The organism is Micromonospora sp. NPDC000442 (assembly GCF_042898635.1).
Classification (GTDB): Bacteria; Actinomycetota; Actinomycetes; order Mycobacteriales; family Micromonosporaceae; genus Micromonospora.
The window spans coordinates 55,510-103,059 of record NZ_JBIAYZ010000019.1 but is presented as its reverse complement, the minus strand read 5'-3'; the positions used below and the strand labels follow the sequence as shown (position 1 = coordinate 103,059).

The window sequence follows — 47,550 nt, the reverse complement described above, 5'->3', positions numbered from 1 at the left end:
TGGTACTGCACCCGGGAGGGTGTGGGAGAGTAGGACACCGCCGGACATTCTTCCCGTTTAGGGCCACCCACAGGGTGGCCCTAAACGCGTTCCAGAGGCTTTACGCTGCGCGGCACCGTCCGGCACCGAACACTTCTTCTCTAGCCGGCGAGCGGGCCACGGCCCCCCGATGAAGTCCAAGGCCCGTTAGAGACTGGGCCCGATAAAGCGGAAGCGACAGGCGTCGGCCTACGAATAGCATCGCGCGAGTGACGGCACGCACGGCGGAACGGCCGGCCACCGAACCGCTGTGGCGGAACCGCAACTTCACGGTGTTCTGGTCGGCGCAGACCCTCTCCGTGGTCGGTGACGGCTTCGCCGCGCTGGCGATACCGCTGCTGGTACTCCAACTGACCGGCTCGGTGGCACTGATGGGCCTGCTCACCGCGGTGGCCGGGGTGGCCGCGGTGGTCACTGCGATCTTCGCTGGTGTGCTGGTCGACCGGATGGACCGCAGGCGCCTGCTGATCGGCGCCGACGTCGTCCGCGCCGGACTGTTCACTGCCATCCCCGTGGCCTGGCTGTGGGGGCCACAGCTGTGGCTGCTCTACCTGGTGCTACCAGCGAGCGCGGCAGTCGGCATGGTGTTCCGGGTGGCGTACGTGGCGGCGGTGCCCGGGCTCGTCGACGTCGGGCGGATCACCGAGGCGAACGGCAAGCTGTCGGCGAGCTACGCGGTCGCCGGCATCGGCGGTCCGCTGCTGGCCGGGTTGGTCGTCGCCGGGTTCGGCCACTCGACCGCGATCGGGGTGAACGCCGCGAGCTTCGCCGTGGCGGCCGCCGCGCTCAGCGTCGTACGGCTGCGGGAGGACGGGCCGTCGCGGGCCGCGATGTCGGTCGCCAGCCTGCGCGGCGAGTTGCTGGAAGGGGCACGTTTCCTCTGGCGGCATCCGGTCCTGCGCGCCCTGACCCTGCTGCTGTCGGCGTTCATCTTCCTCACCCACGGCCTCGACGACGTGTTGATCTACCACGTGCGGCTCAACCTGGGCGGCACCGATAGCACCGTCGGCCTGGTGCTGGGAGTGGCGGCTGGCGGTACGCTCCTCGGTTCGCTCGCGGTGGCTCCGCTGCGGCGCCGGCTCGGCTTCGGGGTGACCTGGTCGGGCAGCATTGCACTGGCCGGCGTGGCCGTGGCGGTGCTGGGCTCGGCGCGTACCGTGCCGGTGGTGGCGGCCCTGGCGGCGGGCTACCTCGGTGCGGTGGCGGTCGGGGCGATCTGTTCGCTGTCGCTGCGACAGGAGGTCACCCCGAACCGGCTCCTCGGCCGGGTCACCTCGGTCTTCTGGGCAACCCACTATGCGCTCGGTCCGGTCGGCGCGGCTGTCGTCACCTGGGGTGCCGAGGTGTACGGCGTACCGCTGGTGTGTCTTCTCGCCGGTGGAGGAATCATCCTGGTGGCTCTCGCGGGGCTGGCCACGCCGGTGCGGCACGCCCGCCCCGGCTGACCGGGCGCGGCGGCCGTCGCGCGAGCATCCGGGCCGGCCGGCGCGCAGCTGTCAGTCGCGAGTCTGCATGCTCTCCCGGATCTGCCGCAGCAGGCCGGCGGATTCGTCAACCGAGCGGGCGGGGAACATGGCCAGCACCACGCTGCCGTGGTCAGCCCAGCCGCAGACCGCGAAGTCGCCGCCCTCGCCGCCGGTGCTGCCGCACTTCATCACGCCGCCCAGCCGCCCCGGTGACACACCGCGGAGTCCGGTCACGGCCGCGGTCTCGTCGGCCATCAGCTCGAACAGACTTTCCAGATCCCGCTCCGGCTGCCACAGCAGGGTCGTCCCGCCGAAGATGAGTACGGATCGCCGGGCGTCGGCCGGGTCCTGGTAGACGGCACCGAAGCTGCTGTCCAGCTGAATGTCGGCAGCCAGCCCGCTACGCAGGTAGTCGGCGGTGCTGGCCGCCCGGTCGCTGTTGTCCAGGCGAAGCCCGGCGACCTGGTCGGGCGTGGTGATCCGGGCGTCCTTCTGCTGCACGATCCGCCAGCCCCAGGTGCCGAACGCACCCACCCCCACCGCCGCGATGATCGCGAGCGCCACCACGGCCAGGCGTCGCCGCCGGGACCGCACGTGGGGCCGGTCGGCGTCGTCGGTCGGCTCGCGGTCGCCCAGCTCGATCGGCTCGTCGGTCAGTTCGACCGGCGGAGCGCCCTCGTCGAGCTGGCGGGCACTGAGATGTGCGTCGGACATAGCCGACACCGTACGCGAACGACCGGTGGCGCACGTCGGGTCCGTCGAAGCCCTCCGTAGACTTTCAGGGTGACCGAGAGACTGGATGCCCGACGCCCCGACGCCCCGACCCTCGCCGGCCAGTATCAGCCGGCTGAGGTAGAGCAGCGACGGTACGAGCAGTGGGTAGCCGACGGTCGATTCCGGGCTTCCGCGGACAGCGATCGGCAGCCCTTCACCATCGTCATTCCGCCGCCGAACGTCACCGGCTCGCTGCACATGGGTCATGCGCTCGACCACACGGTGCAGGACGCCCTGGTGCGGCGCAAGCGGATGCAGGGCTACGAGGCGCTCTGGCTGCCGGGCATGGACCACGCCGGCATCGCCACCCAGAACGTGGTCGAGCGGCAGCTCGCTGCGCAGGGGCTCTCCCGTCATGACCTGGGCCGGGAGAAGTTCGTCGAGCGGGTGTGGGAGTGGAAGGCATCCTCCGGCGGCGCGATCCTCGGCCAGATGCGTCGGCTCGGCGACTCGGTCGACTGGGACCGGGAGCGCTTCACCATGGACGAGGGCCTGTCCCGCGCCGTCCAGACCATGTTCAAGAAGCTGTACGACGACGGCCTGATCTACCGGGCGAACCGGATCATCAACTGGTGTCCGCGCTGTCTGACCGCCCTGTCCGACATCGAGGTGGAGCACACCGACGACGACGGCGAGTTGGTCTCGATCCGCTACAGCGACGACGTGGTGGTGGCCACCACCCGGGCGGAAACGATGCTCGGCGACACGGCGGTCGCCGTGCACCCGGACGACGAGCGGTACCGCCACCTGATCGGCACCGAGGTCGAGCTGCCGTTGACCGGGCGGCGAATCCCGATCGTGGGGGACGTGCACGTCGACCCGTCCTTCGGCACCGGCATGGTGAAGGTGACCCCGGCGCACGACCCGAACGACTTCGAGATCGGGCAGCGGCACGACCTGCCCAGTTTGACGATCATGGACGAGCGGGGGGTGATCACCGCGCACGGACCGTTCGAGGGGCTGGACCGGTTCGAGGCCCGTCCGGCGATCGTTGCCGCGCTGCGGGCCGACGGACGCATCGTCGCGGAGAAGCGGCCGTACGTGCACGCCGTCGGCCACTGCTCCCGGTGCCGGACCACCGTCGAGCCCCGGTTGTCGCTGCAGTGGTTCGTCAACACCTCACCGCTGGCCAAGGCGGCCGGCGACGCGGTGCGTGACGGTCGGGTGCGCATCGAGCCGGCGGAACTGGCAAAGCGCTATTTCGCCTGGGTCGACAACATGCACGACTGGTGCATTTCCCGGCAGCTCTGGTGGGGCCACCGGATCCCGGTGTGGTACGGCCCGGCCGGCGAGGTGGTCTGCGTCGGCCCGGACGAGCAACCGCCGACCGGTGTGGGCTGGCACCAGGACGAGGACGTGCTGGACACCTGGTTCTCCAGTGGCCTCTGGCCGTTCTCCACGCTCGGCTGGCCGGAGCAGACCCCGGACCTGGCGAAGTTCTATCCGACGAGTGTGCTGGTCACCGGGTACGACATCCTGTTCTTCTGGGTCGCCCGGATGATGATGTTCGGCCTGTACGCGATGGATGGCAAGCAGCCGTTCGACGTGATCGCCCTGCACGGGATGGTCCGCGACGAGCACGGCAAGAAGATGTCCAAGTCGTTCGGCAACGTGGTCGACCCGCTGGACTGGATCGACAGGTACGGCGCCGATGCCACCCGGTTCACCCTGGCCCGGGGCGCAAACCCCGGTGGCGACGTGCCGGTCAGCGAGGAGTGGTGCCAGGGCTCGCGCAACTTCTGCAACAAGCTCTGGAACGCCACCCGGTTCGCACTGATCAACGGCGCGCACACCGACGGCCCGATGCCGGACGCCGGGCGGCTGTCGACCATCGACCGGTGGATCCTGTCCCGGCTGGCCCACGTCACCGCCGAGGTCGACGAGCAGTTCGAGGCGTACGAGTTTGCGAAGGTCTGTGACCTGCTGTATCACTTCGCCTGGGACGACGTCTGCGACTGGTACGTGGAGCTGAGCAAGCCGGTGCTGGCTGGCGGCGGCGAACCGGCCGAGGTCAGCCGCCGGGTACTCGGTCACGTGCTGGACCAACTGTTGCGACTGCTGCACCCGGTGATCCCGTTCGTCACGGAGGAGCTGTGGACGGCGCTCACCGGCGGGGAGACGGTGCTTACCGCGGCCTGGCCCACGGCTGACCGGGCGCTGATCGACGACGCGGCCGAGACGGAGGTGGCCACCCTCCAGCGGGTGGTGACCGAGGTCCGGCGGTTCCGCTCCGACCAGGGGCTGCGTCCGACCCAGCGGGTCGCGGCCCGACTCGACGGGTTGTCCGGCGCCGGTGTGTCGGCGCACGAGCCGTTGATCCGGTCGCTGGCCCGGCTGGACCCGGCCGGTGACGATTTCCAGGCCAGCGCGACCCTGGCCATGCCGGGTGAGGTCAGTGTCGCGTTGGACACCCGGGGTTCGATCGACGTCGCCGCCGAGCGGGCCCGGTTGACCAAGGACCGCGCGGCGGCGGAGAAGGAGGCGGGACAGGCCCGGGCGAAGCTGGACAACCCGGCATTCGTCGGCAAGGCCCCCGAGCACGTCGTTTCCAAGATCCGCGAACGGTTGGCGGTCGCCGAGGCCGACCTGGCCCGCATCGATGCCGCCCTGGAGGCACTTTCCTCGTGACCGACCCTGTCGACCGTACCGACCGCATCCGTGCCGAGCGGGCGGGTGCGGACCCCAGCGAATTGACCGACCGCGCCCGTACCGGTGATCGTGCGGGCGCGGACCGCCGTGACCGGACCGGCGGGGCCGAGCGTGCCGCCTTCGCGCAGGTGGAGGCCGAACTGGCCGCGCGTGGCTTCACCCGGATGGTCTTCGAGCTGGACCGCATCTCATCCCTGCTGGACCTGCTGGGCAGCCCGCAGCGGGCATACCCGTCGATCCATCTGACCGGGACCAACGGCAAGACCTCCACGGCCAGGATGATCGATTCGCTGCTGCGGGCCTTCGGGCTGCACACCGGGCGGTACACCAGCCCGCATCTGGAGACGGTGCGGGAGCGGATCAGCCTGGATGGCGAGCCGGTGGACGAGGCCCGGTTCACCGCCGTCTACCAGGAGGTGAAGCCGCTCGCCGAACTGGTCGACGACCGTTCGGCCGAGCCGCTCACCTACTTCGACATGACCACGGCGCTGGCCTTCGCCACCTTCGCCGACGCACCGGTCGACGTGGCCGTGGTCGAGGTGGGTCTCGGCGGCGCCGAGGACGCCACAAACGTCATCCAGGCGGGGGTGTGCGTACTGACGCCGATCGGGCTCGATCACACCGAGTGGCTCGGTGACACGCTCCAGGACATCGCGGTGGCCAAGGCCGGCATCATCCACCCGGGTGCGACGGTGATCGCCGCCGCTCAGGAGGAGGAGGCCGCCCGGCCGATCCTGCAACGCTGCGCGGAGGTGGGTGCGACCGTGGCCCGGGAGGGCTCGGAATTCGGCGTACTGCGTCGGGCTGTCGCGGTCGGCGGCCAGGTGCTCACCCTGCAAGGGCTGGGTGGGGTGTACGAGGAGGTCTTCGTCCCGCTGCACGGTGCCCACCAGGCGCAGAACGCGGCGGTGGCACTGGCGGCCGTCGAGGCCTTCCTCGGTGCGGGTGCCCGCCGGCAGCTCGACGTGGAGGCGGTGCGGGAAGGCTTCGCCGCCGCCAGTTCCCCGGGGCGGCTGGAGCGGGTGCGTAGCGCGCCGACGATCCTGCTCGACGGCGCACACAACCCGCAGGGCATGGCGGCCACGGTCACCGCGCTGCAGGAGGAGTTCGCGTTCAGCAAGCTGGTCGCCGTGCTGGGGACCCTCACCGACAAGGACGCTGCCAGCATGCTGGAGCTGCTGGAGCCGGTGGTCGACCAGTTGGTGGTGACCCGGAACAGCTCACCCCGCGCGCTGCCGGTCAAGGAACTGGCCGCGTTGGCCGCGGAGGTGTTCGGCCCGGACCGGGTCGAGGTGGCCGACGAGATGCCGGACGCCATCGAGGCGGCGGTGGCGCTGGCCGAGGAGGACGTGCCGGGTGAACTGGCCGGCGTCGGGGTGCTCATCACCGGTTCCGTGGTGACCGTGGCCGATGCCCGCCGGCTGCTGAAGCGATGACGGGGGACGGCGGCCAGCCGCGCCGGTCGGGCCTGCGCGACCCGCAGCGGGCGGTACGCGGTCTCGGTGCGGCTGCCCTCGCCCTGGAGGCGTTGGTGCTGCTGCTGGCGATCCAGCCGATCCGGGCGGTCGGCGCTGATCTCGGCGGTGCGGCGATCGCCGTGGTCGTGGCGCTGGCCGTGGTCGCCGCCGTGCTCGCCGGCATGATGCGTCGGCCGTGGGCCTGGCCCGCCGGCACGGTGTTGCAGGGTCTGCTGCTGCTCTCGGGCCTGCTGCACTGGTCGCTGTTCGTGCTGGGCGTGATGTTCGCGCTGGTGTGGGCGTACGCGCTGCACGTGCGGCGGGTGATCCTGGGCTGAGGCGGTGGTGCCAGGTTTCAGGCTGCCCCGGCCCCGATCACGCCTCGGCGAGTTCCCTCCACTGGGTCAGCGCGATGCCGTGTCCGTCGGGGTCACGGAACGCAGCCGCCCACACCTCCAGCTTGCTGCCACGGTTCACCACCCGGGGTGGGTAGGTGAACCGGACTCCGGACTCGCGCAGCCGTTCGTACGCCGACTGGATGTCGTCCACGTCGAGGTTGACGTGGACCAGCCGACGGCTGATCGGCTGGGCCCCGGTCACCTCGCGTAACACCAGGCGGGTCGCCCCCGAGGAGAGCACGGCGTTGGCGGCACCCCGGTCGACCTCGGTGAAGCCGAGCCGGTCCCGGTAGAACTCCAGTGAGCGGGACAGCTCGGTCACCAGCAGGGTGATGCCCACCCCGCTGATCGGGGCCGCCGGGTCGGCGGCGTCCGGGTCGAAGCCGAAGATCGCCTCGTCCAGCTCCCCCGCGTCGACCGTCTCGCCCCGGTCGGCAGCCGACCGCGGGTGACCGTCGGCAGTCGGACGGTCGGTGGTCGCCGCTTGGCCGTTGGTCGTCGCGCGGTCGGTGGTCGCCGTCGGGCCCGGGTCCGGATCGTCGAGCGGCAGGTCGAGCGGGTCGAGGGGATCCATCGGGTCGGTCAGGCCCGTGGCCGGGCCGGTCGGTGGCTGCGCGGGTCGCCCCGAGGGTGCCGGATCGGCCACCCGGTCGGCAGATTCATCCCCGGCGGAGGTCGCCGCTGGGCTCAGCGGTTCCTCGGTGAACCGCTCCTCGGCGGGCATCCGTGGCGCGGGGGTGGCTCGGCGGGGGAGCCGCTGCTCGTCGGAGCGTTCCACCACGGTCCCCTCCAGCACGACCGGACGACCCGGGCGCTGGCGTACCCGTACCGTCTCGTGGTGCTCCACCGGTTCGGCCGCGGTGTCGTGCGGTCTGCCGTCCGACGGAGCGCCGAGTGGCCCCTCGGACGGATCGCCCGAGGGGTCGTGGAAGTCGTCCTCCGGCGCCCGACCGGCCCACGGTGGCGCCTCCTGCCCGATCAGCACCTCGTCCGGCGGCACCGTGGCGAACTCGGGGGGCAGGTCGGCGGTGCTGCCGGCCTCGGTGTGGGTGAGCACCTCGTCCCAGAGCACCCGGACGTGTCGCGGGTCGTCCAGTGCCACCCGGATCGGCAGGGTCTGCCCCAGTGACGGCCACTTCGACACCGGAACCCGCGGCTCGATGATCTTTTTCGAGCGGGGCGGCAACCCGGGAGCGTCGATCACCAGTTGCAGTTCGCAGCGACCGAAGGCGTACTGGGTCGGTGGCTCGGAGGCGCTGTGCACGTGGCCGGCACCGACGACCCAGGTGCGGCCGCCGCTGCGCACGGTGGCCAGCGCGATCGCCAGGGCCAGCAGGGCGGCACCGAGTGCGACGATGGCCCAGCTGGTCATGCCCAGGCCGAAGAGGATGACGAAGGTGGCCACGGTGCCCAGCACCGCGGCGATCAACTTGCGTACCGGTGCGATGGGTCGGTTGCCGCCACCATTCGCCACAGTGGACCTCCCGGGGGTCAGGGCCAGGCTAGGCCGGATCGGGAGCCGGGGGAAGGCCGGCCACCCGCGCCGGCGCCGGGACCGGGTCGCTAGGCTGACCGTACCCAGCCCGACCGGCTTCCGCTCTGAGGAGGAACCCAGCGTGTCCAGCAGCAGCCCGGACGAGCGCACGCTCGTCCTGATCAAGCCCGACGCGGTCAGCCGAGGACTGGTGGGCGAGATCATCTCCCGGTTCGAGCGCAAGGGGCTGCGGATCGACGCGATGGTGTCCCGGACGATGGACGCCGCGCTGGCCGACGAGCACTACGCCGAGCACGTCGACAAGCCGTTCTACCCGCCGCTGAAGGCGTTCATGACCGCTGGTCCGCTTGTCGCGCTCGTGCTCTCCGGCGACCAGGTCATCGAGGTGGTGCGCGGCCTGATCGGCGCCACCGACGGGCGCAAGGCCGCCGCCGGCACCATCCGCGGCGACCTCTCCCTGTCCAACCGGGAGAACCTGGTGCACGCCTCCGACTCGGCCGACAGCGCCAAGCGCGAGCTGGCACTCTGGTTCCCCGAACTGGGCTGAGCCAGCCGCTCGACTCAGGCCGTCCAGGGCAGCTTGTCCGGGTTGGCCACCAGGAAGATGTCGGTGATCCGACCGGCGGCCGTGCCGAGGGTGACCGCGTACGTGTCACCGGCCGCGGTGACCACCACGGCGGCCGGGTGGCCGTTGAGTTCCGTGCGCCGCACGGCGTGCAGCCAGCCCTTCTCCCGGACACCCAGCACGAACCGGACGACCCGGTCCGCGCCGGTGACCGGGTTGCGGGCGGCCCGCACCCGGCCGCCGCCGTCGCTCCACGCGGTCGCGTCGGCGGCGACCAGGTCGGTCAGCGCGGCCAGGTCGCCCTCGGTCGCGGCGGCGATGAACGCCTCCAGCAGCCGTTCCTGCTCGGCCCGGTCGGCGGTGAAGCGACGCTTGTCGCGCCCGATGCGGACGCTCGCCCGGTGGTGCAGCTGGCGACAGTCCTCGGCGGAGCGGTCCAGCAACTCGGCGATCTCGGCGTAGGGCAGCTCGAAGGCGGTGTGCAGCACGTAGACGGCGCGTTCCGGCGGGGTGAGCCGCTCCAGCAGGTGCAGCAGCGCGGTGGAGAGCGAGTCGCGCAGTTCGGCACGCTCCAGCGGTCCGAACGGCGACGGCGCGGTGGGCACCGGCTCCGGCAACCACGGCCCGACGTACGTCTCGCGGGTGGCCTGCCGGGCCCGCAGCCGGTCCATCGACAGGTGGGTCACCACCCGGGACAGGTAGCGACGCGGCTCGCTCACCTCGGCGCGGTCGACCCGTAACCAGCGCAGGTACGCCTCCTGGAGGACGTCCTCGGCGTCGTGGCGGCTACCCAGCAACCGGTAGGCCAGCCCGAGCAGCATCGGCCGGTGCGCGTCGAGCGCACCGGCCGCCTCCGCCGCGTCGACCGGACTCACACGTCCGTCGGCAGCTCGTTGCGGAAGGTCACCGCGATCCGGTTCCACACGTTGATTGTGGCAATCGCCAGAACCAGGTCGGCGAGGGCCTTCTCCGGCCAGACCTTCGACGCGGCGTCCCAGACGTCGTCGGGCACGCCGTGCTCGCCCAGCCGGGTGACCGCGTCGGTCAACGCGAGAGCGGCGCGTTCCCGCTCGTCGAAGAAGGGCGCCTCCCGCCAGGCGGCCACCGCGAAGAGTCGACGGCTCGACTCGCCGGCGCCGAGCGCTTCCCGGCTGTGCATGTCGACGCAGTACGTGCAGCCGTTCAGCATCGACGCGCGCAGTTTCACCAGTTCCAGCACGGTGTGGTCGACGTTGGCCCGGACGTACTTTTCCAGCCCCAGCACGGCGCCGAAGGCCTCCGGTGCCACCTCGGCCACGTTGATCCGCTGCATGACAACCTCCCCGATAGTTCGGTCTGACACCACCACGACGGATCGCCCGGCCCGTCGCGTGACAAATGGGGCATGTGACGCCGGTCATGCAGCGTTCCGGCGGCGGTCACCCGGACAGACGCCGACGGCCACGTCGGCCCGGTAGACCGAAGCGGTCAGTCCCCTCATTCAGGAGGAACGATGACCGAACTCGACCGACGTACCTTGCTGCGGGCCGGTCTGGTCGCCGGCGCCGGTGCCGCCGGCGGTGCGCTGCTGGGCGGACCGGGCGCGCTCGCCGGGCCGGCCTGGCGGCCCGCCGGACGGCCGGTGCTGACGCACGGCGTGCAGAGCGGAGCCGCCACGGCGGACTCGGCGGTGCTCTGGACCCGCTCCGACCGCCCGGGGCGGATGGTGGTGGAGGTGTCCCGCCGGCCCGACTTCCGGGGTGCCCGTCGGGTACGTGGGCCGGTGCTTACCCCGGACACCGACTTCACCGGCAAGGTGCGACTGCGCGGGCTGCCCGATGCCGAGCGGCTGCACTACCGGGTGCGGGTGGAGAGCCTGGACCGGCCGGGCCTGGCGAGCACGCCGTTGACCGGCTCACTTACCACCGCCCCGTCACACCACCGTCGCGACGTGCGGTTCGTCTGGACCGGGGACATCGCCGGCCAGGGCTGGGGCATCGCACCGGACTTCGGCGGGATGGAGATCTTCCGGGCGATGCGGGAGCGTCGGCCGGACTTCTTCCTGTGCAGCGGTGACACGGTGTACGCCGACAATCCGCTCACCGAGACGGTGACCCTGCCCGACGGGCGGGTGTGGCGCAATCTGGTCGTGCCGGAGAAGCTCAAGGTTGCCGAGTCGCTGGCCGAGTTCCGTGGGCAGTTCGCGTACAACCTGCTCGACGAGCACCTGCGGGCGTTCGCCGCGGAGGTACCCCAGGTCAACCAGTGGGACGACCACGAGGTGACAAACAACTGGTATCCGGGCGAGGTGCTGACCGACAGCCGCTACACCGAGCGCCGGGTGGATGTGCTCGCCGCGCGGGCCCGGCGGGCCTTCGACGAGTGGCTGCCCACGCCACCGCGCGGACCGCGCTACCGACGGATGTCGTACGGCCCGTTGCTGGATCTCTTCGTGCTGGACATGCGGACCTACAAGGACCCCAACGACGGCAACACCTACGCCGACCCCGGCCGTGGCCTGCTCGGCGCCGAGCAGCGGGCCTGGCTGATCCGGGAACTGACCCGTTCCCGGGCCACCTGGAAGGTGATCGCCATCGACCTGCCGATCGGGTTGGTGGTGCCCGACGGATCCGACGCCCAGGAGGGCGTGGCACAGGGTGATCCGGGCGCGCCGGCCGGCCGGGAACTGGACTTCGCCCGGGTGCTCGGTGCGGCTCACCGGGCGGGCGTGAGCGGCATCGTCTTCCTCACCGCCGACGTGCACTACACCGCCGCACATCACTACGACCCGGCGCGGGCGGCAGTTGCCGACTTCACCCCGTTCTGGGAGTTCGTCTCCGGACCGGCGCACGCCGGCGCCTTCGGCCCCAACGCCCTGGACGGCACCTTCGGCCCGAAGGCCGTCTTCGTCAACGCCCCACCGCGGGCCAACACGTCCCCGGCGGAGGGCTTCCAACACTTCGGCGAGGTCCACATCGACGCCGAGACCCGGGCCCTCACCGTCCACCTCCGCAACCGCGCGGGCCGTTCCCTCTGGACCACCACCCTCCCCACCCCCTGACCACCGCCCCCACACCTCTCGCGATCTTGCACTTTCTGTCGGGACAAAGCGGATGTTCTACATCAAAGAGCCGACCAGAAGTGCAAGATCGCGGGGGTGGGTGGCGGGTGTTACTTGGAGGCGGGGCGGCAGGGAGGTCGGGTAACCTTGACGGCCGAAGGGCGATGATCCGGCTATCACCGGGGAGCTTCCGGAAGAACGGCTGGGTGACCGGCTCAGTAGAACCGGACGGGGCGGCCCGTTATCGCCGACAACGAGCGGGCGGTCGAAGCTGACCGTCAAGCGGGGTGGTACCGCGGGCCCCCGGAGCGCCGGTCACGGCGTACCGGAGAGTTCGTCCTCGCAGACCCACACGACAGTGAGCGTCAGCGAGGAGAGCGACCCCCGATGGCCTATCCGTTGCACGACCCGACCGCCGGCGGCGTACCGGCGAGCCCGGACCTGCCCGCGGTCGAGCGCCGGGTCCTGGAACACTGGACGGCCGACAAGACCTTTGAGGCGTCCGTGGATGCCCGCCCGGCGGGCGACCAGGGAAAGAACGAGTACGTCTTCTACGACGGCCCGCCGTTCGCCAACGGCCTGCCCCACTACGGCCACCTGTTCACCGGGTACGTCAAGGACGTGGTGCCGCGTTACCAGACCATGCGCGGCCGGCGGGTGGAGCGGCGCTTCGGCTGGGACTGCCACGGCCTGCCCGCCGAGGTGGTCGCCGAGAAGCAGCTCGGCATCACCAGCAAGGCGGAGATCCTCGACCTCGGTGTGGCCCGGTTCAACGAGGCGTGCCGCAGCTCGGTGCTGGAGTTCGCCCAGGACTGGGAGCGGTACGTCACCCGCCAGGCCCGCTGGGTCGACTTCACAAACGACTACAAGACCCTCGACCTGGACTACATGGAAAGCGTCATGTGGGCCTTCAAGACCCTGCACGACAAGGGCCTGGTCTACGAGGGCTTCCGGGTGCTGGCGTACTGCTGGCGGTGTGAGACGCCGCTGTCGAACACCGAGACCCGGATGGACGACGTCTACCGCGACCGGCACGACCCGACGCTCACGGTGTGGTTCGAGCTGACCGCCGACGACTCCGCGCCGGAACTGCTCCGGGGGCCGCTGCGGTTGGGCGTCTGGACCACCACGCCGTGGACCCTGCCGTCGAACCTGGCCCTCGCCGTCGGCCCGGACATCGAGTACGCGGTGCTGGAGCGCGACGGCGCTCGCCACCTGGTGGGCGCGGCGCGGCTCGGCGCGTACGCCAAGGAACTTGAAGGATACGAGCAGGTCGGCACGGTGCGTGGCGCGGACCTGGTCGGTCGCCGCTACACCCCGCTTTTCGACTTCCTGGTGGAGCAGGCCGGGCCGAACGCGTACCAGGTGCTCGGGGCGGACTTCGTGACCACCGAGGACGGCACCGGGATCGTGCACCTGGCTCCCGCCTTCGGCGAGGACGACCAGAACGTCTGCAACGCCGCCGGCATCCCGACCGTCGTCACCGTCGACGACCACACCCGGTTCACCGCGCTGGTGCCGCCGTTCGAGGGCGAGCAGGTCTTCGACGTCAACAAGCCGGTGATCCGCCAGCTCAAGGAGCGGGGGGTGGTGCTCAAGCAGGACACCTACACCCACTCGTACCCGCACTGCTGGCGCTGCGACACCCCGCTTGTCTACAAGGCGGTGTCGTCGTGGTTCGTCGCGGTGACGACGTTCAAGGACCGGATGGTCGAGCTGAACCAGCAGATCAACTGGACGCCGGGGCATATCAAGGACGGCTCGTTCGGCAAGTGGTTGGCCAACGCCCGGGACTGGTCGATCAGCCGGAACCGGTTCTGGGGCTCGCCCATCCCGGTGTGGAAGTCGGACGATCCGAACTATCCGCGGGTCGACGTGTACGGCTCGCTGGCCGAGATCGAGCGGGACTTCGGGGTACGCCTGACCGACCTGCACCGGCCGGCGGTGGACGAGCTGGTCCGGCCCAACCCGGACGACCCGACCGGCAGGTCGATGATGCGTCGGGTGCCCGAGGTGCTGGACTGCTGGTTCGAGTCCGGCTCGATGCCGTTCGCCCAGGTGCACTACCCGTTCGAGAACGCCGACTGGTTCGAGCACCACTACCCGGGTGACTTCATCGTCGAGTACATCGGCCAGACCCGCGGCTGGTTCTACACGATGCACGTGCTGGCCACCGCGCTGTTCGACCGGCCGGCGTTCCGCAACTGTCTCAGCCACGGCATCCTGCTCGGCTCCGACGGGCGCAAGATGTCCAAGAGCCTGCGCAACTACCCGGACGTCTACCACGTCTTCGACTCGTACGGCTCGGACGCGATGCGTTGGATGCTGATGTCCTCGCCGGTGCTGCGGGGCGGGGACATGCCGGTCACCGAGGCGAGCGTGCGCGACGCCGTCCGGCAGGTGCTGCTGCCGCTGTGGAACGTCTGGTACTTCTTCTCGCTCTACGCCAACGCCGACTCGCACACCGCGCGACGCCGAACCGACTCGACGCACCTGCTCGACCGGTACGTGCTGGCGAAGACGAACGAGCTGGTGTCGACGGCCGGCGCGCAGATGGACGCGTACGACATCTCGGGGGCCTGCGCCACCGTGCGGTCCTACCTGGACGCGTTGACCAACTGGTACGTGCGTCGATCCCGGGACCGCTTCTGGGCCGGCGACGCGGACGCCTTCGACACGCTGTGGACCGTGCTGGAGACGCTCTGCCGGGTGGTGGCGCCGCTGGCGCCGCTCACCGCGGAGGAGATCTGGCGCGGGCTGACCGGCGAGCGGTCGGTGCACCTGACCGACTGGCCGGTGGCCGAGGCGTTCCCGGCCGACCACGAGCTGGTCGCCGCGATGGACAACGTGCGTGCCGTCGCCTCGGCGACGCTGTCGCTGCGCAAGGCCAAGGGGCTGCGGGTACGGCTGCCGCTGTCGAAGCTGACCGTGGCCAGCCCGGTGGCCGGACAGTTGCGGCCCTTCGCCGACCTGGTGGCCGACGAGGTGAACGTCAAGGAGGTCGTCTTCACCGACGAGGTGTCGGCGTACTGCCAGCAGGTGTTGACGGTGGTGCCGCGGGCGCTCGGGCCCCGGGTCGGCAAGCAGGTGCAGCAGGTGATCAAGGCGGTCAAGGCGGGGGAGTGGGAGCTGGTCGACGGCGCTCCGGTGGCTGCCGGGGTCACCCTCGCCGACGGCGAGTACGAGCTGCGCCTGGTCGCCGCCGACGCCGAGCACTCGGCGCCGCTGCCCGGCGGCGAGGGGGTGGTGGTGCTGGACACCACGGTCACCGCCGAACTGGCCGCGGAGGGGCTGGCCCGGGACTTCGTCCGAGTGGTGCAGCAGGCTCGCCGCGCCGCCGATCTCGACGTGTCCGACCGGATCGTGGTGACGGCGGCGGGCTCCGACGAGGTCCGGGCGGCGGTGGCCGGGTACCGCGACTTCGTGGCCCGGGAGGTGCTGGCCGACAGCGTCGACTTCGCCGAGGGGATCGACGGCTTCGCCGGTGAGGTCGGTGAGGGCGTGCCGGTGACGGTGGTCGTTCGTCGCGTCTGAGTTGCCCGGAGGGGCCCTTCCCGACCGGAGGGCCCCTTTCCGGCAACCCGTACTCAGCCAGCGGACCAGCCCGACCTCACGCATGCTGTGGTGGGGCGGTCCGCTACGGTGACACCGCCTCTTACCTCACTCGATCCGCCGGAGGACCAGTGCCGCTGCTCTACACCATCGGCAAGCTCACCGTGGGGCCCGCGATGCGGCTGGCGTTCCGTCCGACGGTGGAGGGGCTGGAGCACATCCCGGACAAGGGCGGCGCGATCTTCGCCGGCAACCACCTCTCGGTGGCCGACGAACTGTTCCTCGGCACGGTGGTGCCCCGGCACCTGGCGTTCTGGGCCAAGTCCGAGTACTTCACGGGCACCGGCGTCAAGGGCCGCTTCTCCAAGTTCGTGCTCACCGGTCTCGGTGCGATCCCGGTGGAGCGGGCCGGCGGCCGTGCCGCGCTTGCCGCGTTCGACGCCGCCATCCCGGCGCTCAAGGGCGGCGACCTGGTGGTCGTCTACCCGGAGGGCACCCGCTCGCCGGACGGGCGACTGTACCGGGGACGCACCGGAGCGGTCCGGCTCGCCATCGCGGCCGGAGTGCCGATCATCCCGGTGGGCATGATCGGCACCGAGAAGGTGCAGCCGATCGGTGCCCGGGTGCCGCGCCCCTTCACCGGCAAGATCACAGTCAGGTTCGGCAAGCCGCTCGACTTCACCGGCCGGCCGGACGACCGGTTGTCGCTGCGGCAGATGACCGACGAGATGATGGGTGAGATCCAGAAGCTGACCGGCCAGGAGTACGTCTCCCGCTACGCGCCGCCGCGGGCCCACCCGCCGGTCACCGGCGAGGCCGACACCCGCTGAGCCGTCCTGCCGGTCGCGCCGACGGCGCACGGTGATCGGTTCGGTCAGCCATCGGTGGTGACGATCTGATCCCGTAGGGTGCCCAGCAGTCGGGAGCTGTCGTCCACGGAGAGCCCGGTGAAGACACCGGTGGCGATGCTGCCGTGGTCGACCGAGGTGCACACCACCGCACCGACTCCGTCGGTGCGTCCCACCGCGCAACGTTCGTGGCGACCCCGGACACCGGTCTCCATGATCTGCTTCTCGCCGAGCGCGTACTGCTCTTTGAGCCGCTCGATCTCGGCGTCGGCGTCCGCCGACGGGGTGAACCGGAAACCGGTGCCGCCGAAGACGGTCACCCGCTTGCCGTTGCTCGTGTGGTAGATCCCGGCGAAGGTGTCCTCGGCGAGCCAGTGCGACTGGCGCATCTGGGTCTCCAACTGTCGCGCGTCACGGGCGCTGCGCGGGTCCTCGCGCAGCCGCAGGTCGGCCACCTGTTGCGGCAGCGTGGCGTTCGCCGGGTACTGGCTGGCCATCGGCATGCCGTAGTAGGCCGGGCAGCCGCAGCAGCAGGCCAGGGTCAGCAGCAGCAACCAGGGCCAGCGGCGACGTCTGCGGACCGGCACCGGGACGTACCCCGCGGGCGGTTGCCAGCCCGGTGGAGGCGCGACCGGTCCAGCCTTGGCTTTCTTCCTGCCTCGCCGACCGCGGGGCGGTGGTGACGCCGGTGGGCCGGCCGGGGCGGGCGGGTAGGGCCCGGGTGGTTGCGGCCGCTGTGGCGCGATCGGGGGCGGGGGTTGTTGCGGTGACGCGACCGGAGGCGGCGGAAGGGGCGAGACCGGTGCCGGGGAGACCGGGGGCCCGGAGTACGGCCGGGTCGGCGGCGGGCTCGGGTAGGACAGCGTCGGCGGCAGGGCGGGAAAATCGGTCGAGGGAAGTTCCCAGCCGCTGGTGTCGACGCCGGCCCACGGATCGACAGGTGTCTGGTGTTCCGGCTGCGACACCGGCGGCGCTGGCGGCGGGGTGGGTTCGGCCGACTCGCCCCAGCCGCGTCGGCGCGGTGCTGCCGGCGGTACCGGTGCCGAGCCGCTCCAGCGCGGGGTGACCGCCTCCGGCGCGGACTCGGGCAACACGCGGGTGCCCTGCGGACCGACCTGCGGCTCCATCGGCACCGGCGGCTGGCCCTCGTCGGAGACGGCCTCGGTGGGCCGCGCGTCGGCGGGCGCGCCGGCCTCGGTGGGGGCCGCCTTGGTGGGTTCGGCGTCGGCCGGTTCGGCGTCGGCCGGCGCGTTTCCGGCCGGTCCGGTGTCAGCTGGCCTGGCCGGCTGGTCGGCCTCGGCCGGGTCGGTGGGCAGTTCGTGGGTGACCGCCGGCTCCCCGTCCCGGTGTTGCTCCGGACGGCTCCCGTCGACCGGCCGGTCGGCTCCCGGCTGCGGCTCCGGCATCGCGGCAATCTCCTCTCGCGCCGGTCCGAGGTTAGTACCGGTGTGCCACCGGGACCGACCCGGGATGACGGGAAGGCCGGTGCAAGCTGGTCCGCCGGGCGCCGGTACGACCCCGAGGGCGTTCGCCGGCCCGCCCACGGTGCCGGGTATGAGCGGCGGTCGGTGGGCGGGCGCGTACCCTTGGGCATCATGAGCGTCCCGCCCACGACTTCGCGTCCCGTCGCGGCCAACTCCGTGTGGCCCCGGCTGGAGCCGCTGCTGCCCCAGGTGACCAAGCCCATCCAGTACGTCGGTGGTGAGCTGGGCGCGGTGGTCAAGGAGTGGGACGCGGCGACCGTACGGTGGGCGCTGATGTACCCGGACGCGTACGAGGTGGGGCTGCCCAACCAGGGCGTGCAGATCCTCTACGAGGTGCTCAACGAGCTGCCGGACACCCTCGCCGAACGGACGTACGCGGTCTGGCCGGACCTGGAGAAGCTGATGCGCGCCCACGGCGTGCCGCAGTTCACCGTCGACGCACACCGCCCGGTCCGCGACTTCGACCTGTTCGGCGTGTCGTTCGCCACCGAGCTGGGCTACACGAACCTGCTCACCGCGATCGACCTGGCCGGCGTCCCGCTGCTCGCCGCCGACCGCACCGACGCCGATCCGGTGATCGTGGCGGGTGGGCACGCCGCGTTCAACCCCGAACCCATCGCCGACTTCGTCGACGCCGCCGTGCTCGGCGACGGCGAGGAAGCGGTCCTGGAGATCACCGGGATCGTCCGGGAGTGGAAGACCGAGGGCTGCCCGGGTGGCCGGGACGAGCTGCTGCTGCGGCTGGCGCGTACCGAGAGCGTCTACGTACCGCGCTTCTACGACGTGGACTACCTGCCCGACGGCCGGATCCAGCGGGTCGTGCCGAACCGGGCGGACGTGCCGTTCCGGGTGCACAAGCGCACGACGATGGACCTGGACGCCTGGCCGTACCCGAAGAAGCCGCTCGTTCCGCTGGCTGAGACGGTGCACGAGCGGTACGCGGTGGAGATTTTCCGGGGCTGTACCCGGGGTTGTCGGTTCTGTCAGGCCGGCATGATCACCCGGCCGGTGCGGGAGCGGTCGATCACCACGGTGGGGCAGATGGTGCAGCAGGGGCTGGAGTTCTCCGGCTTCCACGAGGTGGGCCTGTTGTCGCTGTCCTCGGCCGACCACTCCGAGATCGGTGACATGTGTTCCGGTCTGGCCGAGCAGTACCAGGGCACCAACGTCTCGCTCTCGTTGCCGTCCACCCGGGTGGACGCGTTCAACATCGAGCTGGCGCAGGAGCTGTCCCGTAACGGCCGGCGGACCGGTCTGACCTTCGCCCCCGAGGGTGGGTCGGAGCGGATCCGCAAGGTGATCAACAAGATGGTGTCGAAGGACGACCTGATCCGTACGGTGGTCACCGCGTACACCAACGGTTGGCGGCAGGTGAAGCTCTACTTCATGTGCGGCCTGCCGACCGAGACGGACGACGACGTCCTGGAGATCGCCGACATGGCGCACGAGGTCATCCGGGCCGGTCGTGCCGCCACCGGCTCCAAGGACATCCGGTGCACGGTCTCGATCGGCGGGTTCGTGCCCAAGCCGCACACCCCGTTCCAGTGGGCGGCCATGGAGCGGCCCGAGGTCATCGACCACCGGCTCAGGCTGCTCAAGCAGGCCATCAACGCCGACCGCTCGTTGGGCCGGGCGATCGGGTACCGCTACCACGACGGTGAGCCGTCGCTGATCGAGGGCCTGCTGTCCCGCGGTGACCGTCGGGTCGGCGCGGTGATCCGTCGGGTCTGGGAGAACGGCGGTCGGTTCGACGGCTGGAGCGAGCACTTCTCCTACCAGCGCTGGGTGGACGCGGCAGCCGAGGTGCTCCCCGATTTCGGGATCGACCTCGACTGGTACACCACCCGGGAGCGCGACGAACTGGAGGTCCTGCCCTGGGACCATCTGGACTCGGGCCTGGACAAGGACTGGCTCTGGCAGGACTGGCAGGACGCGCTCAGCGAGTACGAGCAGGACGACTGCCGGTGGACGCCCTGCTTCGACTGCGGCGTCTGCCCGGCGATGGACACCGAGATCCAGATCGGCCCGACCGGCCGGAAGCTGCTCCCGTTGACCCCGGTCAACGGCCTGAAGCTGTCCGCCGGCGCTCAGCAGTAACCCGGCGCCACGGGTGGGGCCCGACACCGAGGAGCACGACCATCAGTAGGAAACCACAGCCCGAGGGCGGCCAGGCACCGGTCGTACAGCGCGTCCGGATCCGGTACGCCAAGCGTGGCCCGCTGCGGTTCACCTCGCACCGGGACTTCGCCCGGGCCTTCGAGCGGGCGCTGCGCCGGGCCGGCGTACCGGTCGCCTTCTCCCAGGGTTTCACCCCGCACCCGAAGATCTCGTACGCCAGCGCGGCGCCGACCGGGGTGGCGAGTGAGGCGGAGTACCTGGAGGTCGGCCTGCGTGAGCCGGTCGATCCGGAGCAGTTGCGGCTGGCGCTGGACGCGGCGCTCTCGCCCGGCCTCGACGTGCTCGACGTCGTGGTGGCCAGCGGTGCGAGCCTGCCCGACCGGATCGAGGCGTCCCGCTGGCGGATAGAGCTACCGCAGGTGGATCCCGACGTGCTGGCCAAGGCGGTGGCCGTCTTCACCGCCGCCGACGAAGTGCTGGTCGAGCGGATGACCAAGCAGGGGCGGCGCACCTTCGACGCCCGCGCCGCAGTTGTCGACATCGATATGATCCCGGCATCGGCGACGCCTTCCGGGGGCCCGTCCGTACCGTGTGCGATACTCGAACTGGTCGTGCGGCAGGTCACCCCGTCCGTACGGCCCGATGACGTCCTTTCCGGCTTCCGCGTGGTGGCCGGCCTGGAGCCGCCGGTGGCCCCGAAGGTGATCCGGCTGGCTCAGGGCACGCTGACCGCGCAGGGTGCGATCGTGGATCCGCTGGACGCGGACCGCGACGGGGCAACCATCGGCGGGCGCTGACCGACGGTCGGCGTCCAGGCAGGCAGACTTCGCCGGCGCGCACCCTGTGCGCCCGGGGAAACACCTTTTGCGGCAACCCTGCGTGGCAGCGCTCACCCGCGCCCGGGGAAGCCAGAACTGGAGAACGTCCATGCTCGAGAACGAGCCCGAGGGCAGCGAACGGGCCGGCATCAATCCGGCCGACGAGAGCGCCGAGAACAGCACCACCGAGGCGACCGGATCGCCCCCGCCGCAGGACGCGGCCGAATCCGGCCCGGTCGCTGACCCGCCGGAGGAGATCGCCGGTGCCGTGAGCGGCACCGCCGACCTGGGTGGTGTCGCGGACCTGGATGGCGCGACCAACGTCGACCCGGCCCCGCGGCGTCGGACGACCCGCCGCCGGGCCACCTCGGTCAGCCGGCCCGAGCAGACCGAGGCGCCGGTGGAGGCGTCCGGTGCCGCGGCGGTCGGTAGCGGGGAAGCCCCTCAGGCCGAGGTGTTCGCCCCGGTTTCGGGTGACCTCGACCCGGCCGCGAAGACGCCGCGACGCCGCCGCAAGGCGACCACCGGGCAGAAGGCCGTCGAGGAGCCGTTGGCCGTCGCCGAGGCGGAGGGCACCGACAGCGGTGTGGTGCCGCCGGTCAAGGTGACTCGTACCCGTCGCCGGAAGTCCACGCCCCCGCCCGCCGAGCCCTCGGCCGACGCAGTGAACGAGCCGTCCGCCCAGGCCGAGCCGGCGCAGCCCGCCGCTGATGCTGGCCTCGCTCCGGCGGCCGGCACCGACTTCGGCTCCGCCGCGCTGCCCGCCGAGGGTGCCGCCGATCCGGAGCAGGCGGCCGAGCCGGCCGAGGCCGCTGAGCCGGTGGGTGCCGTCGCGCCGGAGAGTTCCGCTGAGCCGGTGGGTCCGGCCGCTGCGCCGGCCGAACCCGAGGGCCGCTCCCGCCGTCGTAAGGCGGCGCTCACCGCCCCGACGGTGCTGTTCATGGCTCCCGAAGAGGTGCTCGCCGCCCGCGCCGCTGCCGCGGAGCCCACCGAGGAGGAGCCCGCCGAGGAACCGGCCGAGCCGTCCCGGCGGCGTCGCCGGGGCCGGCGGGAGACCGAGCCGGTGGTGGCGACCGAGACCGAGGAGGAACCCACCGCGTCGACCGAGGAGGTCGCCGAGGAGGAGGACGACGAGGAGACCGCGGCCGGCCGGCGTCGCCGCCGTCGCGGTCGCCGGGGCCGGGGCCGGGGCAAGGGCGGTGCCGACGACGGCGAGGAGGCCGAGGAGAGCGAGGCCGCGGAAACCGTTCAGGCCGAGACGGAGGAGCCCGAAGCCGAGTCGGAGTCCGAGTCCGAGGAGGGTGACGAGGGCGACGGGATGACCCGCCGGCGGCGTCGGCGGCGTCGCCGCGGCGCCGGTGACACCGACGGTGCCGCCGACGACGGTGTGCCCACCGTGGTCAAGATCAGGGAGCCACGCCGAACGGTCGACGAGGTGCAGGGCGTCTCCGGCTCCACCCGGCTGGAGGCCAAGCGGCAGCGCCGTCGGGACGGCCGCGAGCAGCGCCGGACCCGCCCGCCGATCCTCAGCGAGTCGGAGTTCCTGGCCCGCCGCGAGGCGGTCGACCGGGTCATGGCCGTGCGCCAGCGTGGCGACCGGACCCAGATCGCCGTGCTGGAGGACGGCGTCCTGGTCGAGCACTACGTCACCCGCAGTTCCGCCGGCACCATGGCCGGCAACGTCTACCTCGGCAAGGTGCAGAACGTGCTGCCGAGCATGGAGGCGGCGTTCGTCGACATCGGCCGAGGTCGCAACGCGGTCCTGTACGCCGGCGAGGTCAACTGGGACACCAGCGGTCTGGAGGGCAGAGCCCGCTCGATCGAGCAGGCCCTCAGGTCCGGTGACTCGGTGCTGGTGCAGGTGACCAAGGATCCGATCGGGCACAAGGGGGCCCGGTTGACCAGCCACATCGCGCTCTCCGGCCGGCACCTGGTCTACGTGCCCGGTGGCAACGCCTCCGGGATCAGTCGCAAGCTGCCGGACACCGAGCGTAAGCGGCTGCGTGACGCGCTGAAGAAGCTCGTGCCCGACGGTGCCGGCGTGATCGTCCGGACCGCGGCCGAGGGCGCCAGTGAGGACGAACTTGCCCGGGACGTCAAGCGGCTCCAGGCGCAGTGGGAGGACATCCAGGACAAGGCCGCCGAGGGTGGCGCGCCGGTGCTCCTCTACCAGGAACCCGATCTCGTGATCAGGGTGGTTCGCGACCTGTTCAACGAGGACTTCCGTGAGCTGGTCATGGAGGGCGACGAGGCGTACGACATGGTCGAGTCGTACCTCTCGCACGTGTCGCCGGACCTGGTCGCGCGGCTGCGTCGGCACGTCGGCACCACGGACATCTTCGCCGAGTACCGCATCGACGAGCAGATCCTCAAGGGGCTCGACCGCAAGGTCTTCCTGCCCTCCGGCGGGCACCTGGTGATCGACCGGACCGAGGCGATGACCGTGGTCGACGTGAACACCGGCAAGTACACCGGTGCCGGGGGCAACCTGGAGGAGACGGTCACCCGCAACAACCTGGAGGCGGCCGAGGAGATCGTCCGGCAGCTGCGGCTGCGGGACATCGGCGGCATCGTGGTGATCGACTTCATCGACATGGTGCTGGAGTCGAACCGCGAGCTGGTGCTGCGCCGGCTGACCGAGTGCCTGGGCCGGGACCGTACCAAGCACCAGGTCACCGAGATCACCTCGCTGGGCCTGGTGCAGATGACCCGGAAGCGGATCGGCGCCGGGCTGCTGGAGGCGTTCAGCGAGACCTGCGAGTGCTGCAAGGGTCGGGGCCTGGTCATCCACACCGAACCGGTGCCGGAAAAGCCGCGCTCCGGTGGCGGGGACAAGGTCAAGGCGGTTGCCTCGGCAGGTGCCCCGGCGGCCGAGCAGACGACCGCTTCGTCCCGGCGCCGGGCGCGTAAGAACGCCGCGTCGGCGGAGCGGACCGTGGTGGAGGTCACCGAAACCGACACGACGAGCACCGCCGACGCCGATTACCACGACACCATGGGCTACGACCTCTCACGTTACGAGACGGACACCCCGGCCGCGCCGGACGTCGCCGACAGCCAGCAGGGCGAGGCGGCACGGCTCGCTGCCCCGGACGACCCGGACGCGCTCGGTGAGACCGACGAGGAGGGCGGCACCGGTCGGCGTCGTTCCCGTCGTGGGGCTGCGCGTCGCCGTACCCGGCCCTGACGGCGTTCGGTAGGGCCAGCTCGGCCCGGTGACGGGCAGACGACCCGACAGGTCCCGTCCGGCGGTGATGTCCGCCGGGCGGGGCCGTCCCGTATGGTCGATGCGCGGTCGCCGCGGCCCGGCCCGGGCTCACTGACCCGCCCTCGTGCCTCTGGCACGCGGCGGGTGGACGTGGCCGCCGGAGGAGGAGACGATGCGCCGACCACTCGCCGTCACCGTGGCCACGGCCGCGCTGCTCGTCGCCACCGCCTGCTCGGCCGAACGCCCCGACGCGGGTGCGCCGTCCGCCCCGGCCTCGACGGGCGTCGACGTCACCACCGGACCGGCGACGCCCACCCCGGAGCAGTCCGTGGCGACCCCCGCTCCCGGGGCGGCAGGTGGAAACGCCCCAGAGGTCTGTGCCGCCGCCCAACGGGCCAGCGGTGACGCGGGGAAGAAGTACGTCGAGCAGCTCGCCGCGATGGTCACCGCGACCGGTGCGGGTGACACCGCCGACGCGGAGGCCGCCGGCCGACGCGCCGAGGCGGCCCTGACCGACTGGGAGAAGGCGCTCAGAGCGCAGGCGGCGCGCGCCGACGACCAGCGGCTCAAGGAGCTGCTGACGGAGTTGTCGACTGAGATCGGCCAGCTCGGCACCGACATCGAGGCGCTCGAGGGGACCGCGCTCGACCGACTGCAGCAGCGTCTCGACCAGCTCTGCGCCCGCTGACCGGACCGGCCCGGTTTGGGTCCCGACCCGACCATGGCGTACGCTAGCCTGCGGCGCACTTTGGTGTGCCGAGTTCCCGCGTGCCCGCGCCGCCGTGCTTCTGCTGCCCGGCGAGCCGCCGTGGGGACGACCGCCAGCAGCCTCAACGACAGGGAGTCCGCCTCCGATGTACGCGATCGTCAAGACCGGCGGCAAGCAGTACAAGGTCGCCGAAGGCGACGTGATCGAGGTCGAGAAGCTCACCGGTGCCCCCGGTGACGCGGTGAAGCTCGCCGCGGTGCTCCTCGTCGACGGTGACGACCTGGTGACCGACGCGGCGAAGCTCGCTCAGGTCGAGGTGTCCGGCGAGATCGCCGCACACACCAAGGGCCCGAAGATCCGGATCCACAAGTTCAAGAACAAGACCGGCTACCACAAGCGCCAGGGTCACCGCCAGCCGTTGACCCAGGTCAAGGTGACCGGCATCTCCAGCGGGAAGTAGGTCGTCCTCCAATGGCTCACAAAAAGGGTGCGTCCAGCTCGCGTAACGGTCGTGACTCCGCGGCCCAGCGACTCGGCGTGAAGCGCTTCGGTGGTCAGGTCGTCAGCGCGGGTGAGATTCTCATCCGTCAGCGTGGCACCAAGTTCCACCCCGGTGACCTGGTCGGCCGCGGCGGAGACGACACGCTCTTCGCGCTGGCCGCCGGTGCGGTCCAGTTCGGCACCAGGCGCGGTCGTAAGACCGTCAGCATCGTGCCGCAGCAGTAGCTCTCCGGCGTAAGCGGGCCGTGGACCTGATGTCCCGGCCCGCTTCGCCTTTTCTCGCGCGGGGCCGAGCCCTGCTGGAAGGATTACGGCGTGACGACGTTCGTTGACCGGGTCGTCCTGCACCTGCAGGCCGGCGACGGCGGGCACGGCTGTGTCTCGATCCACCGGGAGAAGTTCAAGCCGTTCGGTGGCCCGGACGGTGGCAACGGCGGACACGGTGGCAGCGTCTCGCTGGTGGTCGACCCGCAGGTGCACACGCTGCTCGACTTCCACTTCCGGCCACACGTCAAGGCGGAGAACGGGCGGGGCGGCGCGGGATCGAACCGGGACGGCGGCAACGGTGCCGACCTGGTGCTCAAGGTGCCCGACGGCACTGTCGTGCAGACCAGCGACGGCACCGTGCTGGCCGACATGGTCGGCGCCGGCACCACGTTCGAGGTGGCCCGGGGCGGGCGCGGCGGCCGGGGCAACGCCTCGCTGGCCAACTCGCGCCGCAAGGCCCCCGGCTTCGCCGAGCTGGGTGAGCCGGGCGAGCAACTGGACGTGGTGCTGGAGTTGAAGAGCGTCGCCGACGTCGGTCTGGTGGGTTTCCCGTCGGCCGGGAAGTCGTCGCTCATCTCGGTGATCTCCGCCGCCAAGCCCAAGATCGCCGACTATCCGTTCACCACGCTGGTGCCGAATCTCGGTGTCGTCCGACTCGACAACCACACCTTCACCGTCGCCGACGTGCCCGGGCTGATCCCGGGCGCGGCCACCGGCAAGGGTCTGGGGCTGGAGTTCCTTCGGCACATCGAGCGCTGCGCCGTGCTGGTGCACGTCATCGACACCGCGACCCTGGAGCCGGGGCGGGACCCGTTGGCCGACATCGACACCATTGAGGCGGAGCTGACCGAGTACGGCGGGCTTGCCGACCGGCCCCGGCTGGTCGCGCTGAACAAGGTAGACGTGCCGGACGGCCGCGACCTCGCCGAGATCGTCCGGCCCGACCTGGAGGCGCGTGGTCTGCGGGTCTTCGAGGTCTCCGCGGCCACGAGGGAAGGGCTCAAGGAATTCACGTACGCGATGGCGGAACTGGTGGAACAGTCGCGTGCCGCGACGCCACCGGCCGAACCGACGCGGATCGTGATCCGGCCGAAGGCGGTCGACGACGCCGGCTTCACCATCGAGGCCGAGGATGACGGCTCGTACACCGTGCGCGGTGTCCGCCCGCAGCGCTGGGTGCGTCAGACGAACTTCGACAACGACGAGGCGGTCGGCTACCTCGCCGACCGGCTGGCCCGGCTCGGCGTCGAGGACCAGTTGGCCAAGGCCGGTGCCCAGCCCGGCGACCTGGTTCGCATCGGCGAGCGCGAGTTCGACTGGCAGCCGACCCTCTACGCCGGCGCCGAATTCGTCCCGGGTGCCCGGGGCCGTGATGTCCGGCTGGAGGAGAAGTCGACCCGGGCCAGTGCGGCCGAGCGGCTGGCGGCCCGCAAGGCGCGCCGGCAGCGACCGGCCGACGAGGTCGCGCCGGCGTCCGGGGGAGTTGGGCTGGCGTCCGGCGAGGTCGCGGCGGCGTCCGACGAGGTCGAGCCGGCACCCGCCGACGGAGACGACGCCGAATAGCTCGATGCGCTCCGAAATGGGGACGACTGCTGGAAACCCTCGCGAAATTTCGTCGCCCTAGCGTGGAGTGATGCTGATCGAGTCCCGCCCGCTGGCGGATCCGGAGGTCGCCGCGCTTGCCGCGGCCGAGCAGCGGGAGCTGCGTGAGCTAGCGAGCGGCGCCGGGCGGGACATCGGCACGCACGATGACACCTGCTGTCTGACGGCCGTACTCGCCGGCCGGGCGGTGGGGTACGGCGGGATCCGGGTCCGCGACGACGAGACCGGCGAGTTGGCGCATCTGTACGTGCGTCCCGCCTACCGGCGCCGCGGTGTCGCCCGCCAACTGGTCGCCGCGCTGGAGGAGTTGGCGTACCAGCGGGGGCACTCACTGGTCCGGGTGGAGACCGGTCCGCACCTGCCGGGGGCGGCGTTCTTCCGGGCCTGCGGGTACGAGCCGACTTCCGGAGACGACGGTGGGCCCGGTGGCGGGCCGTATCGGACGTGCCTCGCCAAGCGGCTGCCGGTTCCGGCCTGAGCCCGATCAGGGGCGGTCGAACGGGCGGTCGAGACGGCCGCCGCTGCCGCCGGCCCTCGCCGACAGCAACAGCCCGAGCAGGAGCATCCCGAGGCCGAGTGCCAGGTGCAGCCAGTTGTCCGCGCCGTTGAGCGGGATGAAGTTCGCGCCGCTCTCCTCGCCGACAGCCAGCCCGTAGATCCACAAGCCGAGATAGAGCACACCGCCCGCGACGAGGTAGAGGCGGGCACCGGCCACACTACGGGCCAGCACCAGCCCGGCCACGGCGAAGCCGAGATGCAACAGGTTGTGCAGGACCGAGACCTGGAAGAGACCGAGGAGCCGGGCACCGGAGTGGTGCCCGGCGAAGGTCATGTCGCCGTAGCCGGTGGTGATGCCGGGCACGAACCCGAGCACCCCGAGCAGCAGGAACACTCCCGCCACGACCAGGGCGGCGAGCTGGACCGGGGTGCGCGTGACCTGGCCGCCCACTGACCGACGCGCCATCGAGGTCACCTCCGTGATCCGCGGGCCACGCCCGCGACAGTCCGACAGTTGGACGGGACGCTCCGTGACGCAAGACCGTCCCGCCGATCCTTCATCCTGTCGCCCGTCCCGGCCGATCCGCAGGGAAATCCCCGATCGAGCATGGGTGCCCGATCGCAGGGTAGGTCAATCAGCGGCAGCGGCGACATCGTCCGCCGCACCCCCAACACCCGCGACGATCCCGCAGCGGAAGGGACATCATGACCTACGATCTGTCATCCACCCCCAGGACCCACGAGCCCGATTCGCCAAACGGCAGCGGCGTCCGCGAACAGGCCCGCCAGGTGGGCTCGGAGGCCGCGCACGCCGGTGGAGCGGTGGCCGAGACCGCCCGCGAGCAAGGCCGGGAGGTTGGCCGGGAGGCCGCCCGCCAAGCCCGGGACCTGTACGGCGAGGCCCGTACGCAACTCGCCGGCCAAGCCGGTGAGCAGCAGCGACGTGCCGCCGGTGGCCTGCGCTCGCTGGCCGACGAGATGCGCTCGATGGCCGACAACGGCGGCCAGGCCGGCCCGGTGAGCGAACTCGCCCGGCAGGCCTCCGACCGGGTGCACGGCGTGGCCGGTTGGCTGGAACAGCGCGAACCTGGCGACCTGCTCACCGAGGTACGCGACTACGCGCGCCGCAACCCCGGCACCTTCCTGGTCGGCGCGGCCCTGCTCGGTGCGGTCGCCGGCCGGCTGACCCGCAGCCTCTCCGCGAGTGGCGACGACCGTCCCGGCCACGCCGCCATGCACGACCCGTACGGCGACCCCGACCGGACCGTGGCCCTGCCGACGCAGGCCCCGCCGCCCGTCGGGGCGGCGGGAGTGTCCGCCGGAGGAAACCTCGACCCGCGTACCCAGCCCGCCGACTTCCGGCCGATCGACGAGGGGCACCCCGGCACGGGCGCGCCGCTGCCCCCGGTGGACCGGACCGATCCGCTGCCCGGCGTGCCGTCGAGCGGGACCACCCGCCCGTGAGGACCCGAGTCATCCGAAGGGAGGCGACGGCATGACCACGCCGACGCAGAGTTCCGCGGCGGACCCCCGGAACCATCACCCGCCCTCGGCGGAGGAGGTCCGGGGTAGCTCCATCGGCGAGCTGATGCGCCAGGTCACCAGCGACCTGTCGACCCTGATGCGGCAGGAGGTGGAACTGGCAAAGGCCGAGATCCGTCAGGAGGGGAAGAAGGCGGGCAAGGCCGCCGGCCTGTTCGGCGGTGCCGGCTTCGGCGCGTACATGGTCGCCCTGTTCCTCTCCCTCGCACTCTGGGGCGGCCTCTCCAACGTGATGGACGCCGGCTGGGCGGGACTGATCGTGGCCGTCATCTGGGCGGCGATCGCGGCGCTTCTCTACACGATGGGCCGACGGAACGCGGAGCGCATCCGCGGGCTCAAGCAGACAAACGACAGCGTGCAGCGCATCCCCGACGCGCTCAAGCCACACCCGGAGGGAGTGACCCGATGAGCACCGACCCCGTTCAGATCCGCCGGGAGATCGAAGCCACCCGCGACAACCTGAGTTCCGACGTGGACGCGCTGGCGTACAAGGTCAGCCCGGGCCGCATCGTCGACGATCGTAAGCAGCGGGTGCGTACCACGCTGCAGAATGTGAGGGACACGGTAATGGGAACCGCATCCGACCTCGGCCATCAGACCAGCCAGGGAGCCCACGCGGCCGGCGATCGTGCCGCCGCGAAGGCCGCTGCGGTGGGCGACGCCGCGCATTCGGCGGCCTCGACCGTCGGCGACGCGGCCCACCGCGCCCCGCAGGTGATCAGGCGCAAGTCCGAGGGGAACCCGTTTGCCGCCGGCCTCATCGCCTTCGGCGTCGGCATGCTCGTCTCCTCGCTCATCCCGCCGACCCAGCGTGAGCAGCAGCTGGCCACCCAGGCTCGGGAGAAGGCCGGTGAGCACGGCTCGGCGGTGACCGAGAAGCTGGGCCGGGTGGCCAGCGAGATGAAGGAGGAACTGCGTGAGCCGGCGCAGCAGGCCGCCGAGTCGGTGAAGGCCACCGCGCAGGACGCCGCGCAGGCGGTCACCGATGACACCCGGTCCGCGGCCCACGACGTGAAGGACCAGGCGCAGCACTCCCGGCACCAGGTGCGGCACTGACCGGTCAGCGAACGCAGCCGCTGCTCACGGCGGTCTGTCGCACGAACCGGACGCGACATCGGCGTGACCTCGGCAAGGGCTCCTCCTCGGGCGTACCGATCGGAGGAGCCCTTGCCTTCCGTCCGTTTCGCGGTCTCCGTGCCGGGTAGCGGGCTCTGCGGGCGGCCGGGCACCGGACGTCCGGGGGCGGAGGAGGCGTGATGAGAAGCAACGCAACGAGACTGGCGCTGGTGGGCGCCGTGACCGTGACCGCGGTCGGTGTCGGCCGGGCGGTGACCCGCCGACGGCGTCGGCACCAGCCCCACCGGGAGGACGGCTGGTATGTGGTCCGGCGCGGGGTGACGGTCGACCGGCCGGTAGCGGGGGTGATCGGCTTCTGGACGGAGCGGGAGCGGCTCGACCGTGCGCTGGCCGAGTGGGCGACGCTGGAACAGATCGACGGGGACCGGTGGCGGTGTGTCTCCCGTGATCCGGACACCGGCGCCACCGAGTGGCGAGCCGAGATCACCGTGACCGGCCCCGGTCGGCTGCGCTGGCAGGCCACCGGGGGGCCGGAGCAGCAGGGCACGGTGGAACTGGTGCCCGCACCCCAGGGCCGGGGCACCGAGATCCGGGCGGAACTGCGGTACCGCTCCGGCCCACTGCGCCGCGCCCTGGGCCTGGCCGGCGGTGACGAGCCAGACCTACGGCTGCGCGACACGCTGCGCCGGGTCAAGTCGCTCATCGAGTGCGGTCAGGTCATCGACACCCGGCGGGACCCGTCCGGACGGCGTCGGGCACAGCAACGAAGCACCGACAAGCTCCGGGAGCGGCTGACGACGGGAGGACGGGCGTGAAGGCGCTGTGCTGGGAAGGCGTCGGCAAGCTGAAGGTACGCGACGTGCCGGAGCCGCGCGTACGCGCCGGCGGTGACATCATCGTCCGGGTCCGGGCCAGCAGCGTCTGCGGCTCCGATCTGCATCTGATCAACGGTTTCATCCCCGCGATGCGGGAGGGCGACATCCTGGGCCATGAGTTCACCGGCGAGGTGGTCGAGGTCGGGCCCGGGGTACGGCGGCTGGCCGTCGGCGACCGGGTGGTGGTCGGCTCGGTGGTGGCCTGCGGCGGCTGCTGGTACTGCCGGACGGAGCAGTACTCGCTGTGCGACAACTCGAACCCGCAGCCGGTCTTCGCGGAGAAGCTGTGGGGTCACTCGCCGGCCGGCATCCTCGGCTACTCGCACGCCGCCGGGGGCTACTCCGGCAGCCACGCCGAGTACGTACGGGTGCCGTTCGGCGACGTCGGGGCGTTCAAGGTGCCCGACGGAGTACCCGACGACGCGGTGGTCTTCGCCTCGGACGCCATGCCGACGGGCTGGATGGCGGCCGACTTCTGCGGCCTCACCGGCGGCGAGGTGGTCGCGGTGTGGGGCGCCGGGGGAGTGGGGCAGATGGCCGCCCGGGCGGCGCAGCTGCTCGGCGCCGAGCGGGTCATCATGGTCGACCGGCTGCCGGAGCGACTGGCCGTGGCCGCGGACCGGCTGGGAGTGGAGACCGTCAACTACGCCGACACCGACGTGCTCGAGGCGTTGCGCGAGATGACTTCCGGTCGCGGACCGGACGCCTGCATCGACGCGGTCGGCATGGAGTCCCACGACGTCGGCCCGGTCTACGCGTACGACAAGGCGAAGCAGAGCGCCCGCTTGCAGACCGACCGGCCCACCTCCGTCCGGCAGGCCATCATGGCGGCACGCAAGGGCGGCACGGTCAGCATCGTCGGCGTCTACGCCGGCCTGGTGGACAAGTTCCCGCTGGGCGCGGCGATGAACAAGGCCCTGGTGCTGCGGATGGGGCAGATGCACGCTCAGCGCTACATCCCGATGCTGCTCGACCGGCTCGCCGCCGGTGAGATCGACCCGGGGTACCTGGCCACCCACCCGCTTCCGCTGGAGCAGGGTACGCGCGGTTACGAGATGTTCGAGAAGAAGGAGGACGGCTGCCTGCGTACGGTGCTGCATCCGGCCTGATGCCGACCGTGCCGCCGGTGGCCCGGCGGCACGGCGTCAGCCCGGTGCCGGCCCGGCCGGCAGGCTCAGTGGACGCGCCGCACGGCGGTGACCACGAAGCCGCTGCCCGGCAGCGCCGGCATCCGGCTCAGGTCCACCGCGAGGTCCTGCGGCGGTACGTCGTAGCGGATGACCTCGGCCGCCCCGGCCGGTCAGCGTCCGTTTACCGCGAGCCGGCATGGCACCCTCCCGCACGAACCGGTCGGCGTCGTAGAAGAGTTCGGCGGCGGCCCGGCCGCGCACGCAGATCGTCGGCTCCAGCAGCAGACGGGTCTGGAAGATGTCGGTGCCGTACCGCTCGCACCGCTGACCGATGAAGCGGTAGCCGGCCCGTAGGAAGGCCAGAGTGCTGTCCGGGTTGCGGTCCGTCGGAATGGTCGCCATCGGGTCCCCTGCTGCCGAGGCGCGGCCGTCGCCGACCGGCCGTTCAATCGTCGCGGGCTGTACCTACCCAGGTCAGAGCCGCTGAACCGCACGGCGGGCGGCAGTGACGCCGGGCCGGTCGGGCAGGTCGGCTGCTGGCCCCTCCCAGGATCGGGGAAGCCTGGTTTGCTGGATCCGGCGACGTCGTCGATCTGCCCAGCGGTGATCCAGCCGCCAAACCCGACCGGTTGGTCGGTGCGTCGCCGGTCAGGGGTTCGGCGTGCCACGGGGAGGACGGATGCGGGACAACCGTGCGGCGTACTGGCGTCGGTGGACGGCCGGGGCGGCCGGCGGGGATCGGCTACCGCTGGTGGGGCCGCCGCGCCGGCCGTCCCCGCCCGACCGCCATTTCACCGTGCATCTCGGCTTCACCGCTGCCGATCTCGTCGCCGCCCGTGAGGTGGCCGTCGGGTACGCCGAGGCGTTGAGCGTGCTCCGGCCCGAGCTGGCGCTCGGTGCCTCCGCGTTGTCGCCGGCCGACGCCTGGCACCGTGCGGAGCGGCTGTTCTGCGGTGCCCTCGGGCCGGACGCCGAGCGTTGTGTCGATGTCGCCGGCCACGCCGGTTTCCATCACGCGCCCGGTCCCGGTGGCCTCGGCTGGGGCGACGGTGACTAGTGCGGTGGCCCGGGACGCCGCTGGTGGTGGTCAGTCCAGATCGAACTCGCCGTCCTGGGCACCCGCGACGAAGGCGTCCCACTCGGCCTGGGTGAACACCAGCACCGGGCCGTCCGGCTCGGCGGAGTTGCGCATGCCGATGAGATCGTCGACGAAGGCGACCTCCACCGCGGCCTCCGAGGTGTCGCCCTCGGCCCGTTGCCAGACCGCCCGGGAGAGGTCGAAGTCACCCTTGGGGTGCGCTGTCATGGTCCCGTCCTCCAGTACCAGGGGAAATGGGGAAGCCGGTTCGTTCCCTCATCGGGCAGGATAAGCGGATGCCGAGCCTGAGCCGTGCAGAGGCGACCGCGCGTGGCGCGTCGATTACCGTCGAGTCCTACCAGGTGGAACTCGACCTGACCGGGGGCGGTGAGCGCTTCCGATCCCACGTCACGATCCGGTTCCGGGCCACCGGCACCGAGACCTTTGCCGAGGTCAAGCCGGCGGAACTGCTCGCCGTACGCCTCAACGACACCGATCTCGATCCCGCGACGCTGGACGACAACCGGCTGCCGCTGACCGGCCTGGCGGCGCAGAACACGCTGACCGTCGACGCCGAGATGGCGTACACGAACACCGGCGAGGGGATGCACCGCTTCGTCGATCCCGCCGACGGCGAGACCTACCTGTACGTGATGTCGTTCCTGGACGATGTGCAACGGGTCTTCGCCGCCTTCGACCAACCGGACCTGAAGGCGCCGGTCACATTGTCGGTGACCGCGCCGGAGCACTGGACGGTGGCGGCCAACGCGGAACTGGCGGCCAACCCGGCACCGGGGCGCTGGGAGTTCGCCCCCACCCTGCCGATCGCGACGTACTTCTTCACGCTGATCGCCGGCCCCTGGCACGTACGCCGGGACACCCACGACGGGATTCCGCTCGGTGTGTACTGCCGGCGCTCACTCGCCGAGCACCTCGACACCGACGCGGCGGAGATCTTCACCGTCACGAAGCAGTGTCTCGACCGGTTCCATCAGCTGTTCGACGAGCGCTATCCGTTCGGCAAGTACGACCAGGCGTTCGTGCCCGAGTTCAACGCCGGCGCCATGGAGAATCCGGGTCTGGTCACCTTCCGCGACGATTACGTGTTCCGTTCGGCGGTCACCGACAGCCAGCGCGAGCTGCGTGCCACCACGATCGCCCACGAGATGGCGCACATGTGGTTCGGCGACCTGGTCACCATGCGTTGGTGGGACGACCTGTGGTTGAACGAGTCGTTCGCGGAGTACCTGGGCACCCGGGTCACCGCCGAGGCGACCCGGTTCGATCGGGCGTGGACGACGTTCGCGCTGCGCCGCAAGGCGTGGGGATATGCCGCCGACCAGCGTCCCTCCACCCATCCGGTGGCCCCCGAGCGGGTGACCGACGCCGCCGAGGGGCTGCTCAACTTCGACGGGATCTCGTACGCCAAGGGGGCCAGCGTGCTGCGGCAGCTGGTGGCGTGGCTCGGTGACGAGGCGTTCCTGGCCGGTCTCAACGACCACTTCGCCCGGCACCGCTTCGGCAACGCCACCCTCGCCGACCTGCTCCAGAGCCTGGCCGCCAGCAGCGGGCGGGAGCTGACCGACTGGGCGGAGTCCTGGCTGCGGACCGCGCAGGTCAACACGCTGCGGGCCGAGGTGGCGGTGGACGCCGACGGCCGGTACGACGAGGTCGTGATCGCCCAGACTGCGCCGTCGACGCATCCGGTGCTGCGCCCGCACCGCATCGGCGTGGGCCGGTACGCGGTGGACGGCACCGCCGAGCGGTTCGAGGTCGACCTCGATCCCAAGACCGACGACGGCCGTACCCGACTCGTCGGGTTGACCGGGGAGCCGGCGGCCGCGGTGCTGCTGCCCAACGACGGCGACCTGACCTTCGCCAAGATCCGCCTCGATGCCGCCTCGGCCGATGCGGTGCCACTGCTGCTGCCCCGCCTCACCAATCCGCTGGCCCGCGCCCTGCTCTGGGGTGAGGCGCTGGACGCGGCGACCGACGGGGAACGGCCGGTCACCGGTCTGGTCGACCTGATTGACGCGGCACTGCCCACCGAGACGGAAGTGATCATCGTCGAGGACGTGCTGGCGATGAGCCGCACGCTTATCGACCGCTATCTCGACCCGCTGGCCCGACGGTCCGCCCTGGCCCGGGTCGCCGAGTCCTGCCGGCGGTTGCTCGACGGCACCGCGCCGGGGGAGTCGTTGCAGCTGGCCGCCGCCCGGGGGTTGATCGCCGCGAGCACCGACGCCGAAATGCTCACCGGTTGGCTGGCCGGCCGGGCCGTCCCCACCGGGCTGGCCGTGGACGCCGAACTACGGTGGGCACTGCTCGGCCGGTTGGTGGTCCTCGGTGCCGCCGGTGCGGCCGAGATCGAGGCGGAGGCGGCAGCCGACCCGAGCGCCACCGGCGCCGAGCGGGCCGCCCGGTGCCGGGCCGCCCTGCCCGACCCCGCTGCCAAGCAGGCCGCGTGGGAGATCATCGTGTCGAACACGGAGTTGTCGAATCGGCTTGTCGAGGCGACGGCGGAGGGCTTCTGGCAGCCCGAGCAGACCGGCCTGACGAGCGCCTACGTGGCCCGCTACTTTGCCGACATGCCGGCCGCCGCGCGGCTGCGTACGCCCTGGGTGGCCGATGAGGTCGCCAAGCTGGCCTTTCCCCGCCACGCGGTGTCCCAGCCCACCCGGGAGGCGGCCGCGGCGCTGCTGGCCCGCGACGACCTCACGCCGGGGCTGCGTCGGGTGGTCACCGACGCCGACGACGACCTGCGCCGGGCCTTGGTGGCGCGCACGGCGGTGGCCGCTACCACCGCGTGACGACCGTGGTCGGGCCGGTCCGGAGGGTGCCGGCCCGGCCCGCCTCCGGTCGGGCACGCCCTAGGATCATGGGGTGGAGGAAGACATCCGGCGGATCGGCATCATGGGCGGAACGTTCGATCCGATCCATCACGGGCACCTCGTGGCCGCGAGCGAGGTGGCGGACCGGTTCGGCCTCGACGAAGTGATCTTCGTGCCGACCGGGCAGCCGTGGCAGAAGGCCGACGTCCCGGTCAGCTCGGCCGAGGATCGTTACCTGATGACCGTGATCGCCACGGCCTCCAACCCCCGGTTCCAGGTCAGTCGGGTCGACATCGACCGGGGTGGGCCCACCTACACCGTCGACACCCTGCGCGACCTGCGTTCCCAGTACGGTACGAAGGCGCAGCTGTTCTTCATCACCGGCGCGGACGCGCTGGAGCGGATCTTGAGCTGGAAGGACCTCGACGAGATCTTCGAGCTGGCCCATTTCATCGGGGTCACCCGGCCGGGTTTCGAGCTGACCGCCGCGCACCTGCCCGCCGACACGGTCAGTCTGGTGCAGGTGCCGGCCATGGCGATCTCGTCCACCGACTGCCGGGCCCGGGTCGCCCGGGGCGAGCCGGTCTGGTATCTGGTGCCGGACGGTGTGGTGCAGTACATCGCGAAACGGTGCCTGTATCGGGGTTGATTCAGCCGTTTCATCCCTCTTTCCGGCTGAAACTGGCGAGTCGGGAATCCGGGCCGTGTGAGAGGCTGGAAGCATCGCACGGTTGATCGAAGGAGAACGGTGACAGTTTCCGAACGCGCTCACGAGCTGGCGATCGTCGCCGCCCAGGCCGCGGCCGACAAGAAGGCTCAGGACATCGTCATCATCGACGTGGGTGACCAGCTCGCCATCACCGACGCGTTCCTGCTCGCCGCGGCCCCGAACGAGCGCCAGGTGCTGGCCATCGTCGACGCCATCGAGGAGGCCCTGCTCGACCTGCCGGAGAAGGCGAAGCCGGTGCGGCGGGAGGGCGAGCGCGGCGGCCGTTGGGTGCTGCTCGACTACGTCGACGTCGTGGTGCACGTGCAGCACACCGAGGAACGCGAGTTCTACGCCCTCGACCGGCTCTGGAAGGACTGCCCGACCATTCCGTTCGTCGACCGGGACCTCGCCCGCGCAGAGGCTTCCGCCGGATCGGGCGAGTGACCAGGCTGATCATCTGGCGGCACGGCAACACCGACTGGAACGCCGCCAGCAGGGTCCAGGGACAGACCGACGTACCGCTGAACGACCTCGGCCGGGAACAGGCGCGCACGGCCGCGCCGCTGCTGGCCGCGCTGCGCCCGGACGCTCTGGTCGCCAGCGACCTGAGCCGCGCCGCGGACACCGCCGCCGCGCTGTCCGCGCTGACCGGCCTGCCGGTACGCTCCGACGCCCGCCTGCGGGAGCGGCATTTCGGCAGTTGGCAGGGGCTGCTGCTGACCGAGGTGGCGGAGCGGTTCCCCCGGGAGTACGCCCGCTGGCGGGCCGGGGATCCCGACCCGGGTGCGGACATCGAACCGTTGGACGAGTTGGGCAAGCGCATCGGCACCGCGTTGCAGGAGGCCGCCGACCAACTGCCCGGGGGCACCGTGGTGATTGCCACCCACGGCGGCGCCGCCCGGCAGGGCTGCGGCCACCTGCTCGGCTGGGAGCACGCCGTGCTGCGTGCCGTCGGGTCGCTGCGCAACTGTCACTGGACGGAACTGCGCCACGACGTCGAGCGTGGGTGGCACCTGCGCGCCCACAACGTCGGCCCGATGGAGATCCCCGCCGCCGCGACCGGCACCACCGCGACCGGCATTCCGGTCTCCGCCGAGCCGGTCTGAGCGGACGCGGCCAGGCAGCCGCCCAGTTTGATCCGCTACCGTGCCCGCATGCCAGTCGCGGTCGTCACCGACTCCACCGCCTATCTTCCACCCGAGCTGCTGCGGGAGCACGCGCTGACCGTGGTGCCGCTGACCGTCGTGCTGGCCGGCGTCGAAGGGCTGGAGGGCGTCGAGACCTTTCCGGCGGACGCCACCCGGGCGCTGCGCGCGCGGCGGGTGGCGGTGAGCACCTCCCGCCCGTCGCCCGAGCAGTTCTCCCGCACCTACCGGGAACTGCTGGACGCCGGGGCGGAGGGCGTCGTCTCGGTGCACCTGTCGGCCGGGCTCTCCGGCACGGTCGAGGCCGCCGAGTTGGCCGCCGCCGAACTGGGCGGCCGGGTCAGCGTGGTCGACAGCCGCTCCTGCGGGATGGGTCTCGGTTTCCCGGCGATCGCGGCGGTCCGGGCCGCCGCGCGGGGTGCCGACCTGGCCGGCGTACGTGCCGCGGCCGAATCCGCCGTCGGTCGTACCAGCATCCACTTCTACGTCGACACGCTGGAGTTCCTCCGTCGCGGCGGGCGGATCAACGCGGCGGAGGCGTTGCTCGGCACCGCACTGTCGGTCAAGCCCATCCTGCACATGCCCGAGGGGCGCATCGTGCTGCGAGACAAGGTCCGCACCGCCAGTCGGGGCATGGCGCGTCTGGCGGACCTCGCCGTCGAGGCGGCCGGCGACGGGCCGGTGGACCTGGCCGTACACCATCTCGACGCACCGCAGCGGGCCGAGGAACTCCTCGACACACTGACCGGCCGGCTCGGCGACCGACTGCGCGAGGCGTACGTCTCCGAGGCCGGTGCCGCCGTCGCGGTGCACGTCGGGCCCGGACTCGCCTGCGTGGTGATCCACCGTGGGCCGGACACCGCCGGCTGACCCGCCGGGGTCGTCAGGGTCGCTGACGTCGGCGCCGTCGAGCGGGCGGCCGGCGCTCGTCGCCGGGGCGATCGGCGGGCCGTCGCCTCCGGTGCCACCCACCCGCTGACCTGCTCGCCGCTGGTGGCGCCGGTGAGCGAGGATTGATCGCGTGGCCGGGCCGGGGGAGGTGGGGGCAATGTCCTGTGTGGTGACCGGTGGGGGACGCGGGGTCGGCCGGGGAATCGTGGAGAGGTTGCTCGCCGACGAGGGGTCGGTCGTGGTGGTCGAACGTGATCCGGGCGCGTTGTCCTGGGTGGAGGGGCACGCCCGGGCCGACCAACTCGCGACGGTGGTCGGTGACGCCGGTGACGAGGGCGTCGCCGGGCGGGCCGCGGACCTGGCGGAACGCTTCGGCCCGCTCACCGGCTGGGTGAACAACGCCGCAGTGTTCCGCGACGCCTCGGTACACGACGCGCCAGTCGGCGAGGTCGTCGACCTGATCACCCGAAACCTGCGCCCGGTCGTGGTCGGTGCGGCAATCGCGGTACGCCGCTTCCTCGCTGCCGGCACCGCTGGTGCGGTGGTGAACATCTCGTCGCATCAGGCGAATCGGCCGGTGCCGGGCTGCCTGCCGTACGCCACGGCCAAGGCGGCCGTGGAGGGGCTGACCCGGGCGCTGGCCGTCGAGTACGGCAGGTACGGCATCCGAACCAACGCGGTCGCTCTCGGTTCGGTGGCCACCGAACGACACGAGGCGTTCCTCGCCGAGGCCGAGCCGGACCAGGCGCGGCGGATCGAGGCGGAGCTTGCCCGGCTGCACCCGGTGGGCCGGATCGGGCAGCCGCAGGACGTGGCGGAGTCCGTCGCGTACCTGCTCTCGCCGGCGGCCGGCTTCGTCAACGGGGTGACCCTGCCGGTCGACGGCGGGCGCGCCGTCCTCGGTCTGGACCCGGAGTCGCGGACGGACTGACCCGGTGCCGGCTTTGGCGTCGTCATAGCAGATCCAGCGCATGATCCGGGCGTTGTCCACAGAGTCTCGCGCTGTCCACAGGCTGGCCGGCTCGGCACACCCGTCGGGGTCCGGCCGCCCTAGCCTCGCGCCGTGTCGAAGGACGAGGACGACGAGATGGTGGTCCGGCAGCGGCTGTGGCGACTGATGCTCGGCACGTCGGACCTGCCAGCCGGCGCCGCCGTACCGCCGCCGTCGGTGACGGACTGGCCGACAGTGCTGCTGCCGGTCCAGGCGGTCGATCCGGGTGGTGACACTGGCCCGGTTCGTGTGGCCGGGCGGCTTCGGGCCGGTGGTCCGCTGCATGCTGGCGACGGGGGACCGGTCGCCGTCGAGCGCGAGCTGACGGCCGACGAGGTGTCGCCGAGACCCCTCCTGTCGGGGCCTGGTGCCTTCGATCCGGGGCGGCGGGGAGTCCGCGCGCTCGCGGCCGTCGCCGTTCTCGTGGTGCTGTCCGCAGGGCTCTGGGCCTGGCGATCCCGGCCTCAGGTGGAGCCGGTCGTCGCGGCGACCGGCACCGCCGGGACTCCGGATCCGTCGGTCACGGCCGGCGACGAACCGGCGGCACCGACAGGTGAACTTGTGGTCGCCGTTGCCGGCAAGGTCCGACGGCCCGGGTTGGTGCGGCTGGCGGCCGGCGCTCGGGTGGCCGACGCCGTCGACGCCGCCGGGGGTGCGTTGCCCGGAGTGGACGTGGCGATGCTGAACCCGGCCCGTCGGGTCAGCGACGGTGAACTGATCCTGGTCGGCGTACCGGCGCCCACCGTGGCCCCGGGTGTCCCGCCGTCGGGCACCCTGCCCGGCTCGGGCTCGGGCGGCGAACCCGGCACCGGCGGGCGGGTCAACCTGAACACCGCCACATCGGCACAGCTTGAGACGCTGCCCGGGGTGGGGCCGGTGCTCGCCCAGCGCATCATCGAGCATCGCGACCAGCACGGCGGCTTTCGATCCGTGGGCGACCTGCGTCAGGTCAACGGGATCGGCGACGCCCGGTACGAGCAACTCAAGGATCTGGTGACGGTGTGAAGGCGTCGGCCGCCCCGGTCGCACCGTCGGCCGGAATCCCGGGTGTCGCGACCGGCGGGGCCGCACCCGACCTCCGCCTGGCGGGGCTGGCGGTGGCGGCCTGGCTCACCGCGCTGACGGGGCTGCACCTCGATGCCCGGCGGATGATGCTGCTGGCCGCCGTCGCGGCCGGTCTCGCCGGGCTGGCGACACTGCACCTGCTCGGCTTCGTCGGGCGCACCGGTCCGACCGCGCGCCGCCACGGCTGGGTCGCGGTGGCGGTCCTGATCGGCGTGGTCTGTGGCGGGGCGGCCACCTCGGCGCGGCTGACCGTACGGGACGCGGGCCCGCTGCGTGCCCTGGTGGACGAACGGGCCCGGGTCACCGCCGAACTGGTCGTCCGGGACGATCCCAGGCCGGTACGCGGCGGCATCGTAGGCCGTCCACCGACCGTGCTGGTGTCGGCCGGGCTGGTCACCCTGAGCGGGCCGCAGGGCCAACGGATCACCGTACCGGCGCGGGTACTGGTGCTCGCCGACGATCCCGCGTGGCGAGGGCTGCTGCCCGGGCAGCGGCTCACCGCGCAGGGGCGCCTTGCCGCGCCGCGCGGCGGCGACCTCACCGGGGCGGTCCTGATGGCAGACGGCGCGCCGGATCGGCTCGGTTCCCCGTCGGCGTTGCAGCGCGCTGCCGGCCGGCTCCGCGCCGGCCTCCAGCAGGCGTGCGCACCTCTGCCGGACGATCCCGGTGGCCTGCTGCCCGGTCTGGTGGTCGGGGACACCAGCCGGCTGCCCGACACGGTGGAGGAGGACTTTCAGGCCACTGGAATGACTCACCTGAATGCTGTCTCTGGATCGAATGTGGCAATTGTGGTGGGTGCGGTGCTGTTGCTGGCCCGCTGGGCCCGAGCCGGTCCCGCGCTGGCCGTCGGCCTCTGCGGGCTGGCCCTGGTGGGCTTCGTCATCCTGGTCCGGCCGTCGCCGAGCGTGGTGCGCGCGGCCACCATGGGTGCGATCGGGCTCGCCGCGTTGGCCGCCGGCCGATCCCGGGCGGCAGTCCCCGCGCTGGCCGCCGCCGTGGCGGTGCTGGTGCTGGTCGACCCGGGCCTGGCCGGCGACGCCGGTTTCGCCCTTTCCGTGCTGGCCACCGGTGGTCTGCTGCTGCTCGCGCCGGGTTGGCGGGACGGTCTGCGTCAACGGGGCGTACCGTCGGGGGCGGCCGAGGCGCTGGCGGTGCCGGCCGCCGCGCAACTCGCCTGTTCGCCGGTGATCGCCGGCCTGACGGGCACGGTCAGCCTGGTCGCGGTGCCGGCGAACCTTCTCGCCGTGCCGGCGATCGCTCCGGCGACGGTGCTCGGCGTGGCGGCGGCCATCGTCTCGCCGATCTGGGCGGGCGGGGCCGAGGCTCTTGCCTGGCTGGCCCACTGGCCGGCGTGGTGGCTGGTGCTGGTCGCCCGGTACGGTGCCCGGCTGCCGGCGGGCAACCTGCCCTGGCCCGGCGGGGTGTCCGGGGCGCTGCTGCTGACGGTGCTGACCGTGGCGTTGCTGGTCGCCGCCCGGCGCCCGCTGGTACGCCGCCTGGTGACGGTCTGCCTCGTCGCGGCCGTGGTGGGCGCCCTGCCGGTGCGGGTGGTCGCGCCGGGCTGGCCGCCGGACGGTTGGGTCGTCACGGCCTGTGCGGTGGGTCAGGGTGACACGGTGCTGCTGCCGGTGGCGGCCGGTCGGGCGGTCGTGGTGGACGCCGGTCCGGATCCGGCGACGGCGGACGCCTGCCTGCGCCGGCTCGGCGTACGTCGGGTGTCGCTGCTGGTGGTCAGCCACTTTCACGTGGACCACACCGGCGGGGTGGCTGGGATCTTCCGGGGAAGGCCTGTGGACACGGTGCTGGTTCCGCAGTGGCCGGAGCCGGTGGCCGGCCGAGACCTGGTGCGCAGCACCGCCGCGGCACACGGCACGCCGGTGGTCGCCGCCCCGGCGGGGTGGCGTTACCGGGCCGGCGCGGTCGACCTGACCGTGCTCGGCCCGCCGTACCCGATGCGCGGAACCCGCTCGGATCCGAACAACAACTCACTGGTGCTGCTCGCCACGGTCGACCGGGTGCGGATCCTGCTGACCGGCGACGCGGAGGTCGAGGAACAGCGTGCGCTGCGGGAGCGGCTGCCACCGGACGGGCTGCGGGCCGACGTGCTGAAGGTCGCCCACCACGGCTCCGCGTACCAGGATCCGGCCTTTCTGGACGCGGTGCGGCCGGCGGTGGCGGTGGTGCCGGTCGGTGCGCAGAACACCTACGGCCACCCCAACGAGGCGGTGCTGGCCCGGCTGGCCCGGGGCGGGGCGCGGGTGCTGCGTACCGACGTCGGGGGTGACGTGGCGGTGGTGCGGTCGCCCCGGGGGCTGGCGGTGGTGAGCGCTGGTGTCGACCGGGTCCGTTCACCACGATGAATCGACGGTAATTTAGCGCGAAAAGCGGAAGATAAGACGTATGTCTGGATTTGCGCTGAGTGCGGGGTCTGCCGGCAGAGTAACGACGAGCAGGCTGGACCGGCCGGCCGCGCGTGCGAATATGGGCGGCGTGACCGCCGCCAGTGCCGCTCCTATTGTGCTCGTCCTCGGCGACGAGGAGTTGCTCGCCACGCGCGCGGTGTCCGAAACCGTTGTCGCCGCCCGTGCCGCCGACCCCGCCGTCGACGTGCGGGAATACCAGGCCAGTCAGCTCACCGTCGGTGAGATCGACGAGATGCTCAGCCCGTCGCTGTTCGGCGGGCGTCGCGTGCTGGTGCTCCGGTCCGGTCAGGACGCCCGCAAGGACCTGGTCGCCGCCCTGCTGGCGTACGCGAAGAACCCCGACCCGGAGGTGCAGCTCGTGGTGGCGCACCTCGGGGGCGCGAAGGGCAAGGCGTTCGCCGACGGCCTGAAGTCGGCCGGTGCCCGGGTCGTGCCCGCCGCAAAGCTCAAGGGACACCGTGACCGGGTGGCCTTCGTCCGCGACGAGATCCGCCGGGCCGGTGGACGGTGCACGGACGACGCCGCCGAAGCACTGATCGCCGCCGTCGGAAACGACCTGCGCGAACTCGCGGCAGCCTGTTCCCAACTGATCGCCGACACCGACGGCCGGATCGGTGCCGACACGGTGGCGCGTTACTATCGGGGCCGGGTGGAGGTCAGCGGGTTCACGGTGGCTGACGCCACGATGATCGGTGACCTCCCGGGTGCCCTGGAGGCACTGCGCTGGGCCTTGCACGTGGGGGTGGATCCGGTACCGATCGCCGACGCCCTCGCCGACGGCATCCGTACGGTCGCCCGGGTCGCTTCGGCGGGCCGGGGCAGCCCGTACCAGCTGGCCAGCAGCCTCGGCATGCCGCCGTGGAAGGTCGAACGGGCCCAACGGCAGGCCCGTGGCTGGACCCCCGACGGGCTGGTCCTGGCCATGCGGGCGGCGGCCGAGTGCAACGCGGCCGTCAAGGGCGGCTCCGACGACCGGGCGTACGCGCTGGAGAAGGCGGTCTTCTCGGTGGCTGCCGCCCGGCAGGGCGGCGCCAGGTGAGCGGAGCCCTCCGTGGCTCGTGGGCCACGATCCCGGCCGACGAGGAGCGGTACCGTCCGTTCTACGCGCGGGCGCTCGGCCTGCGGTTCGTCAACCCGGGTGGGGTGCTCTGCTTCATCTTCTTCGAGGGGACGATCGCGCTGGCGGCGCTGCTCGCGCTCGCCGAACTGGTGACCTGGTGGGCGGTGCTCGTGCTACCGGCCGCGGTGGCCGTGATGGTCAAGCTCAACGACCTGGTGGCCGCTGCGGTGGTGCGCTCCGCCGCAGCCGTACCCGAGCAGGAACGTGACCGGTTCCGCCAGCAGATGGAGCCGGTGGTCGGGCGGGCCCGGGTCGACTGGCTACGGCACAGCGTGCCCGGCGTCGTGGTGCGGTCCGAGCCGGCGGAGCGCAGTGACGTCGGGTCTCGGCCGGAAACCACCGAACCTGGGTCCTGATCAGGGCGCGCGCCGCCGGACCGGAACGGATCAATGCCGGGCGGATGGACGTGCGGAAGCCCCGAGGCGGTGCCTCGGGGCTTCCGTCAGGTCTGGGCGCTGGCTCAGGAGGCGAGCGACGCGACGCGCTTGGCGATCGCGGACTTGCGGTTCGCGGCCTGGTTGCCGTGGATGACGCCCTTGCTGACCGCCTTGTCCAGCTTGCGCGAGGCGTCCTGCATGAGGACGGTGGCCTTCTCGACGTCACCGGCCTCGGCGGCCTCGTGGAACTTGCGGATGGCGGTCTTCAGCGACGACTTGACCGACTTGTTACGCAGCCGGCGCTTCTCGTTCTGCCGGTTGCGCTTGATCTGGGACTTGATGTTCGCCACGCGACAGCCTCGTCTTGATAGCTCGGGTTGGTCAGCTTGTGCGCGCGACGAACATGCGTCATCGCTGCGCGAAGAGCCAGGTTACCAGGTCCGGTTCGGGCGGGCCAAAACGGCACCGCAGCGGTCGCCGGTGCCAGGCCGACCGGTCCGACACCGGCACGGTCGACCGAGCGGACGCGGCGACGGTCAGGCCCAGGCACGGCGGTGCGCCAGCCAGGCGAGGGCCTGCCCGCCGGTCCACCGCTGGTGCGCCGGCAGGTGGCTCGACGCGGTCGGCGGTGCCGACGTGGCGGCGGTGAGGTGGTAGCCGGCCAGGGTGGCCAGCGTGACGTCCAGCGCGTCGTCGGGTGCGCCGGCCGCGGCCGGATGGGCGGCGAAGAGCGAATCGACGTCCAACCCGCCCGCGTACCCGGTGATCAGCAGGGTGACCAGGTCGAACCAGGCCGGCCCGTGGCACAGCCACGACCAGTCGCAGAACCAGGCCGTGCCGACGGTGTCGATCAGCACGTTGTCGACCCGCAGGTCGCCGTGGGTCAGTCCGGTCGCGGCGGCGGCGTACCCGGGCAGGCGCGACTCCAGCGCGACCAGTTCGGCCAGCCGTCCCCGGGCCGGGGCGGGCAGCGGCGGCACCGGTTCCCGGCCGGCGGCGACCTCGCCCCACCAGAGGATGTCGTCGCGTGCCAGGTCGGCGAGGTGGGGCAGGCCGAGGGCGGTCAACTCGGCCGGCGGTTCGGCGAGCGCCTCGGTGACGTCGGTGAAGGCGGTGAGGGTGGCGCTCAGCTCGGCACGGTCCCAGGGCAGCCGGGGGGTATGACCGTCGACGGGATCGAGGCACAGGACGTACCAGCCCGCCTCCCACAGCGTCCAGCGCGGGCGGGGCACCGGCAGGCTGGCCGGCAGCCGGGTGAGGATCGCGGCCTCCCGGGCGTACCAGTCGACCAGGTGCGGCTGCTCGGCGTGGGGCGCGGCCTTGACGAACGCGCCCTGCCCGTCGGCGGTGCGCAGCAGCGCGGCGAACCCCCGGGTGAAACCGGCACCGGCGGTCCGGGCCTGGACCACCGGGGCGCCCAGCCGGGTGGCCACTGCGGCCCGCAGCCGCGCCGGCAGGGCCGACCACTCGGGCCGCTGCGCGGTGGCGTGGTACGGCACGGCGGGCGGGGAGGCGAAGCTCACCTGACCATGCTGCCCGGTGCCCGGTCCGGCGGCGACATCTGGCGCGGATCCGGGCACCCGGGGTGGTGTCTGCCAGACTGCCGGACCATGAGGACCGACGACTTCTGGCAGTTGATCGACCGGGCCCGCACCGGCGGGGGAGAGCCGGATGCCATCGCCGCCCGGGCCGTCGCGCTGCTCGCCGCCCGCGACCCCGAGGAGATCGTCGGGTACGCCCACCACCAGCAGCGGGTCCTGGCCGCGTCCTACCGGGTCGATCTGTGGGGCGCCGCGTACCTGATCAACGGTGGCGCTTCCGACGACGGATTCGAGTACTTCCGGGGCTGGCTGATGACCCAGGGACGGGAGGTCTTCGCCCGGGCGGTCGCCGATCCGGACTCGCTTGCCGAGCTGCCGCAGATCCGGTCCGCCTCGCTCAGCGGCGAGGAGTTCGAGTGCGAGGACATGCTCGCGGTGCCGTGGGACGCGTACCGCAGGGCCACCGCGACCGACCTGCCGGGGGAGCGCGCGGCGACGCCGCAGCCCGACCTGAACGACTTCTGGGACTTCGACGACGAGGAGGAGGCCCGCCGTAGGCTGCCCCGGCTCGCCACCCTCTTCGTCGAGCCGCCGCAGGAGTGACGGACGCCCGGCCGATGCCAGCCGGGGACATGGGAGCATAGAGGGGGCCGGCGCGTGCCGGCCCGCTCACGTCAGCCGACCAGAACGGACCGCTGTGCCACCGACGCTCGATCCCGGCGCGAACGCTCCTGGTGCCACCGACCCGGGGCGGATCAGGAACTTCTGCATCATCGCTCACATCGACCACGGAAAGTCGACCCTGGCCGACCGGATGTTGCAGCTCACCGGTGTGGTCGACCCGCGGCAGATGCGCGCGCAGTACCTCGACCGGATGGACATCGAGCGCGAGCGCGGCATCACCATCAAGAGCCAGGCGGTCCGGATGCCGTGGACGATCCGGGAGGGCGAGCGGGCCGGCGAGCAGGCCGTGCTCAATATGATCGACACGCCTGGTCACGTCGACTTCACCTACGAGGTGTCCCGGTCGCTGGCCGCCTGCGAGGGTGCCATCCTGCTCGTCGACGCAGCCCAGGGCATCGAGGCGCAGACGCTTGCGAACCTGTACCTCGCGCTCGAGAACGACCTGCACATCATCCCGGTGCTCAACAAGATCGACCTGCCGGCCGCCCAGCCGGAGAAGTACGCCGAGGAACTGGCCCACCTGATCGGCGGTGACCCGGCGGACTGCATAAAGGTCTCCGGCAAGACCGGTGAGGGCGTGCCG

44 protein-coding genes (1 of these 44 only partly in view) are annotated in these 47,550 nt (G+C 72.0%); 34 read left to right on the top strand and 10 right to left on the bottom strand.

Annotated elements, in window-relative coordinates; genetic code table 11:
* The first annotated feature begins 248 nt into the window (after window positions 1-248).
* Complete coding sequence (locus ACFY2A_RS25035) at window positions 249-1,484, top strand: MFS transporter (protein ID WP_387175030.1); 1,236 nt, start codon at window positions 249-251, stop codon at window positions 1,482-1,484.
* Between the two features lie 51 nt (window positions 1,485-1,535).
* Here ACFY2A_RS25035 and ACFY2A_RS25030 read toward each other — a convergent pair whose 3' ends face one another.
* The gene (locus ACFY2A_RS25030) at window positions 1,536-2,219 is read right to left on the bottom strand and encodes a hypothetical protein (RefSeq protein ID WP_363925143.1); all 684 of its coding nucleotides are present in this window, start codon (window positions 2,217-2,219) and stop codon (window positions 1,536-1,538) included.
* A 69-nt stretch (window positions 2,220-2,288) separates the two neighbouring features.
* Here ACFY2A_RS25030 and ACFY2A_RS25025 point away from each other — a divergent pair, with 69 nt between their 5' ends.
* The 3 genes from ACFY2A_RS25025 to ACFY2A_RS25015 all read left to right on the top strand — a co-directional run bounded on the left by ACFY2A_RS25025 (window position 2,289) and on the right by ACFY2A_RS25015 (window position 6,723).
* Window positions 2,289-4,907: a valine--tRNA ligase gene (locus tag ACFY2A_RS25025; RefSeq protein WP_363925142.1), complete on the top strand. Its 2,619-nt coding sequence runs from the start codon at window positions 2,289-2,291 to the stop codon at window positions 4,905-4,907.
* A gap of 185 nt (window positions 4,908-5,092) precedes the next feature.
* Window positions 5,093-6,364 carry a folylpolyglutamate synthase/dihydrofolate synthase family protein gene (locus ACFY2A_RS25020; RefSeq protein ID WP_363925153.1) on the top strand — a complete coding sequence of 424 codons (1,272 nt, stop codon included), beginning with the start codon at window positions 5,093-5,095 and terminating at the stop codon, window positions 6,362-6,364.
* A complete protein-coding gene (locus ACFY2A_RS25015; protein ID WP_387175026.1) occupies window positions 6,361-6,723 on the top strand; it encodes a DUF4233 domain-containing protein in 363 nt (120 codons plus the stop codon). The genes ACFY2A_RS25020 and ACFY2A_RS25015 overlap by 4 nt, the downstream gene beginning before the upstream one ends.
* A 37-nt stretch (window positions 6,724-6,760) precedes the next feature.
* Here the strand turns inward: ACFY2A_RS25015 and ACFY2A_RS25010 are convergent, their stop codons facing one another.
* Entirely contained in the window at window positions 6,761-8,257 is a 1,497-nt protein-coding gene (locus tag ACFY2A_RS25010; RefSeq protein ID WP_387175024.1) for a VOC family protein, read from the bottom strand.
* 142 nt (window positions 8,258-8,399) lie between these two features.
* Between ACFY2A_RS25010 and ndk the strand changes: the two genes are divergently transcribed.
* A complete protein-coding gene (gene ndk / locus ACFY2A_RS25005) occupies window positions 8,400-8,825 on the top strand; it encodes a nucleoside-diphosphate kinase (protein ID WP_387175022.1) in 426 nt (141 codons plus the stop codon).
* A 14-nt stretch (window positions 8,826-8,839) separates the two neighbouring features.
* Here ndk and sigJ read toward each other — a convergent pair whose 3' ends face one another.
* Entirely contained in the window at window positions 8,840-9,718 is an 879-nt protein-coding gene (gene sigJ / locus ACFY2A_RS25000) for an RNA polymerase sigma factor SigJ (RefSeq protein WP_387175020.1), read from the bottom strand.
* Window positions 9,715-10,155, bottom strand: a complete 441-nt coding sequence (locus ACFY2A_RS24995) for a carboxymuconolactone decarboxylase family protein (RefSeq protein ID WP_363925137.1) — start codon at window positions 10,153-10,155, stop codon at window positions 9,715-9,717. The genes sigJ and ACFY2A_RS24995 overlap by 4 nt, the downstream gene beginning before the upstream one ends.
* A 180-nt stretch (window positions 10,156-10,335) precedes the next feature.
* On the opposite strand from ACFY2A_RS24995, the gene ACFY2A_RS24990 reads away from it, so the two are divergent.
* From ACFY2A_RS24990 to ACFY2A_RS24980, 3 genes are all read left to right on the top strand, one after another.
* The gene (locus ACFY2A_RS24990; protein WP_387175018.1) at window positions 10,336-11,883 is read left to right on the top strand and encodes an alkaline phosphatase D family protein; all 1,548 of its coding nucleotides are present in this window, start codon (window positions 10,336-10,338) and stop codon (window positions 11,881-11,883) included.
* 387 nt (window positions 11,884-12,270) lie between these two features.
* Window positions 12,271-15,417, top strand: a complete 3,147-nt coding sequence (gene ileS / locus ACFY2A_RS24985) for an isoleucine--tRNA ligase (protein WP_387175016.1) — start codon at window positions 12,271-12,273, stop codon at window positions 15,415-15,417.
* A 149-nt stretch (window positions 15,418-15,566) separates the two neighbouring features.
* Complete coding sequence (locus ACFY2A_RS24980) at window positions 15,567-16,265, top strand: lysophospholipid acyltransferase family protein (protein ID WP_363925134.1); 699 nt, start codon at window positions 15,567-15,569, stop codon at window positions 16,263-16,265.
* A 44-nt stretch (window positions 16,266-16,309) separates the two neighbouring features.
* Here the strand turns inward: ACFY2A_RS24980 and ACFY2A_RS24975 are convergent, their stop codons facing one another.
* A complete protein-coding gene (locus ACFY2A_RS24975; RefSeq protein WP_387175013.1) occupies window positions 16,310-17,689 on the bottom strand; it encodes a hypothetical protein in 1,380 nt (459 codons plus the stop codon).
* Window positions 17,690-17,878: 189 nt separating this feature from the next.
* Here ACFY2A_RS24975 and ACFY2A_RS24970 point away from each other — a divergent pair, with 189 nt between their 5' ends.
* The 8 genes from ACFY2A_RS24970 (at window position 17,879) to ACFY2A_RS24935 (ending at window position 27,468) form a co-directional block, all read left to right on the top strand.
* Complete coding sequence (locus ACFY2A_RS24970; RefSeq protein WP_363925128.1) at window positions 17,879-19,864, top strand: TIGR03960 family B12-binding radical SAM protein; 1,986 nt, start codon at window positions 17,879-17,881, stop codon at window positions 19,862-19,864.
* A gap of 98 nt (window positions 19,865-19,962) precedes the next feature.
* Window positions 19,963-20,682, top strand: a complete 720-nt coding sequence (locus tag ACFY2A_RS24965; protein ID WP_387175039.1) for a TIGR03936 family radical SAM-associated protein — start codon at window positions 19,963-19,965, stop codon at window positions 20,680-20,682.
* Window positions 20,683-20,812: 130 nt separating this feature from the next.
* Complete coding sequence (locus tag ACFY2A_RS24960) at window positions 20,813-23,890, top strand: Rne/Rng family ribonuclease (RefSeq protein WP_387175011.1); 3,078 nt, start codon at window positions 20,813-20,815, stop codon at window positions 23,888-23,890.
* A 193-nt stretch (window positions 23,891-24,083) separates the two neighbouring features.
* Window positions 24,084-24,599, top strand: coding sequence for a hypothetical protein (locus ACFY2A_RS24955; RefSeq protein ID WP_363925126.1), 516 nt, complete (start codon window positions 24,084-24,086; stop codon window positions 24,597-24,599).
* A gap of 166 nt (window positions 24,600-24,765) precedes the next feature.
* Window positions 24,766-25,080, top strand: a complete 315-nt coding sequence (rplU, locus tag ACFY2A_RS24950) for a 50S ribosomal protein L21 (RefSeq protein WP_093407572.1) — start codon at window positions 24,766-24,768, stop codon at window positions 25,078-25,080.
* A gap of 11 nt (window positions 25,081-25,091) precedes the next feature.
* The gene (gene rpmA, locus ACFY2A_RS24945; RefSeq protein WP_091197044.1) at window positions 25,092-25,346 is read left to right on the top strand and encodes a 50S ribosomal protein L27; all 255 of its coding nucleotides are present in this window, start codon (window positions 25,092-25,094) and stop codon (window positions 25,344-25,346) included.
* A 90-nt stretch (window positions 25,347-25,436) separates the two neighbouring features.
* Entirely contained in the window at window positions 25,437-26,951 is a 1,515-nt protein-coding gene (gene obgE, locus ACFY2A_RS24940; RefSeq protein ID WP_387175008.1) for a GTPase ObgE, read from the top strand.
* Between the two features lie 70 nt (window positions 26,952-27,021).
* Window positions 27,022-27,468, top strand: a complete 447-nt coding sequence (locus ACFY2A_RS24935; RefSeq protein WP_387175006.1) for a GNAT family N-acetyltransferase — start codon at window positions 27,022-27,024, stop codon at window positions 27,466-27,468.
* 6 nt (window positions 27,469-27,474) lie between these two features.
* On the opposite strand, the gene ACFY2A_RS24930 is transcribed toward ACFY2A_RS24935, so the two are convergent.
* The gene (locus tag ACFY2A_RS24930) at window positions 27,475-27,954 is read right to left on the bottom strand and encodes a DUF4383 domain-containing protein (protein WP_387175004.1); all 480 of its coding nucleotides are present in this window, start codon (window positions 27,952-27,954) and stop codon (window positions 27,475-27,477) included.
* Between the two features lie 239 nt (window positions 27,955-28,193).
* On the opposite strand from ACFY2A_RS24930, the gene ACFY2A_RS24925 reads away from it, so the two are divergent.
* The 5 genes from ACFY2A_RS24925 (at window position 28,194) to ACFY2A_RS24905 (ending at window position 32,091) form a co-directional block, all read left to right on the top strand.
* On the top strand, window positions 28,194-28,952 hold the full coding sequence (locus tag ACFY2A_RS24925; protein ID WP_387175002.1) for a hypothetical protein: 759 nt from the start codon (window positions 28,194-28,196) through the stop codon (window positions 28,950-28,952).
* Between the two features lie 31 nt (window positions 28,953-28,983).
* Window positions 28,984-29,439, top strand: coding sequence for a phage holin family protein (locus tag ACFY2A_RS24920; RefSeq protein ID WP_363925121.1), 456 nt, complete (start codon window positions 28,984-28,986; stop codon window positions 29,437-29,439).
* A complete protein-coding gene (locus ACFY2A_RS24915) occupies window positions 29,436-30,086 on the top strand; it encodes a DUF3618 domain-containing protein (protein ID WP_387174999.1) in 651 nt (216 codons plus the stop codon). Before ACFY2A_RS24920 ends, ACFY2A_RS24915 begins: the two co-directional genes overlap by 4 nt.
* 200 nt (window positions 30,087-30,286) lie before the next feature.
* Window positions 30,287-30,922, top strand: a complete 636-nt coding sequence (locus tag ACFY2A_RS24910; RefSeq protein WP_387174997.1) for a cyclase — start codon at window positions 30,287-30,289, stop codon at window positions 30,920-30,922.
* Window positions 30,919-32,091, top strand: coding sequence for a zinc-dependent alcohol dehydrogenase (locus tag ACFY2A_RS24905; RefSeq protein ID WP_387174995.1), 1,173 nt, complete (start codon window positions 30,919-30,921; stop codon window positions 32,089-32,091). Before ACFY2A_RS24910 ends, ACFY2A_RS24905 begins: the two co-directional genes overlap by 4 nt.
* Before the next feature lie 36 nt (window positions 32,092-32,127).
* On the opposite strand, the gene ACFY2A_RS24900 is transcribed toward ACFY2A_RS24905, so the two are convergent.
* Window positions 32,128-32,514 (bottom strand): hypothetical protein, encoded by a 387-nt coding sequence (locus ACFY2A_RS24900; RefSeq protein ID WP_387174993.1) that lies wholly within the window; start codon window positions 32,512-32,514, stop codon window positions 32,128-32,130.
* A 277-nt stretch (window positions 32,515-32,791) separates the two neighbouring features.
* Here ACFY2A_RS24900 and ACFY2A_RS24895 point away from each other — a divergent pair, with 277 nt between their 5' ends.
* The gene (locus ACFY2A_RS24895; protein WP_387174991.1) at window positions 32,792-33,169 is read left to right on the top strand and encodes a hypothetical protein; all 378 of its coding nucleotides are present in this window, start codon (window positions 32,792-32,794) and stop codon (window positions 33,167-33,169) included.
* A 30-nt stretch (window positions 33,170-33,199) separates the two neighbouring features.
* On the opposite strand, the gene ACFY2A_RS24890 is transcribed toward ACFY2A_RS24895, so the two are convergent.
* Window positions 33,200-33,418 carry a DUF397 domain-containing protein gene (locus ACFY2A_RS24890; protein ID WP_093407559.1) on the bottom strand — a complete coding sequence of 73 codons (219 nt, stop codon included), beginning with the start codon at window positions 33,416-33,418 and terminating at the stop codon, window positions 33,200-33,202.
* 68 nt (window positions 33,419-33,486) lie between these two features.
* Between ACFY2A_RS24890 and pepN the strand changes: the two genes are divergently transcribed.
* The 10 genes from pepN to ACFY2A_RS24840 all read left to right on the top strand — a co-directional run bounded on the left by pepN (window position 33,487) and on the right by ACFY2A_RS24840 (window position 44,721).
* Complete coding sequence (gene pepN / locus ACFY2A_RS24885; protein WP_387174988.1) at window positions 33,487-36,000, top strand: aminopeptidase N; 2,514 nt, start codon at window positions 33,487-33,489, stop codon at window positions 35,998-36,000.
* A gap of 73 nt (window positions 36,001-36,073) precedes the next feature.
* On the top strand, window positions 36,074-36,670 hold the full coding sequence (gene nadD, locus ACFY2A_RS24880; protein ID WP_363925114.1) for a nicotinate-nucleotide adenylyltransferase: 597 nt from the start codon (window positions 36,074-36,076) through the stop codon (window positions 36,668-36,670).
* A 99-nt stretch (window positions 36,671-36,769) separates the two neighbouring features.
* Window positions 36,770-37,174 carry a ribosome silencing factor gene (rsfS, locus tag ACFY2A_RS24875; RefSeq protein ID WP_363925113.1) on the top strand — a complete coding sequence of 135 codons (405 nt, stop codon included), beginning with the start codon at window positions 36,770-36,772 and terminating at the stop codon, window positions 37,172-37,174.
* A complete protein-coding gene (locus ACFY2A_RS24870; protein ID WP_387174985.1) occupies window positions 37,171-37,836 on the top strand; it encodes a histidine phosphatase family protein in 666 nt (221 codons plus the stop codon). The genes rsfS and ACFY2A_RS24870 overlap by 4 nt, the downstream gene beginning before the upstream one ends.
* A gap of 48 nt (window positions 37,837-37,884) precedes the next feature.
* Entirely contained in the window at window positions 37,885-38,745 is an 861-nt protein-coding gene (locus ACFY2A_RS24865) for a DegV family protein (RefSeq protein WP_387174983.1), read from the top strand.
* A gap of 178 nt (window positions 38,746-38,923) precedes the next feature.
* Window positions 38,924-39,697 carry an SDR family NAD(P)-dependent oxidoreductase gene (locus ACFY2A_RS24860; protein ID WP_387174981.1) on the top strand — a complete coding sequence of 258 codons (774 nt, stop codon included), beginning with the start codon at window positions 38,924-38,926 and terminating at the stop codon, window positions 39,695-39,697.
* 156 nt (window positions 39,698-39,853) lie between these two features.
* Window positions 39,854-40,762 (top strand): ComEA family DNA-binding protein, encoded by a 909-nt coding sequence (locus ACFY2A_RS24855; RefSeq protein ID WP_387175037.1) that lies wholly within the window; start codon window positions 39,854-39,856, stop codon window positions 40,760-40,762.
* Complete coding sequence (locus tag ACFY2A_RS24850; protein ID WP_387174979.1) at window positions 40,759-43,182, top strand: ComEC/Rec2 family competence protein; 2,424 nt, start codon at window positions 40,759-40,761, stop codon at window positions 43,180-43,182. The genes ACFY2A_RS24855 and ACFY2A_RS24850 overlap by 4 nt, the downstream gene beginning before the upstream one ends.
* Before the next feature lie 121 nt (window positions 43,183-43,303).
* Entirely contained in the window at window positions 43,304-44,284 is a 981-nt protein-coding gene (gene holA / locus ACFY2A_RS24845; protein ID WP_363925109.1) for a DNA polymerase III subunit delta, read from the top strand.
* Window positions 44,281-44,721 (top strand): hypothetical protein, encoded by a 441-nt coding sequence (locus tag ACFY2A_RS24840; protein WP_363925108.1) that lies wholly within the window; start codon window positions 44,281-44,283, stop codon window positions 44,719-44,721. Before holA ends, ACFY2A_RS24840 begins: the two co-directional genes overlap by 4 nt.
* A gap of 104 nt (window positions 44,722-44,825) precedes the next feature.
* Here ACFY2A_RS24840 and rpsT read toward each other — a convergent pair whose 3' ends face one another.
* Complete coding sequence (gene rpsT / locus ACFY2A_RS24835; RefSeq protein WP_363925107.1) at window positions 44,826-45,092, bottom strand: 30S ribosomal protein S20; 267 nt, start codon at window positions 45,090-45,092, stop codon at window positions 44,826-44,828.
* A 186-nt stretch (window positions 45,093-45,278) separates the two neighbouring features.
* The gene (locus ACFY2A_RS24830) at window positions 45,279-46,265 is read right to left on the bottom strand and encodes a phosphotransferase family protein (protein ID WP_387174976.1); all 987 of its coding nucleotides are present in this window, start codon (window positions 46,263-46,265) and stop codon (window positions 45,279-45,281) included.
* Window positions 46,266-46,352: 87 nt separating this feature from the next.
* On the opposite strand from ACFY2A_RS24830, the gene ACFY2A_RS24825 reads away from it, so the two are divergent.
* Both ACFY2A_RS24825 and lepA read left to right on the top strand, forming a co-directional pair.
* Complete coding sequence (locus tag ACFY2A_RS24825; protein ID WP_387174974.1) at window positions 46,353-46,886, top strand: DUF4240 domain-containing protein; 534 nt, start codon at window positions 46,353-46,355, stop codon at window positions 46,884-46,886.
* Between the two features lie 94 nt (window positions 46,887-46,980).
* Window positions 46,981-47,550: the start of a translation elongation factor 4 gene (gene lepA / locus ACFY2A_RS24820; RefSeq protein WP_363925104.1), read on the top strand. It continues 1,305 nt past the right edge of the window; the window shows 570 of its 1,875 coding nt (coding positions 1-570); it begins with the start codon at window positions 46,981-46,983; its stop codon lies off the right edge, out of view.

What these genes read in the sequence shown, in the direction of transcription:
- ACFY2A_RS24955 (WP_363925126.1), top strand. Translation starts at nt 24,084, where the DNA reads ATGCGCCGACCACTCGCCGTCACCGTGGCCACGGCCGCGCTGCTCGTC.
- holA (WP_363925109.1), top strand. Translation starts at nt 43,304, where the DNA reads ATGGGCGGCGTGACCGCCGCCAGTGCCGCTCCTATTGTGCTCGTCCTC.
- ACFY2A_RS24825 (WP_387174974.1), top strand. Translation starts at nt 46,353, where the DNA reads ATGAGGACCGACGACTTCTGGCAGTTGATCGACCGGGCCCGCACCGGC.
- ACFY2A_RS24935 (WP_387175006.1), top strand. Translation starts at nt 27,022, where the DNA reads ATGCTGATCGAGTCCCGCCCGCTGGCGGATCCGGAGGTCGCCGCGCTT.
- rplU (WP_093407572.1), top strand. Translation starts at nt 24,766, where the DNA reads ATGTACGCGATCGTCAAGACCGGCGGCAAGCAGTACAAGGTCGCCGAA.
- ACFY2A_RS24990 (WP_387175018.1), top strand. Translation starts at nt 10,336, where the DNA reads ATGACCGAACTCGACCGACGTACCTTGCTGCGGGCCGGTCTGGTCGCC.
- ileS (WP_387175016.1), top strand. Translation starts at nt 12,271, where the DNA reads ATGGCCTATCCGTTGCACGACCCGACCGCCGGCGGCGTACCGGCGAGC.
- ACFY2A_RS24860 (WP_387174981.1), top strand. Translation starts at nt 38,924, where the DNA reads ATGTCCTGTGTGGTGACCGGTGGGGGACGCGGGGTCGGCCGGGGAATC.
- ACFY2A_RS24895 (WP_387174991.1), top strand. Translation starts at nt 32,792, where the DNA reads ATGCGGGACAACCGTGCGGCGTACTGGCGTCGGTGGACGGCCGGGGCG.
- ACFY2A_RS24975 (WP_387175013.1), bottom strand. Translation starts at nt 17,689, where the DNA reads ATGCCGGAGCCGCAGCCGGGAGCCGACCGGCCGGTCGACGGGAGCCGT.
- ACFY2A_RS24970 (WP_363925128.1), top strand. Translation starts at nt 17,879, where the DNA reads ATGAGCGTCCCGCCCACGACTTCGCGTCCCGTCGCGGCCAACTCCGTG.
- rpmA (WP_091197044.1), top strand. Translation starts at nt 25,092, where the DNA reads ATGGCTCACAAAAAGGGTGCGTCCAGCTCGCGTAACGGTCGTGACTCC.
- ACFY2A_RS24995 (WP_363925137.1), bottom strand. Translation starts at nt 10,155, where the DNA reads ATGCAGCGGATCAACGTGGCCGAGGTGGCACCGGAGGCCTTCGGCGCC.
- ACFY2A_RS24900 (WP_387174993.1), bottom strand. Translation starts at nt 32,514, where the DNA reads ATGGCGACCATTCCGACGGACCGCAACCCGGACAGCACTCTGGCCTTC.
- ACFY2A_RS24915 (WP_387174999.1), top strand. Translation starts at nt 29,436, where the DNA reads ATGAGCACCGACCCCGTTCAGATCCGCCGGGAGATCGAAGCCACCCGC.
- ACFY2A_RS24910 (WP_387174997.1), top strand. Translation starts at nt 30,287, where the DNA reads ATGAGAAGCAACGCAACGAGACTGGCGCTGGTGGGCGCCGTGACCGTG.
- ACFY2A_RS24960 (WP_387175011.1), top strand. Translation starts at nt 20,813, where the DNA reads ATGCTCGAGAACGAGCCCGAGGGCAGCGAACGGGCCGGCATCAATCCG.
- ACFY2A_RS24855 (WP_387175037.1), top strand. Translation starts at nt 39,854, where the DNA reads ATGGTGGTCCGGCAGCGGCTGTGGCGACTGATGCTCGGCACGTCGGAC.
- ACFY2A_RS24920 (WP_363925121.1), top strand. Translation starts at nt 28,984, where the DNA reads ATGACCACGCCGACGCAGAGTTCCGCGGCGGACCCCCGGAACCATCAC.
- ACFY2A_RS25020 (WP_363925153.1), top strand. Translation starts at nt 5,093, where the DNA reads ATGGTCTTCGAGCTGGACCGCATCTCATCCCTGCTGGACCTGCTGGGC.
- ACFY2A_RS24925 (WP_387175002.1), top strand. Translation starts at nt 28,194, where the DNA reads ATGACCTACGATCTGTCATCCACCCCCAGGACCCACGAGCCCGATTCG.
- ACFY2A_RS25015 (WP_387175026.1), top strand. Translation starts at nt 6,361, where the DNA reads ATGACGGGGGACGGCGGCCAGCCGCGCCGGTCGGGCCTGCGCGACCCG.
- pepN (WP_387174988.1), top strand. Translation starts at nt 33,487, where the DNA reads ATGCCGAGCCTGAGCCGTGCAGAGGCGACCGCGCGTGGCGCGTCGATT.
- ACFY2A_RS24890 (WP_093407559.1), bottom strand. Translation starts at nt 33,418, where the DNA reads ATGACAGCGCACCCCAAGGGTGACTTCGACCTCTCCCGGGCGGTCTGG.
- ACFY2A_RS24865 (WP_387174983.1), top strand. Translation starts at nt 37,885, where the DNA reads ATGCCAGTCGCGGTCGTCACCGACTCCACCGCCTATCTTCCACCCGAG.
- ACFY2A_RS24930 (WP_387175004.1), bottom strand. Translation starts at nt 27,954, where the DNA reads ATGGCGCGTCGGTCAGTGGGCGGCCAGGTCACGCGCACCCCGGTCCAG.
- ACFY2A_RS25030 (WP_363925143.1), bottom strand. Translation starts at nt 2,219, where the DNA reads ATGTCCGACGCACATCTCAGTGCCCGCCAGCTCGACGAGGGCGCTCCG.